Source organism: Caballeronia sp. LZ043, from assembly GCF_031451075.1.
In the GTDB taxonomy this organism is placed as follows: Bacteria; Pseudomonadota; Gammaproteobacteria; order Burkholderiales; family Burkholderiaceae; genus Caballeronia.
In genome coordinates, this window is record NZ_JARUXT010000001.1 from 1,472,373 (window position 1) to 1,528,575 (window position 56,203).

At 63.6% G+C, this 56,203-nt stretch carries 54 protein-coding genes and 1 pseudogene (1 of these 55 running past the window's edge); 28 read left to right on the forward strand and 27 right to left on the reverse strand.

Annotated elements, in window-relative coordinates; all coding sequences use genetic code 11:
- Positions 1-73: 73 nt before the first annotated feature.
- From QCE64_RS06640 to QCE64_RS06650, 3 genes are all read right to left on the reverse strand, one after another.
- On the reverse strand, positions 74-664 hold the full coding sequence (locus QCE64_RS06640; RefSeq protein WP_309811509.1) for a YSC84-related protein: 591 nt from the start codon (positions 662-664) through the stop codon (positions 74-76).
- A gap of 399 nt (positions 665-1,063) precedes the next feature.
- A complete protein-coding gene (locus QCE64_RS06645; protein WP_310003143.1) occupies positions 1,064-1,570 on the reverse strand; it encodes a hypothetical protein in 507 nt (168 codons plus the stop codon).
- Positions 1,571-1,804: 234 nt separating this feature from the next.
- Positions 1,805-2,110, reverse strand: a complete 306-nt coding sequence (locus QCE64_RS06650) for a PsiF family protein (RefSeq protein WP_309930025.1) — start codon at positions 2,108-2,110, stop codon at positions 1,805-1,807.
- Positions 2,111-2,400: 290 nt separating this feature from the next.
- Here QCE64_RS06650 and QCE64_RS06655 point away from each other — a divergent pair, with 290 nt between their 5' ends.
- The 13 genes from QCE64_RS06655 to QCE64_RS06715 all read left to right on the forward strand — a co-directional run bounded on the left by QCE64_RS06655 (position 2,401) and on the right by QCE64_RS06715 (position 18,577).
- Positions 2,401-2,682 (forward strand): hypothetical protein, encoded by a 282-nt coding sequence (locus QCE64_RS06655; protein ID WP_309808268.1) that lies wholly within the window; start codon positions 2,401-2,403, stop codon positions 2,680-2,682.
- A 284-nt stretch (positions 2,683-2,966) separates the two neighbouring features.
- Entirely contained in the window at positions 2,967-3,929 is a 963-nt protein-coding gene (locus QCE64_RS06660) for a sugar ABC transporter substrate-binding protein (RefSeq protein ID WP_309916082.1), read from the forward strand.
- Positions 3,930-4,158: 229 nt separating this feature from the next.
- On the forward strand, positions 4,159-5,751 hold the full coding sequence (locus QCE64_RS06665) for a sugar ABC transporter ATP-binding protein (protein WP_309919696.1): 1,593 nt from the start codon (positions 4,159-4,161) through the stop codon (positions 5,749-5,751).
- Positions 5,752-6,741 carry an ABC transporter permease gene (locus QCE64_RS06670; RefSeq protein ID WP_309808271.1) on the forward strand — a complete coding sequence of 330 codons (990 nt, stop codon included), beginning with the start codon at positions 5,752-5,754 and terminating at the stop codon, positions 6,739-6,741.
- A 274-nt stretch (positions 6,742-7,015) separates the two neighbouring features.
- On the forward strand, positions 7,016-8,038 hold the full coding sequence (locus QCE64_RS06675) for a LacI family DNA-binding transcriptional regulator (protein ID WP_309901097.1): 1,023 nt from the start codon (positions 7,016-7,018) through the stop codon (positions 8,036-8,038).
- 35 nt (positions 8,039-8,073) lie between these two features.
- Positions 8,074-9,024 (forward strand): ribokinase, encoded by a 951-nt coding sequence (gene rbsK / locus QCE64_RS06680; RefSeq protein WP_309919700.1) that lies wholly within the window; start codon positions 8,074-8,076, stop codon positions 9,022-9,024.
- A gap of 219 nt (positions 9,025-9,243) precedes the next feature.
- Positions 9,244-10,941: a methyl-accepting chemotaxis protein gene (locus QCE64_RS06685; protein ID WP_310003145.1), complete on the forward strand. Its 1,698-nt coding sequence runs from the start codon at positions 9,244-9,246 to the stop codon at positions 10,939-10,941.
- Between the two features lie 117 nt (positions 10,942-11,058).
- Positions 11,059-11,820, forward strand: coding sequence for a fumarylacetoacetate hydrolase family protein (locus tag QCE64_RS06690; protein WP_309916089.1), 762 nt, complete (start codon positions 11,059-11,061; stop codon positions 11,818-11,820).
- Between the two features lie 399 nt (positions 11,821-12,219).
- A complete protein-coding gene (locus QCE64_RS06695; protein ID WP_309808274.1) occupies positions 12,220-14,142 on the forward strand; it encodes a PrkA family serine protein kinase in 1,923 nt (640 codons plus the stop codon).
- Positions 14,143-14,377: 235 nt separating this feature from the next.
- A complete protein-coding gene (locus QCE64_RS06700) occupies positions 14,378-15,643 on the forward strand; it encodes a YeaH/YhbH family protein (RefSeq protein ID WP_310003148.1) in 1,266 nt (421 codons plus the stop codon).
- A gap of 136 nt (positions 15,644-15,779) precedes the next feature.
- Complete coding sequence (locus tag QCE64_RS06705) at positions 15,780-17,303, forward strand: SpoVR family protein (RefSeq protein ID WP_309916091.1); 1,524 nt, start codon at positions 15,780-15,782, stop codon at positions 17,301-17,303.
- Positions 17,304-17,505: 202 nt separating this feature from the next.
- Positions 17,506-17,895 (forward strand): hypothetical protein, encoded by a 390-nt coding sequence (locus tag QCE64_RS06710; RefSeq protein ID WP_310003150.1) that lies wholly within the window; start codon positions 17,506-17,508, stop codon positions 17,893-17,895.
- A 238-nt stretch (positions 17,896-18,133) separates the two neighbouring features.
- Positions 18,134-18,577, forward strand: coding sequence for a lysozyme inhibitor LprI family protein (locus QCE64_RS06715; protein WP_310003153.1), 444 nt, complete (start codon positions 18,134-18,136; stop codon positions 18,575-18,577).
- A gap of 7 nt (positions 18,578-18,584) precedes the next feature.
- Here the strand turns inward: QCE64_RS06715 and QCE64_RS06720 are convergent, their stop codons facing one another.
- The gene (locus QCE64_RS06720) at positions 18,585-19,637 is read right to left on the reverse strand and encodes an AI-2E family transporter (protein ID WP_309916097.1); all 1,053 of its coding nucleotides are present in this window, start codon (positions 19,635-19,637) and stop codon (positions 18,585-18,587) included.
- Positions 19,638-19,916: 279 nt separating this feature from the next.
- On the opposite strand from QCE64_RS06720, the gene rarD reads away from it, so the two are divergent.
- Positions 19,917-20,792 carry an EamA family transporter RarD gene (gene rarD / locus QCE64_RS06725; RefSeq protein WP_310003155.1) on the forward strand — a complete coding sequence of 292 codons (876 nt, stop codon included), beginning with the start codon at positions 19,917-19,919 and terminating at the stop codon, positions 20,790-20,792.
- A gap of 18 nt (positions 20,793-20,810) precedes the next feature.
- Here the strand turns inward: rarD and QCE64_RS06730 are convergent, their stop codons facing one another.
- Positions 20,811-21,806 carry an aldo/keto reductase gene (locus QCE64_RS06730; protein WP_310003156.1) on the reverse strand — a complete coding sequence of 332 codons (996 nt, stop codon included), beginning with the start codon at positions 21,804-21,806 and terminating at the stop codon, positions 20,811-20,813.
- A gap of 58 nt (positions 21,807-21,864) precedes the next feature.
- Positions 21,865-23,268 carry a DHA2 family efflux MFS transporter permease subunit gene (locus tag QCE64_RS06735; RefSeq protein ID WP_309916108.1) on the reverse strand — a complete coding sequence of 468 codons (1,404 nt, stop codon included), beginning with the start codon at positions 23,266-23,268 and terminating at the stop codon, positions 21,865-21,867.
- Positions 23,269-23,418: 150 nt separating this feature from the next.
- On the opposite strand from QCE64_RS06735, the gene QCE64_RS06740 reads away from it, so the two are divergent.
- Both QCE64_RS06740 and QCE64_RS06745 read left to right on the forward strand, forming a co-directional pair.
- On the forward strand, positions 23,419-24,279 hold the full coding sequence (locus tag QCE64_RS06740; protein ID WP_309808284.1) for a LysR family transcriptional regulator: 861 nt from the start codon (positions 23,419-23,421) through the stop codon (positions 24,277-24,279).
- Between the two features lie 188 nt (positions 24,280-24,467).
- Positions 24,468-26,060: a tannase/feruloyl esterase family alpha/beta hydrolase gene (locus tag QCE64_RS06745; RefSeq protein ID WP_404987303.1), complete on the forward strand. Its 1,593-nt coding sequence runs from the start codon at positions 24,468-24,470 to the stop codon at positions 26,058-26,060.
- Positions 26,061-26,082: 22 nt separating this feature from the next.
- Here the strand turns inward: QCE64_RS06745 and QCE64_RS06750 are convergent, their stop codons facing one another.
- The gene (locus tag QCE64_RS06750) at positions 26,083-26,481 is read right to left on the reverse strand and encodes a DUF2917 domain-containing protein (RefSeq protein ID WP_310003158.1); all 399 of its coding nucleotides are present in this window, start codon (positions 26,479-26,481) and stop codon (positions 26,083-26,085) included.
- Between the two features lie 311 nt (positions 26,482-26,792).
- Positions 26,793-28,790 carry a hypothetical protein gene (locus tag QCE64_RS06755; RefSeq protein WP_310003160.1) on the reverse strand — a complete coding sequence of 666 codons (1,998 nt, stop codon included), beginning with the start codon at positions 28,788-28,790 and terminating at the stop codon, positions 26,793-26,795.
- Positions 28,791-29,281: 491 nt separating this feature from the next.
- On the opposite strand from QCE64_RS06755, the gene QCE64_RS06760 reads away from it, so the two are divergent.
- The 8 genes and pseudogenes from QCE64_RS06760 to QCE64_RS06795 all read left to right on the forward strand — a co-directional run bounded on the left by QCE64_RS06760 (position 29,282) and on the right by QCE64_RS06795 (position 36,090).
- On the forward strand, positions 29,282-29,635 hold the full coding sequence (locus QCE64_RS06760; RefSeq protein WP_310003162.1) for a YciI family protein: 354 nt from the start codon (positions 29,282-29,284) through the stop codon (positions 29,633-29,635).
- Positions 29,636-29,749: 114 nt separating this feature from the next.
- Entirely contained in the window at positions 29,750-30,148 is a 399-nt protein-coding gene (locus QCE64_RS06765; protein WP_309916123.1) for a VOC family protein, read from the forward strand.
- Positions 30,145-31,443: an RNA polymerase sigma factor gene (locus tag QCE64_RS06770; protein ID WP_310003164.1), complete on the forward strand. Its 1,299-nt coding sequence runs from the start codon at positions 30,145-30,147 to the stop codon at positions 31,441-31,443. Before QCE64_RS06765 ends, QCE64_RS06770 begins: the two co-directional genes overlap by 4 nt.
- 172 nt (positions 31,444-31,615) lie before the next feature.
- Complete coding sequence (locus tag QCE64_RS37910) at positions 31,616-31,840, forward strand: helix-turn-helix domain-containing protein (RefSeq protein ID WP_404987304.1); 225 nt, start codon at positions 31,616-31,618, stop codon at positions 31,838-31,840.
- Positions 31,806-32,571: pseudogene (locus QCE64_RS06775) on the forward strand (ISNCY family transposase); the annotation flags it as partial. The gene QCE64_RS37910 and the pseudogene QCE64_RS06775, both read left to right, overlap by 35 nt.
- A gap of 719 nt (positions 32,572-33,290) precedes the next feature.
- Positions 33,291-34,223 (forward strand): ABC transporter permease, encoded by a 933-nt coding sequence (locus QCE64_RS06785; RefSeq protein WP_309916129.1) that lies wholly within the window; start codon positions 33,291-33,293, stop codon positions 34,221-34,223.
- Positions 34,224-34,250: 27 nt separating this feature from the next.
- Positions 34,251-35,270 (forward strand): ABC transporter substrate-binding protein, encoded by a 1,020-nt coding sequence (locus tag QCE64_RS06790; protein WP_309916133.1) that lies wholly within the window; start codon positions 34,251-34,253, stop codon positions 35,268-35,270.
- Between the two features lie 76 nt (positions 35,271-35,346).
- Complete coding sequence (locus tag QCE64_RS06795; protein ID WP_309916135.1) at positions 35,347-36,090, forward strand: ABC transporter ATP-binding protein; 744 nt, start codon at positions 35,347-35,349, stop codon at positions 36,088-36,090.
- Between the two features lie 198 nt (positions 36,091-36,288).
- Here QCE64_RS06795 and QCE64_RS06800 read toward each other — a convergent pair whose 3' ends face one another.
- The 12 genes from QCE64_RS06800 to QCE64_RS06855 all read right to left on the reverse strand — a co-directional run bounded on the left by QCE64_RS06800 (position 36,289) and on the right by QCE64_RS06855 (position 47,485).
- Positions 36,289-36,606, reverse strand: coding sequence for an FCD domain-containing protein (locus QCE64_RS06800; RefSeq protein ID WP_310003167.1), 318 nt, complete (start codon positions 36,604-36,606; stop codon positions 36,289-36,291).
- Positions 36,607-36,689: 83 nt separating this feature from the next.
- Positions 36,690-37,385 (reverse strand): GntR family transcriptional regulator, encoded by a 696-nt coding sequence (locus tag QCE64_RS06805; RefSeq protein WP_309916140.1) that lies wholly within the window; start codon positions 37,383-37,385, stop codon positions 36,690-36,692.
- Positions 37,386-37,440: 55 nt separating this feature from the next.
- Positions 37,441-37,839 (reverse strand): oxalurate catabolism protein HpxZ, encoded by a 399-nt coding sequence (hpxZ, locus tag QCE64_RS06810; protein ID WP_309916143.1) that lies wholly within the window; start codon positions 37,837-37,839, stop codon positions 37,441-37,443.
- The gene (locus tag QCE64_RS06815) at positions 37,839-38,498 is read right to left on the reverse strand and encodes a cysteine hydrolase (protein WP_310003169.1); all 660 of its coding nucleotides are present in this window, start codon (positions 38,496-38,498) and stop codon (positions 37,839-37,841) included. Before QCE64_RS06815 ends, hpxZ begins: the two co-directional genes overlap by 1 nt.
- 3 nt (positions 38,499-38,501) lie before the next feature.
- A complete protein-coding gene (locus tag QCE64_RS06820; protein WP_310003170.1) occupies positions 38,502-39,500 on the reverse strand; it encodes a formamidase in 999 nt (332 codons plus the stop codon).
- Positions 39,501-39,519: 19 nt separating this feature from the next.
- Complete coding sequence (locus QCE64_RS06825; RefSeq protein ID WP_310003172.1) at positions 39,520-41,121, reverse strand: ABC transporter ATP-binding protein; 1,602 nt, start codon at positions 41,119-41,121, stop codon at positions 39,520-39,522.
- A gap of 2 nt (positions 41,122-41,123) precedes the next feature.
- Positions 41,124-41,816 (reverse strand): isochorismatase family cysteine hydrolase, encoded by a 693-nt coding sequence (locus QCE64_RS06830; RefSeq protein ID WP_309916154.1) that lies wholly within the window; start codon positions 41,814-41,816, stop codon positions 41,124-41,126.
- A gap of 23 nt (positions 41,817-41,839) precedes the next feature.
- The gene (locus QCE64_RS06835; RefSeq protein WP_310003174.1) at positions 41,840-42,766 is read right to left on the reverse strand and encodes an ABC transporter permease; all 927 of its coding nucleotides are present in this window, start codon (positions 42,764-42,766) and stop codon (positions 41,840-41,842) included.
- Complete coding sequence (locus QCE64_RS06840) at positions 42,759-43,874, reverse strand: ABC transporter permease (protein ID WP_309916161.1); 1,116 nt, start codon at positions 43,872-43,874, stop codon at positions 42,759-42,761. The genes QCE64_RS06835 and QCE64_RS06840 overlap by 8 nt, the downstream gene beginning before the upstream one ends.
- A 22-nt stretch (positions 43,875-43,896) precedes the next feature.
- Positions 43,897-44,994, reverse strand: a complete 1,098-nt coding sequence (locus tag QCE64_RS06845) for a BMP family ABC transporter substrate-binding protein (protein WP_309916163.1) — start codon at positions 44,992-44,994, stop codon at positions 43,897-43,899.
- Positions 44,991-46,838: an allophanate hydrolase gene (atzF, locus tag QCE64_RS06850; RefSeq protein ID WP_310003176.1), complete on the reverse strand. Its 1,848-nt coding sequence runs from the start codon at positions 46,836-46,838 to the stop codon at positions 44,991-44,993. The genes QCE64_RS06845 and atzF overlap by 4 nt, the downstream gene beginning before the upstream one ends.
- A 188-nt stretch (positions 46,839-47,026) precedes the next feature.
- Complete coding sequence (locus tag QCE64_RS06855; RefSeq protein WP_309916168.1) at positions 47,027-47,485, reverse strand: hypothetical protein; 459 nt, start codon at positions 47,483-47,485, stop codon at positions 47,027-47,029.
- Positions 47,486-47,499: 14 nt separating this feature from the next.
- Between QCE64_RS06855 and QCE64_RS06860 the strand changes: the two genes are divergently transcribed.
- Positions 47,500-47,817, forward strand: a complete 318-nt coding sequence (locus tag QCE64_RS06860) for a MerR family transcriptional regulator (RefSeq protein ID WP_309931588.1) — start codon at positions 47,500-47,502, stop codon at positions 47,815-47,817.
- 333 nt (positions 47,818-48,150) lie between these two features.
- On the opposite strand, the gene QCE64_RS06865 is transcribed toward QCE64_RS06860, so the two are convergent.
- The 5 genes from QCE64_RS06865 to QCE64_RS06885 all read right to left on the reverse strand — a co-directional run bounded on the left by QCE64_RS06865 (position 48,151) and on the right by QCE64_RS06885 (position 52,372).
- Positions 48,151-48,408 (reverse strand): hypothetical protein, encoded by a 258-nt coding sequence (locus QCE64_RS06865; RefSeq protein ID WP_309916170.1) that lies wholly within the window; start codon positions 48,406-48,408, stop codon positions 48,151-48,153.
- 116 nt (positions 48,409-48,524) lie between these two features.
- Positions 48,525-48,950: a response regulator gene (locus tag QCE64_RS06870; RefSeq protein WP_309916172.1), complete on the reverse strand. Its 426-nt coding sequence runs from the start codon at positions 48,948-48,950 to the stop codon at positions 48,525-48,527.
- Positions 48,947-50,554 (reverse strand): ATP-binding protein, encoded by a 1,608-nt coding sequence (locus QCE64_RS06875; RefSeq protein WP_310003178.1) that lies wholly within the window; start codon positions 50,552-50,554, stop codon positions 48,947-48,949. Before QCE64_RS06875 ends, QCE64_RS06870 begins: the two co-directional genes overlap by 4 nt.
- Positions 50,555-51,012: 458 nt before the next feature.
- Positions 51,013-51,702, reverse strand: coding sequence for a haloacid dehalogenase type II (locus tag QCE64_RS06880; protein ID WP_310003180.1), 690 nt, complete (start codon positions 51,700-51,702; stop codon positions 51,013-51,015).
- A gap of 40 nt (positions 51,703-51,742) precedes the next feature.
- The gene (locus QCE64_RS06885) at positions 51,743-52,372 is read right to left on the reverse strand and encodes an ABATE domain-containing protein (protein WP_310004172.1); all 630 of its coding nucleotides are present in this window, start codon (positions 52,370-52,372) and stop codon (positions 51,743-51,745) included.
- Between the two features lie 201 nt (positions 52,373-52,573).
- On the opposite strand from QCE64_RS06885, the gene QCE64_RS06890 reads away from it, so the two are divergent.
- Genes QCE64_RS06890 through QCE64_RS06900 form a run of 3 tightly spaced genes read left to right on the forward strand, consistent with a single transcriptional unit; the run spans position 52,574 to position 54,681 of the window.
- Positions 52,574-53,545, forward strand: a complete 972-nt coding sequence (locus tag QCE64_RS06890; RefSeq protein ID WP_310004174.1) for a zinc-binding alcohol dehydrogenase family protein — start codon at positions 52,574-52,576, stop codon at positions 53,543-53,545.
- A gap of 13 nt (positions 53,546-53,558) precedes the next feature.
- The gene (locus QCE64_RS06895) at positions 53,559-54,329 is read left to right on the forward strand and encodes an SDR family oxidoreductase (protein WP_310003182.1); all 771 of its coding nucleotides are present in this window, start codon (positions 53,559-53,561) and stop codon (positions 54,327-54,329) included.
- Entirely contained in the window at positions 54,304-54,681 is a 378-nt protein-coding gene (locus QCE64_RS06900) for an FCD domain-containing protein (protein WP_404987305.1), read from the forward strand. Before QCE64_RS06895 ends, QCE64_RS06900 begins: the two co-directional genes overlap by 26 nt.
- A gap of 5 nt (positions 54,682-54,686) precedes the next feature.
- Here the strand turns inward: QCE64_RS06900 and QCE64_RS06905 are convergent, their stop codons facing one another.
- Both QCE64_RS06905 and QCE64_RS06910 read right to left on the reverse strand, forming a co-directional pair.
- On the reverse strand, positions 54,687-56,000 hold the full coding sequence (locus QCE64_RS06905; RefSeq protein WP_309930062.1) for an MFS transporter: 1,314 nt from the start codon (positions 55,998-56,000) through the stop codon (positions 54,687-54,689).
- Positions 55,997-56,203: the 3' portion of a GAF domain-containing protein gene (locus QCE64_RS06910; RefSeq protein ID WP_309916185.1), read on the reverse strand. The gene runs 312 nt beyond the window's last position; 207 of the gene's 519 nt are visible here — the last part of the coding sequence; its start codon lies off the right edge, out of view — the gene reads right to left on this strand; the stop codon is at positions 55,997-55,999. The genes QCE64_RS06905 and QCE64_RS06910 overlap by 4 nt, the downstream gene beginning before the upstream one ends.

The window sequence follows — 56,203 nt, forward strand, 5'->3', positions numbered from 1 at the left end:
GGCGCGACCCGAGAGTCGCGCCACACGGCGGTTTTGCCATGCGGCCCAAGCGACGGGCCGCGATGGAAGGGGATCAGAACTTGAGGCGCGAGATCTTCGTGCCTTGCAGCGACACGTCTGCCATCAGGCCGGCGTTCGTCAGCACGATGGCTTCGACCGGCTTGGTGGCCGTGGTGGTGTCGATCACGCCGTTCGCGCCCATCTTCACGAGTGCGACGGAGGCGTCCGCGCCTGCCGACCAGCCGTCCGAGTTGCGGAATTTGTCGAGCGCATCCTGCGTCATGAACAGGAAGATCAGCGCCTTCGACTGCGCGCCGGCCTGCAGGCCGAACGAGCCGGACGTCGTGCTGTAGTAGCCGACGCTGCTGCCGCCCACGCGCAGCGCACCCTTGCCGTACTGGGCGCCGACGATGAAACCTGCCTGCAGGACTTGCGGGAACACGAGAACGCCGCGCGCCTTCGCAACCAGCTCACGCGAGCCGCCGACGGTGGCATACAGGCGCTGGATGGTGGCATCGACATCAGAGTCGATGGAGCGGCGCGCGTCCGCCGCGCCTGCGGACTGTTCAGCGCCCGAGTTGGTGTTGGTCGTGCAGCCGGCAAGCGCAAGGCCTCCCAGCGCCAGAACAGCGGTGGACTTGAGCATGAAGTTTCGTCTTTGCATCATTGTTCTCCATCGTGAAATGTGGAAACCCCATAGAGCGGGAGGGTGAAGCACACAAGTTATAGCACGGCCGCAAACCGGCACGGTTCTCCGTGCACAGGCCGAAACCTTGTCGGACGCGGGTTTTCAGGTTTTGCAAAATTGGGTTAAAGCTTTCCCGAAGGCCTTGCTCGTTCCGAATTCGCTTTCCTGTCCCCGTTCCAGCGTCGCAAATCACGCACATCGCCCGTCGTATCGCGACTGTAAGCTCGCGCTGGACGATGTTTCGACCAGCGGAATGCAAGGCGGAGCTTTCGCCCGAATGATGCCTTGCAAGCGAGCATTAATTTCGCGATGCCGCCGCGCGCTGGTGCGACAAGACCGCATCAAGCAGTAGCAACGACCGTACCCGACCTGTATTCAGGAAGTAGTCGTCGTTTTTACTTTTGTGGAAGCAACGCTTGCTGGCGCTGCCGGGGAAGTGTCCGAAGGTTTTGCCGACGCGCCCGGCGGCCGCCGCAACGCGCGCCTGATGCCGCCAATCAGCACTCCGAGGACAAGAAGAAAGGCTGCCGGAACGATCCAGTAGCCGACGAACGCATGCCAGAGATAGTCGGCCAGCGTGGCCTTGCGATGCGCGTACTCATCGAGCGCTTCCTGATGCTTGCCGGCATTGGCGGCGAGGATGTCGGCGGGACAGCCGGCCGCGCGCGCCTCGTCGGGCACGCCGTGGCAGCGGGCCGCGGCGCCGGCCGCGCGCTGCGCGTCGGTCAGTTCCCAGGTGGAGAGGGCCTTTTGAAGATCGACGCTGTTGTAGGCCATCTCTTCGTGCACTTCATTGACCGCGACGATCAGCACCGGCACGAACCAGAACGTGATTGCCACGAGCCAGCGCCGGAACCAGCGGTTCTTGTGTCTCCATGCCATCCAAAGCCTCCATGCGGGGCTTGCGCTCCGCTCGAAACGGCGGCGGCCGATGGCTTCTGCTTGTATGGGTGAGGGGGCCGCCTCGCGCCATCTTATGAGAAAAAGACGACGGTGCGAATCACGAGCTTGGGTGCAGTGCAATAACGGCGCGTATCGAGCGTAAATAAGTGAGGCGCCGGCGGGAAGCGAAATGGCCGCGCAAGCCGCGCGGCTCAAAGAACGACATTGATTCGGTCAGCCCTTGTTGCTGAGACAGCTCTTCATGAACGTCTTGCGGTCGTCGCCTTTCTTGCCGGACGCCTGCTGGTTGCACGCGGTCATCTTCTGCTGCTGCGTCATCGGCGCGGAAGCGGCGGCGGGCGCGGCGGACAGACAGCTCTTCATGAAGGCCTTGCGGTCGTCGCCTTTCTTGTCGCCTGCCTGCTTGTTGCAGTCGCCCATCTTGGTCTGCTGGCTGTTCGCAGCGAAGGCCGCGTTGGCGCCGAAGGCAAGGCTCAGCGCGGCAAGGACGGCGGCGACGGCGGTGGTTCGAATAGTCATGAGATGCTCCCTGATCTGATTGACGGTTATTCTTCGACGACTCGTTCTCTGACACGGTGTCCAGCCCGCGCATTATGGCAAACCGAATTTGAACCGTGTATGGCATAAGGTGAAATCAGGAGACGCGCGCGGCGAACCGACGGGCATGCCGCTTGCCACCTTGCAGATGACTTTCATCAAGCGCAGCAAAGGCAATCAGTCGCAAAGTGTCTGATCTTGTTCAATCGCGGCGCACCTGAAAAACAGCCGACGTATGATCGTGCCGACCGCACTCATCCAGGAGACGAATCATGTCCACGCCGCTTTCCGACCATTACAAGGGCTTCGAGATCAAGGTGCAGGCGTTGCGCCGCGCGAAGGACCGTGATGAACCGGACGACGGCCCGCGTCACTTCGACATCGTGGTGACGATCGCGCGCAGCGCGCATGGCGACAGCGGGCGCTCGGTCATGTTCGGCGTGCCGGACCAGGAGCCGTTCGAGAGCCCGATCGATGCCACCCGCGCGGGCATCGACTACGCGCGCGACATCATCGACGACAAGGTCGAGGGCCAGTCGGTCAAGGATCTCTGAAGACGGGTCTCCAGCCTGACGCTTCACACAAGGCCGGCGCAATGGCGCGTCGGCGCGCGAACGCACGTTCTACACGTAAGCCCGATTGACCTCACGCGCCTCTGCAACGAGAATCGACGGCGAGCAAACGTTGCAACCGTCGCCGAGCGCGTTGAATCGGGCCTGTGCGTACATTCTCCTTTCACGTCCTGCGCGCGGTTCATGACGTCATGCTCGCGTTCGCTGCTGCGTTCGCCGCTTCACGCTCAAACCAGACAAACCAGAACAAAGCACTGGAGATCCGCATGAACCGAACCCTTCGCCGGCGTGTCCTGTCGGCTGCCGTCGCGCTCGCTGTCTGTTCCGTCCTGCCGTTTGCATCCACTTCAGCGTTCGCGCAGGCGGCGGCCAAGCCGAAGGTCGCGCTCGTCATGAAGTCGCTCGCCAACGAGTTCTTCCTGACCATGGAAAACGGCGCGAAGGACTATCAGGCCCACAACCCCGCCAAGTTCGATCTCATCACCAACGGCATCAAGGACGAGACCGACACCGCCGCGCAGATCCGCATCATCGAGCAGATGATCGTCTCCAAGGTGAACGCGATCGTCGTCGCGCCGGCGGATTCGAAGGCGCTCGTGCCGGTCATCAAGAAGGCGACGGATGCGGGCATCATCGTGGTCAACATCGACAACCGGCTCGACCCCGACGTGCTCAAGTCGAAGGACCTGAACGTGCCGTTCGTCGGCCCGGACAACCGCAAGGGCGCGCGCAAGGTCGGCGACTATCTGGCGCAACGCCTCAAGAAGGGCGATGAAGTGGCGATCATCGAAGGCGTGACCACCACGACGAACTCGCAGATGCGCAGCGCCGGCTTCAAGGACGCGATGGACGCGGGCGGCATGAAGATCGTCGCGCTGCAATCGGGTGAGTGGGAAATCGACAAGGGCAATGCCGTCGCCGGGCAGATCCTGAATGCGAACCCCAACGTCAAGGCGCTGCTCGCCGACAACGACAACATGGCGATCGGCGCAGTCTCCGCGATCCGCGCGGCGGGCAAGGCCGGCAAGGTGCAGGTGGTGGGCTTCGACAACATCGGCGCGATCAAGCCGATGCTCAAGGACGGCCGCGTGCTCGCCACCGCCGACCAGTACGCGGCGAAGCAGGCGGTGTTCGGCATCGACGTCGCGCTGAAGGCGATCGCCGAGCACAAGAAGCAGTCGGAACTGTCGCAGGTGGTGGAGACGCCCGTCGATCTCGTGACGAAGTGACGCGATTTCGTCGGCGGCGAAACGGCTGCGGCAGCGCCGTTTCGCGTTCAGTCGGACTCAACATCGGCCTCAAGTTTGCCGCCGCGGTGCCGATATGTGTCAGGCGAACGTGCCTTCAGACTGCGCGCGGCGTGCCTGAGGAGCGACACGCGAACCGCGCGGAACGTCGAGCGAAGATGCACAGCGAAGCCTGGAAGCAGTCATGAGCCCATCCAACGACGCAAGCGGCATGAGCGGCACAAGCGACGCGAACGTGCTGACGGTGACGGGCATCGGCAAGACCTATGTCGAGCCGGTGCTGGCGGACGTGTCGCTGTCGCTCAACGCGGGCGAGGTGCTCGCGCTGACCGGCGAGAACGGTGCGGGCAAGAGCACGCTGTCGAAGATCATCGGCGGACTCACCGATCCGACCACCGGCACCATGACCCTCGCGGGCCAGCCCTACGCGCCGCGCAGCCGCTCCGACGCCGAAGCGCTCGGCGTGCGCATGGTGATGCAGGAGCTGAACCTGCTGCCCACTTTGTCGGTTGCCGAGAACCTGTTCCTGAACCGCTTGCCGCGCAAGGGCGGCTTCGGCTGGATCGACCGGCGCACGCTCGCGCAGGACGCGCGGCACGCGATGGCGCAGGTCGGGCTCGATGCCATCGATCCGGACACGCTGGTCGGGAGCCTGGGCATCGGTCATCAGCAGATGGTGGAGATCGCGCGCAATCTGATCGGCGATTGCCGCGTGCTGATCCTCGACGAACCCACCGCGATGCTTACCGCGCGCGAAGTCGATCTGCTGTTCGAGCAGGTCGAGCGGCTCAAGGCGCGCGGCGTCGCGCTCGTGTATATCTCGCACCGGCTGGAAGAATTGCGGCGCATTGCCGAGCGCGCCGCCGTGCTGCGCGACGGCCGTCTCGTGCACCTTGGCCCGATGGCCGAGCTGACCAGCGACCGGCTCGTCACGCTGATGGTCGGACGCGAGATCGGCGAGCGCATCGATCTGGGCGAGCGGCGCATCGGCGACGTCGCGCTGAAAGTGGAAGGCATGTCGCGCGGGACCGTGGTGCGCGACGTGTCGTTCCAAGTGCGCGCCGGCGAAATTTTCGGCGTGAGCGGTCTGATCGGCGCGGGGCGGACGGAACTGATGCGCCTCATCTACGGCGCGGATCGCGCGGACGCGGGCCAGGTGTCGGTGGCGCGGGCCGGGCAGCCGCTGCGGCGCGTGAACGTGCAGTCGCCGTCGGATGCGGTGAAGGCGGGCATCGCGCTGATCACGGAGGACCGCAAGGGCGAGGGGCTGCTGCTGAGCCTGCCCATCGCCGCGAACGTTTCACTGGGCAATCTCGGCGCGGTGGCGCGTCACGGCGTGGTCGACACGCGCCGGGAAGCGGCCCTCGCGCAACGCCAGATCGAGGCGATGCGCATCCGCACGTCGGGTCCGGCCCAGGCGGTGTCGGAGCTGTCGGGCGGCAATCAGCAGAAGGTCGTGATCGGCCGCTGGCTGGCGCGCGACTGCCCGGTGCTGCTGTTCGACGAACCGACCCGCGGCATCGACGTTGGCGCCAAGTTCGACATTTACGGCCTGATGGGTGCGCTGACGCGCGAAGGCCGGACGCTGGTCGTGGTGTCGAGCGACCTGCGCGAACTGATGCTGATCTGCGACCGGATCGGCGTGATGTCGGCGGGACGCATGACGGGCGTGTTCGAACGCGCGACCTGGTCGCAGGACGCGCTGCTGGCGGCGGCGTTCTCCGGCTACGCGCGGCGCGAGGCGCTGCTGCAGGAGCCGATCGCGCCCGACGCGAAGGCGCCCGAAGACAACGTGGAGCATTGAATGAGCGAAGCGAACCTTCCAGCCGATGCACCGAAGAGCACGAAAGGCGTCGGCACGCGGCTGGGGCTGTCGAATTACCTGGGTCTGGCGGGTGCGCTCGCCGCGATGATCGCGCTGTTTTCGGTGCTGAGTTCGCATTTCCTGACCTACGACACGTTCAGCACGATTGCCAACCAGATTCCGGATCTGGTCGTGATGTCGGTGGGCATGACCTTCGTGCTGATCATCGCGAGCATCGACCTTTCGGTGGGCTCGGTGCTGGCGTTGGGCGCGTCGGTGGTCAGCGTGGCCGCGCTCAAATGGCACTGGCCGGCGATTCCGGCTGCGCTGATCGGGCTCGCGGCCGCCGCGCTGACGGGCGCGGTGACCGGACTCGTGACCGTGGCATGGCGGATTCCGTCGTTCATCGTGTCGCTCGGCGTGCTGGAAGGCGCGCGCGGACTGGCCTATCAGATGACGAACTCGCGCACGGCGTACATTGGCGATGCGTTCGATTTCCTGTCGAATCCGATCGCCTTCGGCATCTCGCCGGCGTTCCTGATTGCGGTCGCCGTGATGATAATTGCGCATCTGGTCTTGACCCGGACGGTTTTTGGCCGATATCTCGTAGGGATAGGCACGAATGAAGAGGCCGTGCGGCTCGCCGGCGTCAATCCACGGCCTTACAAGGTGATCGTGTTCGCGCTGATGGGCGCCTTGTCGGGCCTGGCGGCGCTGTTCCAGATCTCGCGTCTGGAAGCCGCCGATCCGAACGCGGGCGCCGGTGTGGAACTGCAGGTGATCGCGGCGGTGGTGATCGGCGGCACGAGCCTGATGGGCGGGCGCGGCTCGGTCATCAGCACCTTTTTCGGCGTGTTGATCATCTCGGTGCTCGCGGCGGGACTGGCGCAAATCGGCGCGAACGAGCCGACCAAGCGCATTATTACGGGCGCGGTGATCGTGGTGGCGGTGGTGCTCGACACCTATCGCAGCCGCCGCAAGCGCGTTTGAAGCAAGGCAAAGGCAGGTAAAGTCAGGCAGCAGGACGGCGACGGCGCGCGCTCCGCACGGGGTGGAGAAGCGGCCCTGGCCGGAAACGGCAGCACCGGCGCGAGCAAACGTGCGCGTAGTCAGGCACGCGGCGCCGGCGAAGTGACGGAAAGCAGGCAGGGCGCGGGGAAGCAGTGCGGCGCAGGCAGCAGAAGCAGTCTTGGAAACAGCCGGCGCCGCCCGCCTTACGACCAATAAGAGAGCAGTTGGACCAAAGCAAAGCGAAGGACGATGTATGGCGACGATCAAAGACGTGGCAGCCATTGCCGGGGTGTCGTTCACGACGGTATCCCACGTAGTGAACAATTCACGGCCGGTTTCGGCCGACGTGCGGGCGAAGGTGGAGCGGGCGATCCGTGAGCTGGATTACGTGCCGTCGGCGGTGGCGCGCTCGCTGAAGGCGCGTTCGACGGCGACCATCGGCCTGCTCGTGCCAAACGCGACGAATCCGTATTTCGCGGAACTCGCGCGCGGCGTCGAGGACGGCTGCGCGAAGAACGGCTATTGCGTGTTCTTCTGCAATTCCGACGACGACCCCGCGAAGCAGCGCAGCTATCTGCGCGTCCTGCAGGAAAAGCGCATCGACGGCCTGGTGATCGCGTCGGCGGGCGAGGATTCGGTGCTGGCGCAATGTCTGGCGGGCGCGCGCGAGCCGCTCGTGATCGTCGATCGCAACATCGAGGGGGTGCAGGCGGACCTCGTCCAGATCGATCACGAAAAAGGCGCGTATATCGCGACCCGGCATCTGCTGCAGCTCGGGCATTCGGAAATCGGCTGCATTACCGGGCCCGTGCAGACCGCCGTGTCCGCCATGCGCCTGCACGGCTTCATCCGCGCGATGGCCGAACGCGGCATCGAAATCGAGCCGCACGCCATCCAGCAGAGCGACTTTTCGGCGACCGGCGGTTATGCTGCCGCATCGCAGTTGTTCGACCGCATGAAGCCGACCGCGATCTTCGCGTGCAACGACATGATGGGCATCGGCGCGCTGCGGGCGGCGGCCGAACGTCACATCAACGTGCCGACGGACTGCTCGATCATCGGCTTCGACGATGTCGAGCTGTCGCGCTATACGTACCCGGCGCTGTCGACGGTCGGGCAATCGGTCCGCGCGCTCGGCGAGATGGCCGCGCAGACGCTGATCGAACGCATCACGGGCAAGCTCACCGGTACGACGCGCCGCCGCGTGGTGCCGCCGCGCCTGGTGCGCCGCGAATCGACGGCCGTGGTGCCGGAATCGCGCAGCGTCCGGGCCTGATCCAGCCGGCCACGCCGGTCAACCAGGGAAGCATGATGGGCGAAAGCGCCAAAGCAGGCGATACGAACAAGACCGGGCGCGTGACCGTGGTCGGCAGTCTCAACATGGATCTCGTGGCGCGCGCGCCGCGTCTGCCGAAGCCCGGCGAGACGCTCGCCGGCCACGCGTTCGCGCAGGTGGCTGGCGGCAAGGGCGGCAATCAGGCGGTCGCCGCGGCGCGCCTGGGTGCGCAGGTCGCGATGATCGGCTGCGTCGGCGATGATCCGAACGGCGCGATCCTGAAACAGAGCCTCGAGGCGGAAGGCATCGATTGCAGCGCGCTCGCGACGAGCGCCGAGGCATCGACGGGCGTGGCGCTGATCGTCGTCGACGATGCCAGCCAGAACGCCATCGTCATCGTGGCCGGCAGCAATGCGCTCGTGACGCCGGCGAGCATCGAGGCGCAGGAGCAGCTGATCGCCGGGGCGGACCTGATCGTGTGCCAGCTCGAAACGCCGCTTGAGACCGTGCGCGCCGCGCTGGCCGCCGGCCGTCGTCTTGGCCGCACGACCATCCTCAATCCGGCGCCCGCCGCCCGCAAGCTGCCGCCCGACTGGTTTCCGCTGATCGACTATCTGATTCCGAACGAACACGAGGCCGCCACGCTCTCGGGCGTCGCGGTCAACTCGCCGGAAGACGCGCGCCGCGCCGCCCAGACGCTGAAGGCGAAGGGCGCGCGCAACGTGATCGTGACGCTCGGTTCGGAAGGCGTGCTCGCGCTGCTGGACGGCGAGGACGAAGCGGGTGTCCATCTCGCTTCGCCGCGCGTCGAGGCGATCGACACCACCGCCGCCGGCGATACCTTCATCGGCGGTTTTGCAGCCGAACTGGCGCGCGGCACAGCGGTGCGCGACGCGATCGCCTTCGGTCAGCGCGCCGCGGCGATTGCGGTAACGCGCGAGGGCGCGCAGCCATCGATACCGCATCGCAGCGAAATTTCCGCATAATTCTTCAGTATTCGCTGAAAAATGGCGCGTTTGACGCGCCATTTTGTTTTTTGACGAAACAATCTCCTAAAGTGGTCGCGCGTTGACGCCGTTTACGTCTGGAACGGTCAAGAGGGCGCGCATCGGCCGCGCGCGCTTCCCGGGCGCAGCGGCCACCCCGCACGCACCCGCCGTCAAGCGGCCGGGCAAACCGCTCTCGAGCGGCACGGGGATCACTCAATGAAACAGGGTTTGACGATCAAGGCGCGCCTCGGCATCGCGATGGCGTTTCTGGGCGCTTTGCTGATCGCGATCGGCGCGCTGGGGCTCATCGGCATGAGCCACTCGAACGGCGCGTTCCTCGCCACCTACTCGGTGCAGATGCCTGCCGCTATCGCCGTCGGCAACGCGGAAATGTACGCGGCGCGCGAACGTCTCGTGTTCGACCGCGCCGCGCTGCTCGCAGGCACACCGGAAGTGGCGTCCACCGTCGAACGATCGCGCCTGATGCGCGACCGTGCCGACGCCTACTGGAAGCAATACACCTCGCTGCCGCTCTCACCGGGAGAAAAGCGTCTCGCCGACGCCGCGCAGGACAAGCGTCTGGCGCTGCAAGGCATCGTCGATCGCGGCGTGGCGGCCGTCATGGCGAACGATCACGACGCCATCATCGCCAGCGCCAAGGCGATGCAGGCCACCTACAACGAACTCGCCACAGCCAACGAAGCCCTGCGCGCATTCCTCACCGAATCCTCGAAGCTGAGTTACGAAGCCGCGCAGAACCGCTTCCTGTGGTTCCGCGCGCTGAGCCTGAGCGCGCTTGCGCTCGGCGTCGCGGCGGCCGGGTTCGCGTGGGTATCGCTGCGACGCGCGATCGCGCGGCCGCTGGAAGCCGCGCTCGGCCATTTCGACGCCATCGCCGCCGGCGATTTGCGGCGCGAGGTCGTCGTGACGTCGCGCGATGAAATGGGCCAGTTGCTCGAAGGGCTCGCCAGAATGCGCGCCAGCCTGCTCGACACGGTGCGCAGCGTGCGCTCGGGCAGCGAGTCGATCGCCTCCGCCACGCAGCAAATCGCGGCGGGCAATACGGATCTGTCCTCGCGCACCGAGGAACAGGCGTCCGCGCTGCAGGAAACCGCGTCCAGCATGGAAGAGCTCACCGGAACGGTACGCCAGAACGCCGACAACGCACGCCAGGCAAGCGCGCTCGCGGCGAACGCGTCGGCGATCGCGGGCAAGGGCAGCGCGGTCGTGACCCAGGTGGTCGACACGATGCGCGAGATCAACGGCAGCTCGTCGAAGATCGCGGACATCATCACGATCATCGAAGGCATCGCGTTCCAGACCAACATCCTGGCCCTGAACGCTGCGGTCGAAGCGGCGCGCGCCGGCGAGGAAGGCCGCGGCTTCGCGGTGGTCGCGGGCGAGGTTCGCAATCTGGCGCAGCGCTCGTCGGCGGCCGCGAAGGAAATCAAGGAACTCATCGACACCTCCGTCGCGCGGGTCGAGACCGGCTCCGCGCTCGTCGACGAAGCCGGCCGCACGATGGCCGAGATCAGCGGCGCGGTGCAGCGCGTGACCGACATCATGGGCGAGATCGCGGCGGCGTCGCAGGAGCAGTCGAGCGGGATCGAGCAGGTGTCGCGCGCGGTTACCCAGATGGACGAGGTGACGCAGCAGAATGCCGCGCTCGTCGAGGAAGCGGCGGCCGCGGCGCAGTCGCTGGAAGATCAGGCCGCGCGCCTGCGACAGGCCGTGGCGGTCTTTCAGTTGGCGGAAGGCGCGCCGCTTGCTGCTCATCCGACGTTTGCCGCGCCGCGCACCAGGATGGTGACGCCGCCCGTGTCGAAGCCTGCGGCGAAGTCCGTACCGATGGCAGCCCCGGTGTGCAAGGCAAAGATCACGGCCGATACGGCCGGCGACTGGGAGACGTTCTGACGTTCCGACCTTGGCCGGAGCCGGCGCCTCGGGACATCGCGTCACGCGCGAGCCATGTCGAACCGGTAACCCGTACACTGGTGAGCATGCGTGACCGCCCATAACGAGGATACCGACATGACCGGATCGACACTCGCTGCGAAGCTTGCGGAAGCCCGCCGCCGGCATCGGCTGATCGAGGTGCTGGAGCCCGCCGACATTCCCGCCGACGCGCCCACCGCCTATGCCATCCAGCACGAGATGCTGCGCGAGACGGAAGCACGCATCGGCGCTTGGAAGATCGGCGCGCGTGCGCCGGACGCGCTCGCCAACGGCGCGCCCATCGATGCCGCGCTGGTCCACGCATCGCCGGCCCGGCTGCCGTTCGAGTCGTTCTTCCGCGTGCTGGTCGAACTCGAGATCGCATTTCGCTTCGCCTATTCGCTGCCGGCACGCAGCGAACCCTATACGCGTGAGGAAGTCATGGCGGCCATCGGCGGGATCGCAGTGGCGCTCGAAGTCGTCGACAGCCGCTTCACGCAGTGGCCCAATCTCGACCCGCTCGCGCAGCTCGCCGATTCGCAGAACAACGGCGCGCTCGTGGTCTCGGCAATGGAGCCTTACGACGTCATCGCACCCGGCTTCGACTTTCTTGCACCGCGCATCGAACTCACGCTCGACGGCATGTCGATTGCGCCCGCGGCACTTGGCAATCCGGCGGGCGATCCGCGCGAACTGCTGCTCTGGCTCGTCAACCATTGCTCGCGCATGGGTTTGACGGTCGAGCCATTCTGGACCATCACGACGGGCTCGTACACGGGCGCCTATCGCGTCGATGGACCGGCGATGCTGCATGGCTCGATCGACCGCATCGGCGAGCTCGAACTGGTGCTCGCATGAAGCGCTTCAACATCGGGCAATCACCCTGCAAGCGGAACGGTTATCGCGAACATTGCAGGTTTTGCATCCGCGCGCAGCGACGCTGCGTAAGTGATGGGAGATGCGTAGGACACGGCTGAAAAAGGATGGCGGAGAAGCGCGGTGACGATGTACGAAAGAGCGCGGGGAAGCGAACAGGCAGGGGGCATGTCGAGCAAGAGGATAGGCACATGCGCGACATTGGGATGATGATTGTAGGTGAACGAAAATGACTCACCAAGCTAGGAATTCTGCGAAGCAAATGAACAACGCAAGTGCGTGAAAAAAAATTCGAAAGGGTTTAGGATGATTTCAAGCGATGTCGTTTCGATTACGCGCGTTGCGCACGGCATAGCTTTCTGACTTCGGCGAGGAGGTAGCATGGATATCTACAGCAGTTTCGCGACCCGCTTCGAAAAAACACGCGAGGAGGAGTTCTCGCTCGAAGAATATCTCGCGCTCTGCAAAGATGATCCTGCCACATATGCAACAGCGGGCGAACGCATGTTGACGGCCATCGGGGAACCGGAAATGGTCGACACTCGCCTCGACCCGCGTTTATCGCGTGTGTTTGCAAACAAGGTCATCAAGGTGTACCCGGCGTTCCGCGAGTTCTACGGAATGGAAGAAGTGATCGAGAACGTCGTGTCGTATTTCCGGCACGCGGCCCAGGGTCTGGAAGAGAAGAAGCAGATCCTGTATCTGCTGGGTCCGGTGGGCGGCGGCAAGTCGTCAATCGCCGAACGACTGAAGCAGCTCATGGAACGGGTCCCGTTCTATTCCATCAAGGGTTCGCCCGTCAATGAATCGCCGCTGGGCCTGTTCGACTACGACGAAGACGGCCCGGTGCTCGAAGAGCAGTACGGCATCCCGCGCCGCTACCTGAAGAGCATCCTGTCGCCGTGGGCCGTCAAGCGCCTGCACGAGTACAACGGCGACATCCGCAAGTTCCGCGTGGTGCGCCGCTATCCGTCCATCCTTCGCCAAATCGGCATCGCCAAGACCGAGCCGGGCGATGAAAACAATCAGGACATCTCGTCGCTCGTCGGCAAGGTGGATATCCGCAAGCTCGAGACCTATTCGCAGGACGACGCCGACGCATACAGCTATTCGGGCGGCCTGTGCCTCGCCAATCAGGGCCTGCTCGAATTCGTCGAAATGTTCAAGGCGCCGATCAAGGTGCTGCACCCGCTGCTGACCGCCACCCAGGAAGGCAACTTCAAGGGCACGGAAGGCTTCGGTGCGATCCCGTTCGACGGCGTCATCCTCGCTCACTCGAACGAGTCGGAGTGGAAGGCGTTCCGCAACAACAAGAACAACGAAGCACTGCTCGACCGGATCTTCGTCGTCAAAGTGCCGTACTGCCTGCGCTACGGCGAAGAGATCAAGATCTACGAGAAGCTGCTGCGCAATTCGTCCCTCGCCGAGGCGGTCTGCGCACCGGGCACGCTCAAGATGATGTCGCAGATGGCCGTGCTCACGCGTCTGCACGAGCCGGAGAATTCGAGCCTGTTCTCGAAGATGCAGGTCTATGACGGCGAGAACCTGAAGGACACGGATCCGAAGGCGAAGTCGTATCAGGAGTATCGCGACTATGCGGGCGTCGACGAAGGCATGACCGGCGTCTCCACCCGGTTCGCGTTCAAGATCCTGTCACGCGTCTTCAACTTCGATTCGTCCGAGGTCGCGGCCAATCCGGTGCACCTGATGTACGTGCTGGAGCAGCAGATCGAACGCGAGCAGTTCCCGCCGGAAACGGAGCAGAAGTACCTGTCGTTCATCAAGGACGTGCTGGCGTCACGCTACGCCGAGTTCATCGGCAAGGAGATTCAGACTGCTTATCTCGAATCGTATTCGGAGTATGGACAGAACATCTTCGACCGCTATGTGACCTATGCCGACTTCTGGATCCAGGACCAGGAGTTCCGCGATCACGACACCGGCGAGAGCTTCGACCGCGCGGCGCTGAATGCCGAACTGGAGAAGATCGAAAAGCCGGCGGGCATCAGCAACCCGAAGGACTTCCGCAACGAAATCGTGAACTTCGTCCTGCGCGCGCGTGCGGCGAATGGCGGCAAGAATCCCGCGTGGATCAGCTACGAGAAACTGCGCGTCGTGATCGAGAAGAAGATGTTCTCCAACACGGAGGAACTGCTGCCGGTCATCTCGTTCAATGCGAAAGGCTCGGCCGAAGAGCAGCGCAAGCACGAGGACTTCGTCAATCGCATGGTCGCCAAGGGTTACACGCCGAAGCAGGTGCGCCTCTTGTGCGACTGGTATCTGCGCGTGCGCAAGTCGTCATGATGTAAGGCAGGAAGGCGCGCGCCAGTCAGGTGGACGGGGGCGCGCCGATTGGCCGGAACGGGCGCCTGCGTCCGCTTCCGGTCCCGCGCAGCGCGGGAGTTATGATGTCACTGGCCGTACGGGCGTGAAGCTTGCGCCGGCCGCTCAGTGGACAGTTTGCGAGTCAGAGACGCTGCGACCGTTGGAAGGCTCACGCAGCGCCTCGCCATCTCGCCCATTACGCGGGAGACTGGATGTGCTGCACCAAATCATCGACCGCAGGTTAGCCGGCAAGAACAAGAGCATCGCCAATCGCGAGCGCTTTCTGCGACGCGTCAAGAGTTACATTCGCCGCGCGGTATCCGACGCGGTGCGCGATCGCAGTATCAAAGACATTCAAAGCACCCAGAGCATCACCATTCCCAAGAAGGACATCTCCGAGCCGTCGTTCCGTCATGGACCGGGCGGCAAGCGCGAGTACGTCCATCCGGGCAACGCCGACTACATTCGCGGCGACAAGATTCCCCGTCCGCCGGGCGGCGCGGGCGGCGGCGGCAAGAGCGCCAGCAACGAGGGCGAAGGGCAGGACGACTTCGTTTTCGAGCTCTCGCGCGAAGAGTTCATGCAGTACTTCTTCGACGATCTCGAACTGCCGCGCCTCGTCAAGACCCAGTTGCTCGCCGTGCCCACCTGGAAAAACGTGCGCGCGGGCTGGGCGGCGGAAGGCACGCCGAACAACATCGACGTGGTGCGCTCGCTGCGCAGCGCGCTGGGCCGTCGCATCGCGCTCGGCTTTCCGCTCTCGGCGCAGTTGCGCGAGATGGAGCGCCAGCTGGAGCAACTGAAGGAAGAGAAGGGCGACAAGGAAGAGATCGCGCGGCGCGAGGCGGAGATCGTGATCCTGCAGGGCCGGATCACGCGCATTCCGTTCATCGATCCCTTCGATCTGCGCTACATCAACCGCGTGAAGCAGCCGACGCCGTCGAGCAAGGCCGTCATGTTCTGCCTGATGGACGTGTCCGGCTCGATGGACGAGCAGCGCAAGGACCTGTCGAAGCGCTTCTTCATCCTGCTGTATCTGTTCCTACAGCGGAACTACGAGAAGATCGAGGTCGTGTTCATCCGGCACCATACGCGCGCCGAGGAAGTGGACGAGGACACCTTCTTCCATTCCACCGAAAGCGGCGGCACCGTGGTGTCGAGTGCGCTCGAACTCATGAAGAAGATCATGGACGAACGCTATTCGCCGTCCGAATGGAACATCTACGGGGCGCAGGCCTCCGATGGCGACAACTGGACCGACGACTCGCCGAAGTGCCGCAAGCTGCTGGCCGAAGACATCCTGCCGAAGGTGCGGTATTTTGCCTATATTCAAGTTGCGCCAGAGGAGCAGAATCTCTGGCTGGAATATGCCCAGCTCGCGCTCGGAGCGCCCGAACTGGCCATGAAGAAGGTGGACTCGGCCGCGGATATCTACCCGGTGTTCCGCGAACTGTTCGAGAAGCAGCAGGCCGCGGCGTAAGCCGCGGCAGCACGCGAATCGAGTCGCGCGGTTCGGCGGGAAGGCACGGACGATCGTGTTGCGATCGTGTCGTTTTCCGGCCGGACCCAGCGCCTGGCAACGCAACGCGTCCGCGGCGACGCACGAGGAAAGCAGGATGAATGTTGCAGAGAAACGGCGGCCGCTGCCGTGCCCGTCTGACTGGAGCGTCGAGCTGATCGAGGAATACGACGCCGAAATCTCCCGCGTCGCCAATCGCTACGGGCTCGACACCTATCCCATCCAGCTGGAAATCATCAGCTCCGAGCAGATGATGGACGCGTATGCGTCCGTCGGCATGCCGGTGAACTATCGGCACTGGTCGTTCGGCAAGCACTTTCTCTCGACCGAGAAAGGCTATCGGCGCGGGCAGATGGGCCTCGCGTACGAAATCGTCATCAATTCGAATCCCTGCATCGCGTATCTCATGGAAGAAAACACCATGACGATGCAGGCGCTCGTGATCGCGCATGCCGCCTACGGGCACAACTCCTTCTTCAAGGGCAATTACCTGTTCCGTCTGTGGACGGACGCGCACGCGATCATCGACTACCTCGTGTACGCGAAGAATTACATCGCGGAATGCGAGGAACGTTTCGGGCTGGACCGGGTGGAAGAACTGCTGGATTCATGTCATGCGCTGATGAACTACGGCGTGGACCGCTACAAGCGTCCGCAGAAGCTTTCGCTGGCGAAGGAAGCCGCGATGCGGCGCGAGCGCGAGGCGTATTTGCAATCGCAGGTCAACGAACTCTGGCGCACGCTGCCGAAAGGTAAAGAACCGACCGCCGAGGAAAGCGAGAGCCGTTATCCGCCCGAGCCGCAGGAAAACCTGCTCTACTTCGCGGAGAAAAACGCACCGCTGCTGGAGCCGTGGGAGCGGGAAGTGATCCGCATCGTCCGCAAGGTGGGGCAGTATTTTTATCCGCAGCGGCAGACGCAGGTCATGAATGAAGGCTGGGCGACGTTCTGGCACTACACGCTGCTCAACACGCTCTACAACGAAGGCCGTCTCGAGGACGGCTTCATGATGGAGTTCCTGCATTCGCATTCGAACGTGGTGTATCAGCCGCCGGTGACGAAGCCTTATTACAGCGGCATCAATCCGTACGCACTGGGTTTTTCGATGATGAGCGACATTCGCCGCATCTGCGAAAACCCCACCGACGAAGACCGCGAGTGGTTCCCGGAACTGGCCGGCAGCGACTGGCTGGAATCGCTGCACTACGCGATGCGCAATTTCAAGGACGAGAGCTTTATCGCGCAATATCTGTCGCCGCATCTGATTCGCGAAATGCGTCTGTTCGCGATTCTCGACGACGACATGCGCGATGCGCTCGAAGTGTCCGCCATTCACGATGGCAGCGGCTATCGTTATGTGCGGCAGGCGCTGTCGAGGCAGTACGACATTCACCACCGCGAGCCGAACATCCAGGTGTATTCGGTGAATACACGCGGCGACCGGAGTCTGACGCTGCGGCATTTCATGACCGATAACCGCCATCTGTCCAACGACAGCGACGAAGTGCTCAAGCACATGGCGCGCTTGTGGCAATTCGACGTGTATCTGGAAAGCGTCGATGAGAACGGGACGGTGAGGAAGCGGTTCGAGTGCCGGTATGTGGCGCCGGAGGGGCGCTGAGAGAAAGGGTGGTGGCACGATCTCGATGACAGCCGGCCTTACTTGGGTAAGGCCGGTTTTTTATTAGTGAAATTCGGAAAAAACGGATAAACACAGTCAGCCATCGCAGCGACAATCTGCGCATATCGGCCCGGGATGATTCAAGACGATCCGGTTCAGTGTGAGAACTCAACTTGCCGCAACCGAATGCGTAAATCTCGAAATGAGCAACCTTGTTCAAGCGCCACGAGCGACTGGATTCGAAAAATGGCGAGACGGGCTGAGCGGCGCCTCAAAACATACGCGTTGGAACAAGTGGGATCATGAGATTCAAACCGCTGTGAGTGAATACAAGCAGCATCTCTATCAATATGCTGGGTTTTTCTCCCTTGATTGGCGATTGATCAAGGCCATGGTTTGGGTTGAAACCGGCGCGGACAGTCCCGAATGGAATGTCAAACCCGTGCAGATCGGCGTTCCGGGAGATCCTGGTCTGAAATCGCTGTTGTCCGCCGAAGAGGGTGGTGACCTGATTCTTCCGCCGCTGTGGAGGGGGCGCCTGACAATCGCCACTGTTCGATCCAGTCCCGTCCACAACATTCGGGTCGGATAGCCAAGATCTTACGGAAGCACAGTTGACGCACGAAAAGAGTTAAATCCAACCGCGAATATGCTTCGCCCAGGGCAGGTCCTTCAAGTGCAGAAAGCGTCGATCAAAAAAACGATCGTCAGTTGGCGCACCATCAACGCAGCATCAGTGGCGCGCCGCAATAACGGAGGCGGCGATCCAAACTACGAGCGGAAACTTGATTCGCACTTGCCTTGATTCATGCAGCCGAGAGGCAGCCAGAATGAAAAGGAAAATACCGGTCTTCTTACTGACCGCGGCAATCGTTTCGACATTCATCTCAACTGCGCCGCTGGCTGCGGTCGAAAGCGACCACGATTTGCGCCTGGCGTGCAGTGACGCTTCGCAAGCGGGAATGCGGGACTGCCTCACCGCCAAGGCCGCTGAAAGCGAGTCGAAGCTGGCCAACGCCGAGCGTGATGCTGCCCGGGCTCTGTCGCGATGGGATGAAGACGATCGCTACATTCGAACCGCTCAGGAGAATCTCGCGCGGGCAAACCGCGCCTTCAGGCAATATCGCACGGCACAATGCGGGCTGATCGCGTCCCTCAGCGGCGGCGCAGCCGGCAACGCTCACGACATCGGGCAACTGTCATGCGTGGCGTCCCTCAACACCGCACGCGCCGATGACCTTCGCCACACAATCTCCCGACTGCCGCTGAGCTAATCGGTGCCTACGCCCCCGCCTCATCCTGCGAGAACAGATCCCAGGCGGCCATGAACAGCGCCGCGACCAGCGGCCCGATGACAAAGCCATTGATCCCGAACAACGCCATCCCGCCCAGCGTGGAAATGAGCACGACCCAGTCGGGCATCTTGGTGTCCTTGCCGACCAGGATCGGCCGCAGCACGTTGTCCACGAGCCCGATCACGACGACGCAGAACACCACGAGGATCAATCCCTTGACGACCTGTCCGGTCATGAAGAAATAAATCGCCGCCGGCGCCCACACGATTGCCGCGCCGACCGCCGGCAACAGCGAGAGAAACGCCATCAGCACGCCCCACAGCAGCGAGCCGCTGATGCCCAGGATCCAGAAGATCAGCCCACCCAGCAAACCCTGCACCGCCGCCACGGCGATATTGCCTTTCACGGTCGCGCGCACAACCGTTGTGAACTTGGCGATCAGATGCTGCTTCGGCTCGGCATCGAGCGGAATGGCGCGACGGATGCGCCGGGCGATCTCACCGCCGTCGCGCAGCAGGAAGAACACCAGGTACAGCATCACGCCGAAGCTCACGACGAACTGGAATGTGTTCTGCCCGATCGACAGCGCCTGTGCCGCCGCGAACTGGCTGATCTGGGTCGCGCCTTCCATGAGCTTGCGCTGCACGCCGACGATATCGTCCAGCCCGAAGCGCCCGAGCAGTTGCTGCGCCGACACCGGCAGCGCATGCAGCACATGCTGGAAGTACAGCCCGAAATTGAGATCGCCGCTCTTGATGCGCCCATAGACCAGCGCGATTTCCTGCACCAGCGTCACCATCACGACCGCCAGTGGAATGATCACGATCAGAATGGCGGCGGCGAGCGTCGTGAGCGCGGCGAGGTTGCGCCGCTTGCCGAAGCGCGCGGCGAGATAGCGCTGCATGGGCTGGAACAGGATCGCGAGAATCGCCCCCCAGAAAATGGCGCCGAAAAACGGCAACAACACCCAGGCGAGCGCCACCGTGACGAAGAACAGCAGGATGTGGAAGAAGTTCTGGTGAGTCGTGTGATTGTTCATTCGCGAGCGTGTGACCGAAGGGCAGGGCGATTGTGCCAAAAGGCATGCGGTAAGCGAGAAACGGGCCACGTTGCGTTGCGGCTGGTTTGCTTCTGGTTGCGCTGATTCGAGCGCCAGAACCGCCAATCGTTCGGAATGATTTACTAAATCCGGCAAATGCTGCTGGAGCGCAAGCTTGCTTGTCGACTAAAATCCGGCTTCCAATCCTTGCGGATCGCTTTCCGTCCGACGGCAAGCCGACAGAACCGCTCGCTCCGCTTCCGCGCAACGCATCGAATCATGAATCCAGGCGTCATCTACGCATTCTCGGCCTTCGCCATCTGGGGGCTGTTTCCGATCTACTTCAAGGCGCTGCATTCCATTGGCGCGGTCGAGATGCTGGCGCACCGGATGACGTGGTCGATGCTCTTCCTGCTGGTCGTGATGACCCTACGCCGTCAATGGCGATGGCTGGGTCCGGTGCTGCGCGACAGGCGCCTGCTGGCGCGCTTCGCCGCCAGCGCCGTATTGCTGTCGGCGAACTGGGGCATTTATATCTGGGCGGTCAATGACGGCCGCATCGTGCAAGCGAGCCTCGGCTACTTCATCAATCCGCTCGTCAACGTGCTGTTCGGCATGGCCTTCCTGCATGAGCGGCTGCGGCCCGTGCAGTGGGTCGCCGTGACCGTCGCCGCGCTGGGCGTCGTGTGGCTCACCTGGGTGAACGGCGCGCCGCCGTGGATCAGCCTCGCGCTGGCGCTGACCTTCGGCGGCTATGGGCTGCTGCGCAAGACCGCTTCGCTCGGCGCGCTGGAGGGCTTGACGCTCGAAACCATGCTGCTCTGCCCCGTGGCGCTGTTGTATTTGTTCTTGCTGAACACGCATGGCGGCAGCGGCTTCGGGCAGGCATCAACCGGCGTGAAGCTTCTGCTTGCCGCGGCGGGCCCGGTCACCGCCGTGCCCTTGTTGCTGTTCGCGGCCGGCGCGCGGCGCATTCCGCTGTCGATGCTTGGCCTCATCCAGTACATCACGCCGACGCTGCAATTGCTGATCGGCGTCGCCATCTATCAGGAGTTTTTCGGCCGCGACCAGCTGATCGGCTATGGCGCGATCTGGGCCGCGCTCGCGTTGTACTCGCTGGAAGGCTTCTACCGGGCGCGCGCAGCCCGCCTGTGAACGCGCGCCGCGTGCGCTTCAGCGCAATGCATCGCCATAGCGATACTCGGCCGTCGCTTCATCGAGTCTGGCCTTGATGTCCGGATCGATAGGCTGATCGACGGCGGCAAGCGTTTCGGTCAGTTGCTCGGGCCGGCTCGCGCCGATGATCGCCGACGTCACCGCCGGATTCGCCAGCACCCACGCGAGCGCCGTGCTCGCGAGCGAGCGTCCGGTCGGTGCGACGATTCCGTTGATCGTCTCGATCGTGTGAAATTCGCGCTCGTGCCAGTAACGCTGCGTGTACATGGCGCCGGCCTTGCCGACGGTGTCGCTGAAACGGCCTTCGCCCGGCCCGGCGCCAAAACTGTGCTTGCCGGTCAGCAGACCGCCCGCGAGCGGGTTGTACGGAATCACGGCCAGACCTTCCTCCGTCGCGAGCGGCAGCAGTTCCCGCTCGATCTGGCGAAACAGCAGGTTATAGCGCGGCTGCACCGACACGAATCGCGCGCGCCGCCCGACATCCGCGCGCCCCAGCGCACGCGCCAGCCGATAAGCCAGAAAATTCGACACCCCGATATAGCGCGCCTTGCCTTGCCGCACGATGGTGTCGAGCGCTTCGAGCATTTCGTCGAGCGGGGTATCGCGGTCGTCGTTGTGCAGCTGGTAAAGATCGACGTAATCGGTGTTCAGGCGCTTGAGCGACGCGTCGATGGCATCGAGCAGATGCTTGCGCGACGCGCCCTGTTGCCACGCGCGCGGCCCCATCTCGTGAACCGCCTTGGTGGCGAGGATGAAGTCGTCGCGCCGTCCCTTCAGCCAGCGTCCGACGATCTCCTCGGTGCGGCCGGCGAGATCGTGGCTGCTGCCGAGCGGATAGACATTCGCCGTGTCGATGACATTGACGCCCGCCTCGGCGGCGCAGTCCATGATGCTGCGCGACACGTCCTCGCCGGTCTGGAGGCCGAAGGTCATCGTGCCGAGCGTAAGACGCGAGACGGTGAGCCCGGTGTTGCCGAATTTGCCGTATTGCACGGTGATGCTCCCGAAAATGGATGATCCGATCAGACCGACAGCTTAGCCCGTCCGACGCTCAGGCATTGCGGGCGCCGGCGCGGGGGGAAGGCGTCGCGGGCGGCGTGCCGCGCGGCGCCGCTTCGAGGCGGCGGAACACGAGGCACGACAGCAGCGTGACCATGCCCATGCACGCGAAACTCAGACGGAACCCGGTCGAGGTGGAGAACGGTCCCTGGAACACCTGCACGAGCGAGCCGCCGATCGACACGCCCAGGCCGATCGCCAGCATCTGCACCATCGAGAACAGGCTGTTGCCGCTGCCCGCGTCCTTGCTCGACAGGCCCTTGAGCGTGACGCTGTTCATCGCGGCGAACTGCATCGAATTGCATGCGCCGAACAGCGCAAGAATCGCGATTTCGACGGCGAGCGGCAGGGAAGGCGAGAACAGCGCGCACGCCATGATGGACGCGCCGACGAGCGCCGTGTTGACGAGCAGGAAGGTGTCGTAGCCGTAGCGCTTCACGAGCCCAGGGATCCAGCGTTTGCTGATGGTGCCGGCAATCGCGATGGGCAGCATCATCAGGCCCGAGTGCAGCGGACTGTAGCCGAGTTCGAGTTGCATCAGCAGCGGCAGCAGGAACGGCACGGCAGCGGAACCGATCCGGCAGACCAGGTTGCCCACCAGCCCGACGCTGAAGTTGCGCTCGCTGAACAGCCCGAGATGAAACAGCGGGTTGCGCTTGCGCCGTGCATATGGGATATACGCCAGCGCCGACACGACCGAGAGCGCGAACAGGGCCGCCGAGACGGCGCCGCGATGCGTATCGACAGGAGAATCCAGCGCCAGCGAGAACGACACCATGCACAGCGACAGCAATCCGCAGCCGACGAAGTCGAACGGCGGCACGTCGTGAACTGCGTCGTTCGGCAGAAAGCGCTGCACGGCGTAAATGCCGAGCGCGCCGATCGGCACGTTGATGAGGAAGATCCAGTGCCACGAGAAGGATTCGACGAACCAGCCGCCGAGCGTCGGGCCGAGAATCGGGCCGATCTGGCCGGCGACGGAAATCATCGCGAGCGCGGAGACGTAGGCTTCCCCCGACACCGCGCGCAGCACGGCCAGGCGTCCGATGGGCAGCAGCATCGACCCGCCGATTCCCTGCAGCACGCGCGCCAGGACCAGTTGATTGAGGGTGTGCGCGCTCGCGCAGGTGAGCGAGCCGATCACAAACAGCGCAATCGATACCGAATAGACCAGACGGGTGCCAAAGCGGTCCGCGAGCCAGCCGGAGGCGGGCGTCAGGAGCGCCATCGTCAGCGTATAGGCGACGACGATCGCCTGCATCGCGAGCGGCGCGGCATGAAGACTGCGGGCGATCGACGGCAGCGCCGTGTTCACGATGGTCGTGTCGAGCGTCTGCATGAAGAAGCCCACGGCGACGATCCATAAAAGCGCCGTGTGCGAAGACTGTCTGGTCATGTGGGGAGATGAGGCTGAAACGGCGCGTCATCGAAAGGGCGGCGAAAGGCCGCTTCCTGCGCGCACTGTGACATGTTAGTGAATCGGGGCGTCATCGGGAAGCCCGCTGGCCGCATTGACTGCAATCGGATTTGGCGATCACAATGGCGCATGCTCAATCCGGTCTGGCTGACAACTTTCGCGACAGTGGCCGCGTCGCACAGCTTCACCGACGCCGGGCGGCAACTCGGGCTGCGGCAGTCGAGCGTCTCGGAGCACATCCGGCGTCTGGAGGAAAGTGTCGGACGCCGGCTGTTCGTGCGGGACACGCATTCGCTGGCGCTCACCGCCGACGGCGAAGCCATGCTGATCCACGCCCGCGTCATCCTCGAGGCGATGGCGCACGCGCAGTCGCAGTTCAGTTCGCCGCGGCTGCGCGGGCGGGTGCGGCTGGGTTCATCGGACGATCTGGCGCTCGGGCCGCTGCCCAGCGTGCTCGCCGCATTCCGGGATACGCATCCTGATGTCGAGCTGGAAATCACCATCGGCATGACGGGCAGGCTTTATCAAATGGTCGATGCCGGTGAACTGGATCTCGCGGTCGGCAAGCGGCGCCTCGGCGACCCGCGCGGCACGCGGCTGTTTTCCGGGCGCCTGGAATGGCTTGCGAAGACCGGCACGGTCGTGGACACGAGCCAGCCGCTGCCGCTGATCCTGGTGGCGGAACCGAGCGTCACGCGCGGACTTGTGCTCGACACGCTCGCCATGACGGGCGCGAGCTGGCAGATGGTCTGCACCAGCAGCAGTCACGCGGGATGCATTGCGGCTGCGCGCGGCGGGCTCGGACTGACCGTCCGCTCGCACTTTCTGGCGGCGCGCGGTCTGGCGCCGCCGGTGAACCGCACGGAGTTGCCCGTTTTGCCGGAAGTGGAATTCATCGTGTTCGGCTCGAAACATCCGAGCCGTCCGGCCGAAACCTTGCTACAGCTTCTGCAGGACAGCGACCTGCGCGGGAAATGGGATGGCGAATGAGCAGATGACCAGCACAAGGCAGCGGCAAGTGGGTGATGCCCTTGTCACGACCCGCCGTCCCGGATGGCCGGCGACAATTTGTTCTTATATAGTGTGCGGCGTTTGACGTAGCCCTCCACGACGTGTTCCGCCTTATACGCTCTCTTTGTTCCGCTCCGTGGCGCCTGCGCGCCTGCCTCGCGACGATCATGCTCGCGGCCTTCGGTCACGCGCATGCCGCGGCCTATGTGACGAAGCATTGCGATGATCTCGAGGGCAAGCACGTCCCTGCATCGATCATCGGTCTGCCGACGCGCGGCGCGACCATCGTGTCGGCGTGGGTCGTGAAGGCGGCGGCGCCGGGCAACCGCAACGGCGAATACTGCCGCATCACCGGTTTCATCAAGGCGCTGCAGGACACGACACCGGACATCCGCTTCGAAGTGAACCTGCCGAGCCGCTGGAATGGCCGCGCATTGCAGATGGGCGGCGGCGGCTACAACGGGACCATTGTGTCCGGCACCGAGCCGATGCCGTTCGCGCCCGATTCCACGCCTCTGGCGCGCGGCTATGCGACCTTCGGCTCGGACTCGGGGCACGTGGGCAACTCGGGGCGCGCGGACTTCGCAATCAACGATGAGGCGATCGTCAATTTCGGCTTCGGGCATCTGAAGAAAACCCGCGACGTGGCGCTCGCACTGATCCAGATGGGCTATGGCCGCACACCGGAAAAAACCTATTTCGCGGGAGGCTCGACGGGCGGCCGCGAAGGCTTCACGGTGATCGAGCGCTTCCCGAACGACTATGACGGCGTCATCGCCAACGCGCCCGCGATCAACTTCTCGGGCGTGCGGCTGATGGGCGTGAAGGTCGGACAATCGTCGTATGCGAAGCCTGGTGGTTTCGTCGGACTGGCGCAGCAGCGGCGCGTGTTCGAGACCGTCGTACACGAATGCGACAAGCTCGACGGCGCCGCGGATGGCATCGTCAGCAATGTCGAGGCATGCAGGAAACTGGAGCCGCAGATCATTGCGTCATTGCGCTGCACGAACGGGCAGCGCCCGTCCCTGCGCGACAGCTGTCTGTCCGATGCGCAGATCGACACGCTCGAAACCTTGCGCGACGGACTCACGCTGCCCTATGCGCTGGCCTATAACGTGGTCCGGTATCCCGGCTACAACGTGTTCCAGGGCGTCGATTTCACGAGCGCGCTCGGCCTCGGCGATTCGCCTACGTTGCTCAGTCCGCCGACCTTCGCCGCGAACGGCTACCTGTTCGCGCAAGGCGATGCCTATATCCGTTACTTCGTCACGCGCGATCTGTCCTTCAGCGGGCTTGCGTTCGATCTCGACAATCCGGGCCGCTTCAAGCAGCGTCTGACGACGCTCGCCTACACGGTCGGCGCGATGAATCCGGACTTCTCCGCGTTCATCGCGCACGGCGGCAAGCTGATTGCGATGCACGGCCTTTCTGACGAAGTCATCAGCCCGAACCAGACCATCGCGTTCTATCGCGACCTGATCGAGCATTATGGCCGCGATACCGTCGAATCCTTCATGCGGCTCTACATGGTCCCGGGCTTTCAGCACGGCAATGGCGTGTTCATTCCGGCATGGGACGAACTCGGCGCGCTGGACGAATGGGTGAGCAACGGCGTCGCGCCGGAGACGCTCGTCGGCAGCGACATCGCGCCGGCCACCAATGGCCGGACGCGCCCGATATGCCGTTATCCGAACTATCCGCGTTACATGGGGAAGGGCAGCATCAACAGCGCGGCGAGCTTCCGTTGCGTCGAGCCTTGAAGGGCTCAGGCGAGTATGCGCTTTATGACGCGTTCACCGGGCCTGTTGCGATGCGCGGCCAGATTTTCGCGAGCCAGCGCGCGGCGCGTCCGTGCATGACGCCGCGATACGAGGTCAGCGATACCTCGACCGCGTGTGCGCTTTCCGTTGATAGCCAGACACGCTCGCCACGCGACAGGCGCACGACATCGCCTGCCTTCAGCCAGTAATCGTAGGGATCCTGATGACGCGTGAGCCACACCGATGCAGAGGCGACGCGCAGTTCGGCGTCGCGCGACAGACGCCATGACACCGTCCGGTGCGGATCAACCTCGATGAAGACCACGATGCGCGTCCCGGACGATCCGGCCGCGCCGATGCGGCCCGACGCGACACCGTGGCCGACGCCCTGACATGCGGAATCCTGCGACAACTCTTCCATGCTGCTCTCCAGTGAGTGAGCCGGAGACGGGAGCCTTGCACGCAAAAACAAGAAGGCCCCGTCTTGCGGCGGGGCCTTCGGAACTCATTGCTGCCTTGTGTTTGCTCTTTCGCTAGCGCACACGCTGTTCCGTAGACCCGCCACGAATGGCGTTCATACGGTTTTTAATCGCAGCGGTGAGGAGCGTGAGGGCGGCGTGCATGAGTTGCAGTATCGTGTGGCGCAAGCTGACTTGTCAACCGTCGCGATGACAGCCACATCAAAGAACCCGGAGCAGGCCAGGCCTGCTCCGGGTTCGAGACACCGCCGACTTACATGCCGGTGTAGCCCTGCGGTCGCGTGCTGTTGCGCTTCGCGACATCCGCATTGGTCGAGACGACATATTGCGGCGACTCGGTCAGCGTCAGCGTGACTGCACCGTTCGAATACGGCACGCTCGATACGTTGCCCATCGCGTCGATCAACTGCACCGTGCCGCTGGAGCCGGCGGCATCGACATTGAGCTTGTAGCTGGTGCTGTACGTGCTGCTGAAGCTGCCGTTGGACGCGGGCCATACCGAGTTGTTATGCGTCCACAATGCGGTGATCACGCGGCCGTTGTTCAGCTGCTGGAACGAGTACGCATACACGCCGGACGGCAGGCTGCTCACCGGACCGAGGGTCGTGGTGCCGTCGAGCACGCGGGTCATCGTGGCGACTTCCATCGCGGCCGGCTTCGGGCTGATGTTGGTCGTGCCGAACTCGGCCTGCGGATGATCGAGGTCGAAGAACGTGCCATAGCCCGCCTCGCCCGGGAAGTCCGGGCCGAAGAACACGTAGGTCTGGTCCGCGCCTTCGCCCAGCAGGATCAGATGCGTGCGCGCAACCACGGCGCCCTGCGCGAACAGGATGTTCGGCGTCGGGTAGTTCGGGCCGTAGCTCGAACCCACGTCATAACTGATGCCCGTTTCCGTGACGAACAGCTTCATGTTCGGCTTGTAGTCCTTCGCCATTTCCGCGCGCAGGTTGCGCATTTCGTTGAGCAGCGAGTTGGCGGCGTCGGCGGGATTCGGGTCGGTGTGATGACGCTCCGGCGGATGCGAGGGCGACGTGCCCGCGTCGTAGTAACCGTGCGTGGCGATGCCGTCGAGATACTGCGCCAGACCGAGCGGCGCCAGACGCTTCAGGCGGTCGGTCGTCAGCGACGGGAACGGCTCGGCCGGACCCATCACGACCGCGTGCGGATCGCCGGCATGCAGCCCTTCGTACGTGCGCTGATACAGCGCGACGAAGTTCTTGTCCGTGTCCTTCCACTGGATGTACGGCTCCCACGTGACCTGGTAGTAGTTCGCCGACATCGTCGGGTAGTACTTCGCGCGGATCGCTTCGGTTTCCTGGCCGACGCGTGTCATGTAGTCACGGTAGTAGCCGAGATCGTTCGGGATATAGCCGTAGTCCGGATTCAGGCCGTGCATGCTGGCCCAGCCCGGCAGGCCGTCGAGACGCACGAGACGCATGACCTTGCCCGACGTGTAGAACGGGTCGAGGTTGTTGGCGGTCGGCTTGAACGTGTAGCGGCCATTCGGCTCCATCACGTTCATCTGGCGGTCGTCGATGGTCGAGGTGATGCCGAGCGCCGACAGCATCGTGCCGTTGTCGTTGAAGCCCTGCATCCCGAAGCGGTGCTGCTCCTGCTTCGCATACGTGACGGCGGGAATCGCGCCGGAGACGTCCGGGATCACGCCGAAGGTCGCGATGCCGTTCGGCCGCGTGCCCGAGGTCTGCACCTGGCCGCCGCCGTTGGCGAGCGTCGCCGACACGGCGAAGTAACCGGCGAGGTTCGAGCTGCAGGTGAGGGTGGTCGTCGTGGCCGCGGCGGGCGCCGCGAAGCTGCCGCTCGCGACCGTCTTGCCGAGCGCGTCGGCGATGGTCCACTTGAGCGTATCGGCCGAGCCGGGGCGCGTGGTGATCGCCACCTTGAACCTGGTATTGATCGCGAACATGCGCGAGCCGTCGGAGCCCGGTGTGTCGACAGTGATCTGGCCGCTGCCGCCCGATGCCGATGAAACCGCAGGAGAAGCACACGTGAGACGCAGATTGGCGGCCGCGTTGGCGACGGCTTGCGCGGTCACGGCGGCATCGCTCGCGAGCGCGGCGTTCGCCGCTGCGGTGCCGGAAGCGCCGGCCGCCGCGCTGCCGGATGCACTGGCGCTTGCCGCGCCGGCCGTGCCGGCTGCGCTGGTCGAAGCAGGCGAGTTGCCGTCACCGCCGCCGCCACAGGCAGCGAGCGCCAGCGCGAGCGTCGAAAGCAGGAAAGGATTCTTGATCATCGTGTCATACGCACAGGAACCGGACGCGCAACAGTGCGCTCCCGGCGATGCCAGCGGCATCGGGAGTTGTTGACGGAAAGGCAGGGAAAGGCACGAAGCCATCCGGCCAGAGCGGAGCGGCGCGCCGCGCTAATCGGTTCGAACGCCGACGTCCGGAGTCGGGACGCAAACGTCCGCTTCGCTTGTCGAACGACAGGCGAAGAATGATGCGGACGAAACGACCGGGAATGCGCCGGGCGCTGCCAGGCGTACAGCAGGTTCGCTGGCAGAAACGCACACTGGACACAGTGCGCGCGCGAACATTGGTAAGACATGCTTCGGATCGAATCCTACTAGGAAAGACTCGTTACAGTGAGTAATAGCGAGTAATGACTTGTAACGTATGATTAATAAGTTAATCATCACAAGAAACGCGCGGCCCCGTCTGTCTTGCCGATGCGCGCCGGACGGTTTAAGTTGGACCCCACTAAAAAAATTTTCAGGAGGACGTCGTGGCATACCTGTTACTCATCGTCGAACCCGTTGAACAGCGTGGCCAGCGCAGCCAGGAGGAGGGGCGGGAAGCCTATCGGCAAATGGTCGAGTTCGCCGACGGCCTCAAGGCCCGCGGCGTGTTGCGGGCAGTGGAATCGCTGACTTCGCAGAAGGAGGCGGCACGCGTGTCGACGGCGCATGGCGATACGCGGGTGGTCGACGGGCCGTTCGCGGAAGCGAAGGAAATGATTGGCGGCTTCTTTCTGCTCGACTGCGAAACACAAGACGAGGCTGTTGCCATTGCCAACGAATGTCCCGCTGCTGCGTGGTGCACGGTCGAAGTACGCAAAACCGGGCCCTGCTATTTTTGACCGGGTGTTTTCCCGCATCCAGTCAATTTTTTCGATAGCACCCATGTCGATTCTGACGCGCACGGTTCGTCGTGGTGATTGAACGGCCGCGCTTTCAATCTGGAGACCCACACGATGCACAAGCAGATTTTCGTGAACCTGCCGGTCCGCGATCTCAAACGATCGATGACGTTTTTCAAGGCGCTCGGTTTGAGCTTCGACGCGACCTTCACCAACGACGATGCCGCGTGTCTCGTGATCGGCGAAAACATCTACGCCATGCTGCTCGTGGAAAGTTTCTTCAAGACGTTCACGGAGAAGCCCATCGTCGATGCGAGCACGAGCACCGAAGTGCTGGTGTGCCTGTCATGCGAAAGCCGGGCGGAGGTGGACGAACTGGTGGCGAAGGCGCTGGCCGCGGGCGGTCGGGCGCCGCGCGAGCCGCAGGATCACGGCTTCATGTATGGCCACGGCTTCGAGGATCTCGACGGACACATCTGGGAACTGGTGCACATGAACCCGGAAGCCGCGTGAGCGGGCCGGACAAGCGCGGCGCGGTCGCGGACGATGCGGCCCGGCGCGCCATCGACGCGGTGTGGCGCATCGAGTCGGCGAAGGTGATTGCGAGCGTGGCGCGCGTGGTGCGCGACGTCGCGCTCGCCGAGGAACTGGCGCAGGATGCGTTCGTCGCGGCGCTGGAGCACTGGAGCGAGACGGGCGTGCCGGAGAAACCGGGGGCATGGCTCATGACGACAGCGAAGAACAAGGCGCTCGACCGGTTGCGGCAGCATGCGTTGCACGCACGCAAGCACGAGGAATATGGACACGATCTCGAGGCGCACGAGGGCTACGTCACGCCCGATTTCGTCGATGCGCTCGGCGCCGCGCGCGAGGACGACATCGGCGACGACCTGCTGCGGCTCATTTTCACGGCATGTCATCCGGTGTTGTCCGTCGATGCCCGGGCGGCCTTGACCTTGCGGCTGATCGGCGGCCTGACGACCGATGAGATCGCGCGGGCGTTCCTGGTCCCGGAGCCGACGATCGCGCAGCGCATCGTGCGGGCGAAGCGCACGTTGTCGGCGGCGCGGGTGCCGTTCGAGGTGCCGCAGGCGGATGCGCGTGCGGCGCGTCTTGGCTCGGTACTGGAAGTGCTTTATCTGATCTTCAATGAAGGCTACTCGGCGACCGCTGGCGACGACTGGATGCGGCCGGCGCTGTGCGAGGATGCGCTGCGGCTCGGTCGGATACTTGCCGGGCTGATGCCGGATGAGAGTGAGGTTCACGGCCTGGTCGCGTTGATGGAGATCCAGGCGTCGCGGACCCGGGCGCGCGTCGATGGCCAGGGCCGTCCCGTGTTGTTGCCTGAACAGGACCGCAGTCGCTGGGATCCGTTGCTGATCCGGCGCGGGCTCGCTGCCTTGAAGCGCGCCGAAACGCTGGGCGGCGCGCGGGGCGTGTATGCGTTGCAGGCGGCGTTGGCGGCATGTCATGCGCGGGCACCGACAGCCGCGGACACGGACTGGGCGATGATCGTCGCGCTATACGATGTGCTGTTGCAGACGGCGCCGACGCCGGTCGTCGAACTGAATCGCGCGGTGGCCGTGAGCATGGCGTACGGCGCCGCCGAAGCGCTGCCGCTCGTGGATGCGTTGTGTGATGCGCCGGCGTTGAAGCATTATCAGTGGCTGCCCAGCGTGCGGGCGGATTTGCTGGCGCGGCTTGGGCGCAGAGACGAAGCACGTTTGGAGTTCGAGCGCGCGGCGGCGTTGGCGAAGAACGCCCGGGAGCGGGCGTTCCTGTTGGGGCGAGCGCGGGAAATGGAGTGATGGATGTGGCTTCGGGCCAAACTTGAAGCCGAATTTTTAATTTAACATAAGACAAAATATCTCATTTTCGAGTGTAGGTCCTAATTTCAAATGTCGTGTTCTGGCTATTTACAGATGTCGGGTTTTAAACGAGCGGCAAGCTGGTGGCTGGGTCGTCCAGCGGGAGCAAGCGATGTCACCGAACCCAACTGTGAGTTTGACCATGCGCGAATGGGACAGGCTGAAGGTGATCGAGGCGGTCGTGCAGACGGGACTCAAGCCCGGCCGTGCGGCTGAGCGACTGGGTCTGACGGTACGGCGGATCGAGCGGCTGGTGACGCGGTATCGCGAGTACGGGCCGCTTGGCGTGGCCTCGGGCAGGCGTGGTCGGCCGGGCTTTGGCGCGCGAGAAGCTTGATGAGTGTCACGGCATAAAGCTGGCCAAGCAGACCGTGCGGCATCTGATGATCGACGCAGGACTATGGGTGCCGCACCGCCAACCGTCTCCCAAGATCTATCAGCCGCGTGCGCGCCGCGCGTGTCTGGGTGAGTTGATCCAGATCGATGGCTGCGAGCATCGCTGGTTCGAGGACCGTGCGCCGCAGTGCACGCTGTTGGTGTACGTGGACGATGCGATCAGTCGTCTGATGCAATTGCACTTCACGGTCACAGAATCGACTTTCGCCTTTTTCGAGGCCACGCGCACGTACGTTGAGCGCTATGACAAGCCTGGGGCCTTCTACAGCGACAAGTTCATGGTGTTTCGCAATGCCACGGCGGGCGGCACTGGCCACAGCACGACGCAATTCGGCCGGGCCATGTTCGAGCTCAATATCGACACGTTCTGCGCCAATTCGAGTTCGGCCAAGGGACGCGTGGAGCGCGCGCATCTGACCTTGCAGGATCGGCTTGGTCAAGGAATTGCATCTACGTGGCATTAGCACGGTGGCTCGCGCCAATGCGTATGCGCCCTGCTTCATGGCCGATTACAACGCGCGCTTTGCCAGGCTGCCCAGGAGCGACTTTGATGCACACCGACCGGTACGAGACGACGAGAATCTGGTGCATGCGTTGACTTGACGCGAGCCGCGCAAAGTCGCCAAGGCGTTGACGATACAGTACGACCGCGTGCTGTATCTCCTGGCGGATGTCCCGGAGAATGTTAGCGCTTTTTAGGCGTGTAGCTTATAGCGACAAGGCCGGCGTCTTAGACGGGCCTTGTACGAGCTAAACGTTGACGTGCTCTGTGCCAACACGAGCCAGGCCAAGGGGCACGTGAAGCGCGCCGACTGGACATTACAAGACCGGCTGCTCAAGACGCTTCGACTATGTGGCATCGGCACATGAGAGGAAGCCAATGCATATGCGCCCTCCTTCATCGCTGATTCCAATCGCCACCCTGGCCGGCCGCCCAGAAGCGAGCACGATGCGCATCGACCGGTGCGCGACGAAAGAGATCTCCGCCGGCGCTCGAAGCGTCTCGGCGGGTGCAGATCAAACGTGATGGTCGTCGTGCTTGCAATGCACCTTCGCGTACGCATCACGGCAAACAGGTTCGAGCCTTGGATACAAGGCAGACGTGCCACATAAAGGCGGCTTCGACACCCCGCCATGGCTGGACCTATCAGAACCTCCAGCCTGGCACTACCGGCTCGATTATTGTTTGAAGATGCTTGATCAAAGCCGCGAGTTTGCAACCGAGTGCCCCGAAAAAGCCTTAAAAAGGTGCAAACCGCCACTGAGTTTATTTTCGGCCGGCAACGCCCTGGCGTACCTCCGAAAATCAAGCCCGCTCCCTGTTTTTGTTCTTGAATGGTTTTCCTTTTGCGGGATGGCTGAGCCCCCGGCGGCCCGCGTGATCCACCGGTGTGCGCGACGGACGGCATGTCGAGGCGCACGCGGCGTCCCGGACCTTCGAATCTGAAACTGAGGAGACGGCAGTGAGAGTAAGAACCCTACCCGACCACGGCAAGACGATCGAGCCTTCGACGGCACCGCGCACGCCGGAGGTCAGACAACGTCGTCACTTGCGCCCACGCCTGAAGTCTTATTGGTTGACCGGCGCCGTGCTGATCGTTGCGATCGCGCTGTGGCAGGCAATATCGATGGCCGGCGTCTTCCCCGCGTTCGCGCTGCCTTCGCCGGTGGCCGTCTGGCAGGCCTTCACCGACATTTCGCGCAACGGCTACGGCGGCCAGTCGCTGATCGGCGACATCCTGATCAGTTGCTTTCGCATCATCGTCGGCTTTGTCGGCGCTATCGCGATCGGCGTGCCCGTCGGTCTTTTGATGTCCCGCAGCAAGATCGTTTTCGACATCATCGACCCGCTGCTGCAGTTCATCCGTCCCGTGCCGCCGCTCGCCTATATCCCGCTTCTGGTGGTGTGGTTCGGCATCGGCGAATTGCCGAAGGCCATTCTGATTCTCGTCGGCACCATCCCGGTCATCATCATCGGGACCATGTCGGGCGTCAAAAGCACGCCGCCGCTGCGTATCGCCGTGGCTCGCACCCTCGGCGCCACCAACGCGCAAATCTTCCGCAGGATCGTACTGCCTTCAGCGATGCCCGAGATCTTCACCTCGATGCGTGTGGGGATCGGCGTGGCCTGGACCTGCCTCGTCGCCGCCGAACTGATCGCCGCCAGCAGCGGGCTCGGCTGGCTCGTGCAGTTCGCCGGGCAGGCGCTGCAGGTGGCCGTCGTCATCGTGGGCATCATCGTGATCGGGGTGATCGGCTACGCCATGGAACTCGTGATTCGCCAACTCGAAAACTGGATCGTGCCCTGGCGCGGCCACGACTGACATCAACACCATCCAAGGAGACCAGACATGAAGACGAGACGCCCGAAGCAAGCCATGACCGCCGCCCTCTTGATGGGCACCGTGCTCTATGCCGGCGCCGCCGGGGCACAGAGCAAGCCGCAGGTCATCATCGGCTACGAGGACAACGGCGCCGACCCCTACATGGTGTCGATGGCGGAGCACCTCTTCGAACGTCACATGAATGCGGATGTCGAGTACAAGCTCTTCAGCTCGGGACCGGCGGCCATGAGCGCGCTGGCCTCGAACAGCCTGTCGTTCATGTGCGGCCTCGGCGTACCGCCGCTCGTCACGGCGATCGCGCAGGGCTTGCCGATGACGATCGTGTACAACCAGGAACGGTATACGAACGCTGCCGGCATCGTGGTCAAGTCCGACAGCGGCATCCGCGACGTCGCGGGCCTGCAGGGCAAGAAGATTGCGATCGTCGCGGGCTCGCAGGCTTCCTTCGAACTGGCGACGTTCCTCGCCGAGGCACACGTTCCCTACACGTCCGTGACCCAGATCAACATGGCGCCGCCGCAGATGCGCACCTCGTGGGTGACGGGCTCGATCGACGCCGCCATTGTCTGGGATCCCGTGTTCAGCGCGTTGCGCGCAGCCGGCGGCAAGGCGATCAAGACCGACGGCGATCTGCCACGCAGCGCGTCCAGCTACAACGTCTGTATTGCCAACGCGGACTGGGCGAAGGCGCACCCGGATCTCGTGCGCGGCTTCGTCGCCGCGCTCGACGAGGGCTATCAGATCACGAAGAAGGACCCGGACAAGGCCATCGCCGAGATGGCTCGCCAGACCGGCGTCACCGTGGATGTCGCGAAGAGCGAGCTGGCGGGTTACGAGCTTTTTTCCGGCGCCGATCAGACCACGCCGAACGTCATGGGCTCCGGCGCCGGCGTGAAGACCTCGGCCACGTATGAAACGCTCGTGAATACCGCCAAGGTGCTGAACTCGATCGGACGCATCCAGACGGTGCCGTCCAGCTTCGAGGTCAATGTCGCTCCGCAGTATTCGCAATCGCTGGCTCACTGAGGTGCTGCATCGACGTGCCGCATCGGATCGCTGAATCGTGCCGCTGAGGCGCTGAACACCTGCTCGCCAACAGGAGATGGACTTGACTATCCTGATCGATTCGCTTTACAAGACCTTCGGCGGAACCTCCGCCCTCGAGAACATCAATCTGCAGTTCCAGAGCGGCGAATTCGTCACCGTGCTCGGGGCTTCCGGCTGCGGCAAGACGACCTTGCTGCATCTGCTGGCAGGTCTGACATCGCCCTCTCGTGGCAGCATCCATATCGACGGCGAAATCAAGGATCGGCCCGGCGAAGATCGTGTCGTCGTGTTCCAGCAGGCCGGATTGTTCCCGTGGCTCAACGTCGAGGAAAATATCGAGTTCGGCCTCTCGCTTCACTCGGTTTCCAAGGCCGAGCGGCAGAGGGCCTCCGCCGACATCTTGCGCACCATCGGCCTCGAAAACTTCGCGCGGCACAAACCCTATGAACTATCCGGCGGGATGCAGCAGCGTGTGGCGATCGCTCGCGCACTCGTCATGAAGCCCAAGGTCCTGCTCATGGACGAGCCCTTCGGCGCGCTGGATGCGCAGACGCGCAGCGCCATGCAGACGTTTCTGACTTCGCTTTGGGACCAGTTGCATTGCACGATCGTGTTCATCACGCATGATATCGATGAAGCAATCCTGCTCGGGACGCGGCTCGTCGTGCTGTCGTCACGACCCGGGCGGGTCGCGCTGGATGTGCCGATCGAACTCGAGCGGCCCCGCACGCCGCAGTGTGCCTTCGATCCGCATTTTCTCGAGTTGAAGAAGCAGGCGATGGGGATTCTGGCGCATTGAAGGGGTGCCCGAAATCCGAATCCAGCATGGATTACAGGTTGTCGCGAAAACTGCCGTTTGCCCCCTCCCTATGCGCATCTTCGACAGAATGCGCCTGGACTGGGAGACGCCGCCGTCAGTGGGTGAGCGACTTGCCGGCTGCGGGGCGAAGCTCGTTCGAGCAATGTTGCCGCGTCACGGCTTATGCCGATCCACCCGTCACGCGGTTTTACCCGGCGCCGGGTCGTCCTGCGAGCGCATCAGCACGTCCAGCACCTCACGCGCGGTGTTCTCGGAATGCTCGCGCAAGATGCGCGCGAGGCCGGCATGTGCCGTGTCCTGCAGCGCCGCAAGGATTACCTCGTGTTCGCTGGCCAAGTCCGCCCAGCGCAAGGTATCGGCGTTGGCCGCGCCGCGCGCGCGATGCACCTTCGCCATCAGCGTCGAATACCCATTCGCGAGCACTGGATTGGCGGCGGAATCTTCCTTTTCGTCAATACGCGCGCCAGCCGGGAACTCGCCCTCGTCGATCGTCACGCGCAGGCGCGGCAATTTCCGCCGCCATGTCGCGTGATGTCCGTCGACGGGGGGCGCGCCGCTGCAACCCGCGCCACGCCTCCTCAATTCACGAACGGCAGTTTGAGGTCGCGCGATTCGGTCAGCATCGACACCGTGATCTTGCGCACCTCCAGCTTGCTCTGCGTGATGTGGGCACGCAGCAGCATCGCCGCTTCTCCGCACTTGCCCCGCTCGATGAAGCGCAGCATCTTCGCGTGCTCGTCATACGTCGCGCTGGTGCGATGCGGCTTCAGGAAGTCGAGCCGCCGCACGATGCGGATACGCTCGGTGATTTCACCATGCACGCGCACCATCTCGTCGTTGCCGGATGCGCGCACGATGCCGCGATGGAACTCCTCGTCCATTCTGAACATGGCCACGGGATCGCTCTCGCGCGCCTCGACGGCCACGCACCAGGTTGACTTGAGCGTATCGATGCCGGGATGCGGCGGCGTGGCGCTAGCCAGCTTGTCGAGTGAAGCGGTCTCGAGCACGATGCGCAAGTCGTAAAGCTGGTCGAGTTGCGCAAAATTGATCTCCGAGACTTTCCAGCCGCGCCGGAAGCCTACCTGGAGATAACCTTCGCGCAACAGGCGAAACAGCGCGTCGCGCATCGGCGTGCGCGACACGCCGTAGTAGTGCGCGATGTCCGTTTCGGAGAAACGGTCGCCGGGAAACAGGCGGAAGCTGAAGATGTCCTGCTTCAACTGCTGATACACCTGTTCGGCGAGCGGATTGGCGCTCTGGATGTCGCGCACGACAGCACTGTCCGTCAGTTTGGGCGAATTGATTCGAGGTCTCCGGCAAGGCTTCTCAAGGCGCTTCGATCAGGCTCACATGCGCCGCGACGATGATCCATCCCGCGAACGTGCCCGCCCTGTCGCCGATGCGCGCCCATGTCTGCATCTGGCGCCCGAGCAATGGCGTGGCATCGCTCGTGAATTCGGTGCTCACCGTGGCATGGTCCGGGCCGAACGTCGTCACGACGGTCCGGTGCAGCCGCCGCGAACGCGGCACGGGTGCACACGTCTCGCGCCAGCGGCGGATTTCGTCGCCGCCATGCTGCACTTCGGCAATGCCATATCGTACCGTTTCCGGCGCATGCCAGAACAGCGCGTTCATCGTGCCAACGTCGTTGTCGACGAGCGCGCGCTCATAGGCGGCGAACGCACGTTCGACCTGCGCCACGGTGTCCGGATGATTCAGTTCCATCAGCCCTCCAGCAGATCGGCCAGCGTCGCCGTCCATCCGACGATCCCGCCCTGCGACCGGATCATCTCGATCGTCGCGGTCTTGAACGCGGGAATGTAGCTGGCCGTCGCGTCTTCGATCAATACGCATTCGTAGCCGCGATCGTTCGCTTCGCGCATGCTCGTCTGCACGCAGACCTCGGTCGTCACGCCGGCGAACACGAGGTGCGTGATGCCGCGTTGCGCCAGTTCCTCGCCGAGCCGCGTTGCATAAAACGCGCCCTTCCCCGGCTTGTCGATGACGATCTCGCCCGCCAGCGGCGCGACCGCGTCGACGATGGCATTGCCCGGCTCGCCGCGCACGAGAATGCGGCCCATCGGCCCGAGATCGCCGATGCGCGCATGCGGCGCGCCGCGCAGGCGTTTCGCGGGCGGACAATCCGACAGGTCCGGCGCATGCGATTCGCGCGTGTGCACGACGAGCCAGCCGTGCTCCCGCGCGTGATCGATAAGGCGCGCGACCGTCGGCACGATCGAGGCAAGCAGGGAGACATCGTTGCCCAGCGCTTCGCCGAATCCGCCCGGCTCGATGAAATCGCGCTGCATGTCGATGACCACCAGCGCCGTATGCGCTGCATCGAACGTGAAGGATCCGGGCCGGGCATGGACAAGGGTGGGCATCGTTCAGCCTCCGTAATGCCGTTCGGGCACCGGGAAACCACAGGACGCACCGTCCTTCACGACGACCTCCTCTTCCCAGGGCAGGCGGTATTCGCCGCGCACCATGTCCTGCATGAACGTGTACGGGCAATCCCGCGCGCCGCCTTTCACGGCCACATAGCCGCGATGCCCGAGCTGATAGATATTGTTCTCGACGCCCCATTGCGTGCGCGCTTCGCGCACCAGGTCGGGACGCAGTTCACAGGTGATGATCTCGTCGGGACGATTGCCGCCTTCCACCATCACGGTGCCGTCGAAATCGCAGAACATGCCTTCGCCCATCGAATCGAACGTGCCGTCGCTGCCGCACAGACACACGCTCGCCGTCTGCGCGAGATTCTGGAATGCGTTCGACTGATTGGTGATCTTCCACGCATGGCGAATGGGCGCGGTGTAGCCCGCTGTGCGCAGGATGATCTCCGCCCCTTTGTAGGCCGCCTCGCGCGCCATCTCGGGAAACATGCCGTCATGGCAAATGATCAGCGAGAGCTTCGCGCCCCGCGGACCGACACACACCGGCACGCCGACGTTCCCCGGTTCCCACGGCTCCACCGGCACCCAAGGATGCAGCTTGCGGTAATAGAGCTGGATCTCGCCCTTGTCGTCAATGACGATGCCGCTGTTATACGGGTTGCCGCCCGGATTGCGCTCCATGATGGAAAAGCATCCCCAGATGCGATGCTCGACGCAGGCGGCCTTGAAGGCCGCCACTTCCGGACCGTCCAGCGAACACATGATGGCGTCGTCGGTGCGCATCGACAGACCATGCAGCATGTATTCGGGGAACACGACCAGATCCATCGCAGGGTTGTTGCGGCGCGCCTTGCCCACCAGCGCCTCGACGCGCCGTGTCTGCGCAGCCAGTTGTTCCGGCGTCGCAACATCGGGATTCTGCAACTGGACCAGACCCACCACGATGCCCTGCGCCGACTTGTTCAATCCACCGAGACCGCTCGAACTCATTGGAAACTCCTTGATGCCGTCATGCATGCACGGCGATGGATTCGGACACATCGCGCCCCGTGCTTTCGACATGCCCCGCCATATGTCTTCCCAGTGCGACGCGATCCGCGCCGCTCGCGGGCGTTTCGTGCACGAGCCGCCCTTCCGCGATCACCACGATACGATCCGCCAGTTCCAGCAATTCGTCCAGGTCTTCGCTGACGAGCAGCACGGCGGCGCCCGCGTCGCGCGCGGCGAGAATGCGCGCATGGATATCCGCGACCGATGCGAAGTCCAGCCCGAACACCGGATTCGCGACGATCAGCACATCGACCGCCTGCCCGAGTTCGCGCGCCAGCACGGCGCGCTGGACATTGCCGCCCGACAGCGTGCCGATGGCACGCGCCGGGACCGGCGGCCGCACGTTGAAATCCGCGATGAGGCGCTCGGCGCGCGCGCGCATGGCGCGCCGGTCGAGCACCCAGCCATGGCGTTTCATCGGCGCGCGATCGAAGTCGCGCAGCGCGAGGTTCTCGGCGATGCTCATGTTCGCGACGCACGCATTGCGCAGCGGTTCTTCCGGCAGCGCGAACAGGCGCAAACGGCTCATCTCCGCGCGCGTCGCGCGATACGGCTCGCCCTTTACGCGCATCTCGCCGGCCTGCACGCGGCGCTGGCCGACCAGCGCTTCGATCAGTTCCTTCTGCCCGTTGCCCGACACGCCAGCGACCCCGAGTATTTCGCCCGACCTCACCGCCAGCGACAGCTCGCGCACCGCCGTGTGCCCACGGTCGTCCACCACACTGAGTGTCGACAGTGCGAGGCGCACGGGCGCATTGTCTTCGCAAGGCTTGCGCGTGGGACGGATCGCGGCCAGCTCCGGATCGTCGACGGCGGCGTCGCCGCCCATCATCCACGCTGCAAGCTGATCGCGGCTCGTGTCCGCCACCGCGCTCGTGCCGACGAGTTTTCCTTTGCGCAACACGGTGACATCGTCCGCGTACGCCATCACCTCGCGAAACTTGTGCGTGATCATCAGCACGGTCAGCTCGCCGCGCGTGGCGAGATCGCGCATCAGACCGAGCACTTCATCGGCTTCTTGCGGCGTGAGAACCGAAGTGGGTTCGTCGAGAATCAGGAAGCGTTGCCGCAGATAAAGCTGCTTGAGAATCTCGAGCTTCTGCTTTTCGCCGGCGGCAAGACCGGACACAGGAGCATCGAGCGGCAGGCGGAACGGCATGGAGCGCATGAAGGCAGCGAGCGCGGCACGCTCCTTCGGCCAGTCGACTCTCCATGGCAGGCGTCCGCGTGCGAGCAACAGGTTCTCCTCCACCGACAAGCCCGCCGCCAGCGTGAAGTGCTGGTACACCATGCCGATGCCGAGCGTCTGCGCATCGCGCGGCGATGCGATCTTCACCTGCCGCGCATCCGCGATGATCTCGCCGTCGTCGAGCAGCCCGTAGCCGACCAGGCCCTTCACGAGCGTGCTCTTGCCCGCGCCGTTCTCGCCGAGCAGCGCATGCACGGTGCTCGCGCGCACCCGGAGCGTCACGTCGTCGAGCGCGGTAAATGCGCCGAAACGCCGGGTCGCACCCAGCACTTCGACGCCCATGGCCCGGGTCTGGGCAGTCACAGGATTCATGATCAGCGTCCGAGTGCGGCCAGCAGCGCCCGCGAATGCGAGACCGCGCCGAATACGCCGCCCTGCATCAGCACCATGTTGAGGGCGGCGTCGTGATGGCCCTGATCAGTGGCGCCGCAGCAGTCCGCCAGAATCGTGCATTCGAAGCCGCGGTCGTTGGCCTCGCGCATCGTCGTGTGAACGCACACGTCGGTAGTGATGCCGGTCAGCACCAGATTGACGATGCCGCGCGTGCGCAGGATCAGTTCGAGATCGGTGGCGCAGAACGAGCCCTTGCCGGGCTTGTCGATGATGATCTCACCGGGCATGGGCTTCAGCTCATCGATGATCTCCCAGCCCGGCTCGCCGCGCACGAGGATCTTGCCGCACGGTCCGTCATCGCCGATGCCGATACCGTCCGTCCCCGCGCGCCGGCTTCTCCAGCGCTTGTTGGCGGGCAGGTCCGAGAGATCGGGCCGATGCCCCTCGCGCGTATGGATGATCGTGAAGCCCTGCTCGCGCATCAGGTCGAGAACGTTCCTGATCGGCCCGATCGGCGCGCGCGTCAGAGAGAGCTCATAGCCCATCTTGTCGACGTAACCGCCGATGCCGCAGAAATCCGTCTGCATGTCGATGATGACGAGCGCGGTATTGTCTGGGCGCAGATTGCCGTCATACGGCCACGGATAGGGGCGTGCTTCGATGAACCGGGTCATGTGCTTGGCTCCATGCAGAGAATTCAACGGGTAAGACTGAGTTCGCCGGGGGCGCCGGCCAGCGTGCGGTCGGGCCGGCAGTTGACGATCATGATCGCGAGGGTCAGCACGTACGGCGCCGCGTTGAACAGGTAGTAGCCGCTCGTCACGCCGATCGCCTGCAACGCGGGACCAAGCGCGCCCGCCGCGCCGAAGAGCAAGGCGGCCCACAGGCAGCGCAAGGGCTGCCAGCGGGCGAAGATGACGAGCGCGACCGCCATCAGGCCTTGTCCGCTGGACAGCCCTTCGTTCCAGCTTCCCGGGTACACGAGCGACAGATACGCACCGCCGACACCCGCGAAAAAGCCGCCGACGGTCGTCGCGAGAATGCGCACGCGCGTGATCGGATAGCCCATTGCGCGCGCGCTTTCCGCGTTCTCGCCGACCAGCCGCAGCGCCATGCCCCAGCGCGTGTGACGCAAGCCCCATTGCAGTGCGAACGCCAGCAGCACGCCGATGATGAACAGCGGGTTGATATGCAGCGCGTTGTGCAGTTGCGGCGAAGCGGTCCACGCGCCGAGGTCGATGGACGGCAGCATCGGCGCCTGCGGTTCGATGAACGGCGCGCCGAGCTCCCCCGCGCCGCCGCCGCCGCCCAGCCGCCGCGCCCCGCCGCCGCCACGGTCCGCCACCCGCGGCAGCGAGCACACGAGACCGTGCAGGCAGCCGAGCAGCAGTCCGGCGCACCCGGCGGCGAGCACGCCGAGCCATGGCGAGCCGGACAGATACGCGGCGGCATAACCGGTCATCGCGCCGGACACGAGGATGCCTTCCAGCCCGAGATTCACGCGTCCGCCCTTTTCGGTCAGACATTCGCCGATGCTGACGAACAGATAGGGCGTGCTGACGCGAATGGCGCCCGCGAACAGCGAGAGCAGCAGCACGGCGATGGGGGAATGTGCATCAAACATGACTGCCCTCCAGTTGAGCCGACGAACGCGCGATCGTCATCGCCTGCAATCGGATGCGCCATGCCGCCACACGGCCGCCCATCGCCTCCCATGCCAGCAGGTTCGCGAACAGCAGGCCTTGCAAGACGAGCGTGGTGGCGTCGGGCAGGCCCAGGCGGCGTTGCAGCAGCGAGCCGCTCGCCTCGATGCCGCCCACGAGCACCGCGCACAGGATGATCGCAAGCGGGTTCTGGCGGGCCGCGAACGCAACGAGGATGCCGGCGTAACCGTACCCGGCCAGCAACGACGCGTTCGCGCTGCCCTGCACCGCCACGACTTCGAACGTCCCGGCCAGTCCCGCAGCCGCGCCGCCCAGCGCGCAGGCGGCGATCGCGAGCCGGTTCACCGGCAGCCCGACCAGTTTCGCGGCATGGGTGTTGCCGCCCGCGATGCGCATCGCGAAGCCTCGGGTGCTGTAGCGCACGAAGATCCACGCGGCAACGCAGGCAAGCGCGCCCCAGAACAAGCCCCAATGCACGTCGAGGCCCGGCAGCGAACCGACCATGAAGGCATCCGGAACAGGCGGCGTCGAGGGCTTGTTGAGACTTGCCGGATCGCGCAACGGACCTTCGACGAGATGCTTGAACAGCGCAATCGCGATATACGACATCAGCAGGCTGCTGATGGTCTCGTTGACGCCGCGCAGCTGCCGCATCGCCCCCACCGCGCCGATCCAGATCCCGCCTGCGAGCATGCCCGCGAACGCCATCAGCGGTGCGGCGACGAACCACGGCAGCGCCGCGGGCACGAGCGTCGCCACGACGGCCGATGCCAGTCCGCCGAGCGCCAGCGCGCCCTCGCCACCGATCACGATCAGCCCGACCTGCGCGGGCATTGCCACGCACAGCGCGGTCAACATGAGCGGTGCGGCCCGCAGCAACGTGCTCTGCCACGCAAACGAAGAACCGAACGCGCCTTGTGCGATGAGCACGAGGGCGTCGTCGGCCGGCTGTCCCTGCGCCAGCAGGAACAGCGAGAACAGCGCCAGCGTGCCGATCAGCGCGCACAGCGTCGGCAGTGCCGGCAATGCGCCCAGCGCCAGGCGCGGTAACAGGAAATTGGAACGCATGCTGGCTCCGCGAACTGGAAAATCAGATCTGCCCGACGACACCCGCCACGAGATAATTCATGCTCTCGAGCTTGATGTCGGTCTGCGCGTACTGGGTGCCGGACGCAATGGCGCTGCCGCCCTTGTTGTCCTTGAGCGGGCCCTTGAAGATCACGTAATCGCCCGCGACCATCTTCGACTTGATGGCGTCGGCGCCTGCCTTCGCATCGGACGTGACCTTGGGGCCGTACGGCGACATCCTGACGAAGCCTTCCTTCAGCCCGCCGCGCAAAATGTTGGGTTGCGGCTTGCCAGCCTGGGCATCGCCGACCACTTCCTTGAAGGGCGTCGCCCAGTCCCATTCCGCGCCGGTGAGATAGCCCTTCGGCGCCAGCGCGGCCTGGCTCGCGTGATAACCACAGCTCATTGCGCCGCGCTTCTCCGCGGTTTCGATCACGACTTTCGGACCATCGACGTGGCACGTCAGCACGTCGCATCCCTGATCGACGAGGCTGTTGGCGGCCTCGGCTTCCTTCACCGGCATCGACCAGTCGCCGGTGAAGATGACGTGCGTGCTGATGGACGGGTCGACCGACTGCGCGCCGAGCGTAAAGGCGTTGATGTTGCGCAGCACCTGCGGAATCGGCTTGGCGGCGACGAAGCCAAGTTTCTTGCTCTTGCTCGCGTGTCCGGCAACGACGCCGTTCAGGTACTGGCATTCGTCGATATAGCCGAAGTAGCTCGCGATGTTCGGCGGGTTGCCCTGCTTCCACAAGCCGCCGCAATGCGCGAAGCGCACCTTCGGATACTTGGCGGCCATCTTGAGCACGTGGGGATCGAAGTAGCCGAACGAGGTCGCGAAAATGAGCGTGGCGCCATCCTGCTCGATCATGGCTTCCATGGTCTTCTGCACGGCAACCGTCTCGGGCACGTTCTCCTCCTCGACCACTTTCACGCCGGGCAACTTCTTGATGATCGCGGCGGCCTGCGCCTGCGCCTGGTTGTAGCCATAGTCGCCCTTCGCACCGACATAGATCACGCCCACGGTCAGATTGCTCGCGCCGAAGGCGAGATCGAACGGCAATGCGCTGCCGAGCACGAGCGCGCCGGCGCCCTGAATGAATTGGCGGCGATTGGTCATGATGTGGCTTCCTGTGTGGGTTGATCGTTGGATGAAACGGCCAGGCTCTGCCGGTACGCGCGCCAGCCGCCGAAAGAAGTGATGTCGCGTGCGCCGCTTGCGGGCGCGACTGCGCCGGGTTCGCAGATGAAGCCCTTCACGGCGCGACCGTCGCCGGTCGTGATCGTGCCGATGCCGAGCGGCGCGGGAATCGCCGCGACGAATGCGCCGAAGTGGCGCAGCGGCATCTCCCACAACTCGATGGCGATGGCGCCCCCCTGTTCCTGGGCACGCACGAGGCCTGGTTTGGGCGGCTGCGTGCTGGCGAGCGCAAAGAGCCGGTAGTCCGCCGAGGTCGTGTTCTCTTCAATGAAGCGTCCGCCTGCCTGATGCATCTGCCATTCGAGCGGCATGCCGCGCAAATGCGCGCCGACCACGGCGAGCGTCACGGACGGTTCCTGCAGCGGCAGGGCTTCGATGGCGCCGTCGGTCAGGTCTGCATCGAACAGCGCCTGTATCTGCGCGCCGAGGGCGGCGAGCCGCTGGTCCGCTCCCGCGGGTCCAATCAACGTGATGCCTGCGGGCAAGCCGTCGGCGCGCGGCAGGCACGGCACCGCCAGCGCACAGAGGTCCAGCAGATTGACAAAGTTCGTATAGACGCCCAGTCGGCTGTTCACTTCCACCGGATTCGCCTGCACCTGCGCGATGGTGGGATGCGTCGGCGTCGTCGGGACGATCAGCACGTCGGTGATCGCGAACAGGGCTTCGGTCTCGCGCTTGAGCAGCGCGAGTTCGTATTGGCCGCTGAACGCGTCGGCGGCGGAGAATGCCTCTGCCCGGCCGATGACTTTCGCGACCGTCGGGTCAATGTCCGCGCGATTCGAGGTGAAGAATCCGCCGAGCGCCGCGCGTCGCTCCGCCACCCACGGGCCGTCGTAGAGCAGCGCGGCGGCACGCTGCATCGGCACGAAGGGAAACGTCGTGGGCGTGAGATGCAGATGCGTGCGGATGACATCGAGCGTGGCTGCGAACGCGTCGGCGGCGAGCGTGTCGCCGAAGAACTCGAGGCGGTCGGGAATCGCCACGCGCGGCGGAGCCGGCGGTACGCCGTGCGTGGCGATGCGGCGCGAGTAGCCGTCGAGCGCATCGAACGCGGCCATCTGTTGCAACACGAGCCAGGCATCTGCAACGTCGTGAGCGAAGATCGACAGCGTATCCAGGCTCCTGCATGCCGGCACGACGCCGCGCTTGCTGACGAGACCGAGCGTCGGTTTCAGTCCGACAATGCCGTTGAAGCCGGCAGGCACACGGCCCGAGCCGGCGGTGTCGGTGCCCAGCGAGAACGCCGCGATGCCCTGCGCGACCGCGACAGCCGAGCCGGAACTCGATCCGCCGGACACGTGAGCCGGGTGGTCGACCTGCCGTACAGCGCCGTAAGGCGAACGGGTGCCGACAAGTCCGGTGGCGAATTGATCGAGATTGGTCTTGCCAACGAGGATCGCGCCTGCGTCGATCAGACGCTGCACCGCGAACGCGGTCTGCTCCGGCGTATAGGCGAACGCGGGGCATGCGGCCGTCGTCGGCAAGCCGGCGATGTCGATATTGTCCTTGACCGCGAACGGCACGCCGAAGAGCGGCTTACGCGTGAAGATCGCAGGACCGTGCTCGGCCTGTCCGCGCATGAGAGTGGCCGCGACGGCTTCGAGGTCGGTCGCCGGGACGACGAGCGTCCACGCTTCTGGGCGTTCACTGGTTCCGATCCGGGCAAGCGTCGCCGCGACGACGTCCAGCGGATTGGTCTCACCGCTCTGGTAAGCATCGAGAAGCGCGCGAACCGTAACTGGAACATCGATTTTCGGCTTCATGAGTTCATTCTTGAATACAAGATTGAACTCGTTATGCACGGTCTATGCCAGAGAAATGGTAGTTCCTTTGAATCAAGCGGTTAAACGACAGGACGCCTGGTTGGCTGAAAAGATGTGATCCATTTCAGGTCGGCCGCAACCCTTCGTGGTGCGCTGGATGCCCCTGACGGTGCATCCGCAGTCCGCGATCAACGCACCACACCTTGCAATGCCAGCCAGCATCCGAACCAGAGGCAGGCTGCATCCATCACTTTGCCTCGGCCTGGCGCGCCGCCACCGTCGGCATGAGCATATCGTCGCGCCGGCCGACCACAAGAACGGCAAGGGTTGCAACGCCGATGGGTAGCGTCAGGAACATGAAGAGCTGGAACCATCGTCATCAAACCCGAAAGCTCAAAAGTCATCTTCGCCAGAACAACCGCAAAAATGCCTGCGGCGACGAGCGTGACCATCATCACCGTGTGAGCCTCGAGGCGATCCATCTCCCATCCGATAACGATGTTTCCGAGCGTGCCCCCGACCTGCATCATCGCGGCGACCACGGCGGCGTCGCTCATCGAAAAATGATTGCCCCTCACCATGACAGGAAGCCAGCTGTTGAGGAAATAGGCGAAAGACCTCGTCGGCCTGGGCGCGAACGTCACCATCGACGCGGCCAAGGATACAGCGCAGCGTTCGCGAATTAGCACGCGCAACCGGCGCGAGCGTGCGTTCCATTCGCCATTACGACGAACATGGACTCGTCGCTTCGGTGCGTGCGAGCAATGGTTATCGTGCCTTTCCTTATGCGGCGATCGCACAGGTTACGCCGATACAGCGCCTGATCGCCACGGGATTCAGCCTTGCCGACATTCGCTCATTTCCGGACCGCATGCGTTTGATCGAAGGCGCGGCTGCCTGCCCCGAAACCGAGGCATTGCATCGAGAGCGCTTGCGCTCTATCGAAAAGCAGATCACCAATCTGGAGCGGCGGCGGTAGCGTCTTCTGGAGACGCTCAACGAAGGCCGTTCCGTGCCGGAAACGAAGTGACCTCCGGCAGTATGCCTCGCAGATGAGGTGTTCTCGCCGGAGCGTGGCCGTGCGCGTCAGCCGCGCTCGACGATTCCTGCACCGGGCTTGCGAAACGTAAAGGCTGCGGTCCTTGCCATCAACACCGCCGATGATGAACGCGACCCGCCGGAGACAGTCTCGATGGTGGGCGCGATGCGGCTTGTGAACAACGGCCGGCTGTTTCTGCTTCCTGCCAGCGAGGATACCTGCGGCCACGGGACGAACGGACTGGCTCGCGTCTACAAGCCGGCCCCTCGACCATTAATCGCCCTGCTCGTCCAGGTTTTTACTGGACGAAGTTGAACCCTCGGTATCCGGCTTCGAGGTCTGATCTTCGCCCGAGTCCGTCGTTGAAACGTGAAGATCGTCGAGGGTTTTGTCGATCTTCTCTTTGTCGCCTGCTTCGAGCGCATCTCGGGCAGATCTGTCCTTTTCCTGCTCGGCCGCGGCATTCGACCGGTCTTCTTGATCCCGTAGATCCTCGTTCGATACGGAATCGTTGCTGATTTGCTTGTTCATGATCCTTCCCCGATGTTTAGTGAGTGAGCCAACTAACGTGGCCCCAACCGGAACAGCCATCACACCATGCTGTGATATGTCGGTCCCGGCGACAGATGTGCAAAAGGGCTCGCCATTCAACAGCGCGCGATAAGTTCCGCCAGGTCTGAAGCTGATATGGGCTTGGGAAGATAGCCGTCAAATGCGCCAGCATTCGCCTCTTCACGAAAATCCGGGTGTCCGGTCACCGCAACGATGCAGGCTTCGTTTGACGCGCCGGCAGAGCGAATGTAGCCACACAACTTGCGCCCATCGATGTCGGGCAAGCCAATATCCATAAACACCGTGTCGTAACGCGTACGGCCAGTCATGCGCAATGCTTCGCCGCCTGAATGCGCGACTTCTGCACGATGCCCAAGTGATGCGGCGAGTTCTGCGAACGCCTTGGCCACGTTCTCGTCATCTTCAACAAACAGGAAAAGCATTGCGGCCTCGTCTTCGTTCGCGTCGCCGTGATCGGCCCATCTGCTGGATGCGCCATGTCCGCGCATGCCCCAGGTCATCGTGAAACTCGCTTGCGGCTTACATCGTTGAACACAACATCGAGCTGGGCAAGATCAACGGGCTTGGAAAAATGCTTGTTGAATCCAGCGGCCAATGCAGTCTGCTTGTCTTGCGTGCTGCCATACCCCGTCACCGCGATCGCGCAGATGTCCGCGCCGGATGGGAGTGCGCGGAGTTGTCGGACCAGCGCATACCCATCGATTTCTGGCAGGCCAATGTCGCTCAGCAGTACGTCGGGCGCGCGCTCCTGCACCATCTTGATAGCGTCGTGCGCACGGTAAGCGGTGCGCACCGTGTGGCCCGACGTCCGGAAGTAGATTGCCAGGGCATCCGCCGTATCGACGCTGTCGTCAACGACGATGATGTCGAGTACCGCAGCAGCGTGCTCTTCAATCTCCTGCTTAGGGCTTTCAGCAATCGGCGTGGCTTGCTTGAGCATGAGCAAAAACTCGCTCCCCTTCCCTAATCCCTCGCTGCGCGCGTGCAGTGATCCGCCGTGCCACTCCGTCAGCCGCCGGGAAAGTGGCAGGCCCAGTCCCAGTCCGCCGTGCGCCCGGTCGAGCGATCGATCGCTCTGCCCGAACACCTGGAAAATCTCGTCCATATCAGACGCGGCAATCCCGATACCGGTGTCGGTCACGCACAACGTTACCCATTCGCCGTTACCTTCGATATGAATATCGACGAGGCCATGTTCCGGCGTGTACTTCGCGGCATTCATCAAAAGGTTGGCGATGATGAGCGGACACTGGACACGGTCCGCGAGCACCCAGGGATGATCGATCGACGAGCGGGTGACGCGATGCTGCCGCTGCCCCAGAATTCCCTCTGTCATTTCGAGCGCCTGATCGACAAGATCGTCGACAGCCACCGGCTCCAGTTCAAGCTTGATGGCGCCAAGCGAGACCAATGAAGCGGAAAGAAGATGCTCGACAATCTGACCCATGTGTCGAACGTGCCGGCTGATCAGCCTTTTTGCCCAATTTCGCTGCTGCGTGGAGATCTCACTGCGGCCAAGCACCTGAACAGCAGTCAGAATCGGCGACATCGGGGCACGCAGTTCGTGCGCGAGCATTGCCAGAAACTGATCGCGGCTGCGCTGAGCGTTCTCGATGGTCACCTCGACCTGCCGCGTCTTCTGCAAGAGCAGAGCGGCCTGCTCCCCTAGCATCTGCAGCAATTCCATCTCGTGCACCAGGAAATCACGCGACACGCGATCCTTGACACAGAGCGTGCCGAGCGGCAAGCCTTCAGGCGTTCTCAACACAAATGCCATGTAGAACACGGTGCCTTCCGCGCCAACGAACTCAGGGTGCGCGCGAACACCGTCGTCACGCGTCGCATCGAACACCACGATGTTCTCGCCGTCGAGAAGCGCCAGCGCACAGAGCGATTCGGCGTGAGCAACGGCCTTTCGCACACTGCCCCAAGCCGACTTGCACCACGTACGGGCCTCGTCGACGAAATTGATGAAGGCTTGCGGCACACGGAGCGCGTGCGCGGTCAGACGCGTCAAAGCGTCGAAATGCCGATCGACAGGCGTGTCGAGAATGCGCAAATTTTCCAGGGCGGCCAGCCTGGCGGGATCGAGGAGGAGGTTCATAAGGGCGTTTCTCAAGTACTTCATCTTGAGCAACGACTGTGCCCTGGGAAAAGCGGCCGAGTTCATCCGGCGTGGGATCACCTTGCTATCAGATGAAAAACGCCGGGGTTCGCTTCTACTGGGGCCCCCCGCTTCTTTCCCTGCGAGCCTGCATGCATTTCTTACGCCGTTCAGCGCCAATCCGGCGCAGCTTGACCGGACGCGAGGTAACTAATACTTCGTCTGGGATCTGAATTGACCGAGACGTCGTACGTGAAGGCGACGCCGATTCGCTCGTTTCCCGGCATAGGGCGCGGACCCGGCGCGCGCATCGAGGCTCGACGCGCAGCTTCGCCGCCTCGATCCGGCAACCTCGCGATAGCCAGGGCCCGGAACTGCGAACGGCGTTTTCACCCAGCGCCCGGTGGACGTCAGCAAGGCTTCGCGCCTGCGTAGCGCCCACCCGCGCCCACCCGCGACTACCCGCGACTACCCGCGGTTACCAGGACCGCCGACAGATCGTCGAGTCCACGCAGGGTCCAATCCGGCTTTTGGCCCATTTCCTCGAAGGTGTTGTCGCCGCGATTGATCCACGCGGTCGGAAACCCGAAATAGCGCGCGCCTGTCGCGTCCCATCCATTCGACGAAACAAAAAGGATGGATCCCCGTGCAACGCCGAACGCCGTTTCCGCCAGTTCGTATGCGCGATCATGGGGCTTGTAGATGCGCACCGGATCGACGCTCAGCAGATGATCGAAACAGTCGCGCAGCCCCGCGCTGTCGACCACGGAAGCGATGGAATGCGGTGATCCGTTCGACAGGATGGCGAGCTTGAGGCCGCGCTGTCGACACTGTGACAGCGCGTGCGGCACTTCAGGAAACGGCTGCAACTTCAGATACGCGTTGCATAGCGCGGTGCGGATTCGATCATCCAGGTCCAGCTTCAGATGACGCGTTGCATAGCGCAGGGCATCCTCCGTGGCCTGCTCGAACGTCACGTAGCGATCCATCAGGCTGCGCAGCCAGGTGTATTCGAGTTGCTTCTGCCGCCAGATGATGCTGATCTCGCGTCCGCGCCCGGGATACGCCTCGTCGCATTGATCGACGACCGAGTGCACGTCGAACAACGTCCCGTATAGATCGAACGCAATGGCCTTGATGTGATTCATGCCGTCTCCTCAACATGAGTTATCGAACAGGACACACACGCTAGCCATTCTTACCGGCCTTGAGCCGCGCGCGGTGTGCAGCCGCCTTCGCACGATTTCCGCAAATGGCCATACTGCACCACTGCCGCGCGTGACCGTGAGTGTGATCGGCGAACAGCAGTGTGCATTTTGGGCCTTTGCATGCCTTGACGTAGGTGAAATCCTCTTCACACACGAGCCTTGCGAGCGCCTCGACGATCGGCATCAGCAGCGACTCGGCCGTCGAATACCGGCGTTGCATCGTGAAGGCGAGCCCGCCTGCCGGGCTCGTATCGGCCACGATCAGTCCGTGCTTCTCGTCGCGCTGCAACACGCTGTTCAACGCGTCCAGTTCGTTCAGCGCTTCGGCTGCTAGCGGCTGCCCCTTTCTCGTCTGCACAAAATGCCTGAACCATTCGCGCAGGCCGCGAGCCTTCGCGGCGACCTCGTCCAGCTCGGCTGGCGCGATTTGCAAACGCGTGCGCGCAAGCACGTCGCCCGGAACCAGACGCGCCTGATCCAGCCAGGACAACAATCCTTCGCCGTCCGCGATCCAGTCAATTGGTTCATCGACCGGCGTGGCAATCGAGTTCAGGAAGTCGAGACCTGTCGCGTCGGCAACGAAGATCGCAGGGAGTGAGCGGTATTCCATATTTTGAGTTCGGCAACGAAGCGGGCTTGCCAAAAATAGTAACCCCTTAGGAACAGCTTGACAAGTTACGATCGCGAAAAGTAACCTTCTAAAATAGATTTGGACGGTTACTATTTCGAGTCTTTCCGGCGTACTTCGCAAGCATCGGCCGAAGCTCGCCCCTTAACCACATCACCGCGTCACTTACCCAAGGAGAACATCATGCGAGCCATCGTCCTCGAAAAATTCGGCGGCCTCGACAGCCTTGCATATGCCGACATCCCCGAGCCAGAGCCACTGGAAGGGCATGTCGTCATCGAGATCAAAGCGTTCGGCATCAATCACGCGGAAATGCATATGCGGCGCGGGGAATGGGCCGAAGCAGCCAAGGTGAGCGGGATTGAATGTGTGGGCGTTGTGAACTCGTGTCCGGGCGGTGAGTTTCCGGTAGGTGCCAAAGTGGCTGCGTTGATGGGCGGCCTGGGGCGCACGATCAACGGCAGTTATGCGGAATTCACGCGTGCGCCCGTGTCGAACGTCGCGCTGATCGAATCCGACCTGCCCTGGGCGGAGCTCGCTGCCATTCCCGAAACCTACGCAACGGCGTGGACAACGCTTTTTCGCAACCTCGACATCAAGAAGGGAGAAACGGTCGTCATCCGCGGAGCAACATCATCGTTCGGACAGGCGGCCGTGAATCTCGCGGTGAATGCAGGCGCGAACGTGATCGCGACGACGCGTAATACCGCTCGCTTTGCGAAGCTCGAAGCGATGCGCGTGTCGCGTGTCGAACTGGAAGGGCCAGACCTGAGCCGGCGCATTGCGGAAACGAAGCAGATCGATGCCGTGCTCGATCTGGTCGGCAACAGCACGATTCTCGATTCGCTCGCGATGCTACGGCGCGGCGGTCGCGCATGTCTTGCAGGCTGGCTGGGCGGGCTCGCGCCCATCGCCGATTTCAATCCGCTGCTGCAGATGTCGAGCGGCGTCTATCTGACTTTCTTCGGCAGCTTTGTGTTTGGCACACCGGGTTTTCCGCTCTCGGATGTGCCCTTGCAGGCGATTGCCGCAGATGTCGCCGCAGGCCGGTTCAACGCAAAGCCCTCGCGTGTGTTTTCGTTTGATGAGATTCACGAAGCGCATCGCGTGATGGAAGCCAACGAAGCCAATGGAAAGATGGTCGTCGTACATTGACTGGAGAGACAACATGAGCAACAAGGTAGCCATCGTCACCGGCGCAAGCCAGGGCATCGGACGTGCCACCGCTTTGCGGCTTGCACGCGACTTCAACTCGATCGTCCTCGTCGCGCGGAATCGCGCAAATCTGGAAGCGACCGCGGCAGCAGTTCAGGAACAAGGCGCGCAAACGCTTGTACTCGACGTCGATCTCGCCCGGCGCGAGGCCGCGCAAGGCATCGTCGACGAAACGCTGGCGAGCTATGGACGTATCGATGCGTTGCTTAATATCGCCGGTGCGGTGCCACAGATCGATGTGTTCGACATGACTGACGAGCAGTGGAATGATGGGCTCGAGCTCAAGCTGCATGGCGCTCGCCGACTCACGGTCGCAGCCTGGCCGTCGCTCAAGGCATCATCTGGATCGGTGGTGTTGATGTCGGGAAATTCAGCGCTTCTCCCGAAGGCGGCTTATGCAGCAGTGGGCACGATCAACGCCGCAATCGTCGCGTTGGCGAAGGCATTTTCGGATCGCGGGATCGCAGACGGCGTGCAAGTGAACAGCGTTCTGCCCGGGCCCGTCATGACAGGTCGCCGGCGTTCTTATCTGGAGCATTGGGCACCGCTGCAAGGTCTGAGCGTCGAGCAGGCGCTCGCCCAATTCCCCGCTGCGGCGGGTATTGCCCGTTATGGCACGCCCGAAGAACTGGCGGAACTGATGGCGTTTCTTGTCTCGCCTGCTGCCAAGTGGATGACCGGGAGCGTATTGCGGATGGATGGCGGCGAGGTCAAGTCAGTCTGAACGGAGGGAACGTTGCTTCAGAGATGTCATCTCAGCCATGCAGGCGAGCGTCGATGCGGACGACCCGTCGGCATACGTCGATGCGCCCGACCGCTATTACGCGATCGTCACGACCATCGCCGATAACCGCACTCTGCAGGACAACCATGCCGGACTGATCGGACCAGTGCGGCGCCTGCGTCGCATCGCGATGGCGCGTGGCGGACGCATGCGGCCATCGTTCGACATGGCGGCGAAGATCCGCGACGCCATCGTGGCGCGCTCGCCCGATGTTCAGGACCTCATGTGCGAGCAATTGCGCGGCGCATGCGATGCCGCACTCGATGTATTGCGGAGCGCGGAGGCCGAATAGGCGTGTCAGCGTTTCGCGGCCTGAACGAGATCCGGCGATCGCGCCTCGATCAACCGTCCGCGCTGATCCGGCGGGGACAGGTCGGCGGGGTCCTGCGCGCTCGTGTCGTAAAGCCGGTCGGGAATGAACAGCGTGCACACGCCGCTCAGGAAGAAGACCGCGCCCACCAGCAGGAAGCCCATGCCGAACGAGAATTGTGTCGCGACATAACCGATCAGGACCGGCGCTGCGCCCGAGCAGAAGCGCCCGACGTTATACGAGCCGCCGACCGCCGTGCCGCGAATGCGCGTGGCGAAGCTCTCGGACATGAACGCGCCCATCGTGCCGAGCGGCACGCCGTACAGGAAGCCGAAGAACAGCATCAGGACCATGATGTTCTCGCGCGTGTGCAGGAAGATGATGACGGGCAGGAACAGCGCCGCACCGATGCAGCCGATCACGTACATGCCGCGCCGGCTCCAGACATCGCCGAGCCAGCCCGCGAAGATCTTGCCGATGAATGCCACCACATAGGTGCCGATCATGTAGCCCGCCATCGAACTGAAGCGTACGTGCAGTTCCTGCTCCAGGTAGGTCGGCAGCCAGTTGTTGAGGCCGTAGAAGCCGGACAGCGCGAACACGGATGCGAGCGCCCAGAGGACGAACATCTTGCGTGCTTCGTGATCCGAGAAGATCAGGTAGTAGCGGTTCTCGCGCCAGGCGCGGCGCTCACGCGGGGCGCGTTGCAGGGATACGCTCGCGCGCCAGCCCGGCGGCTCGGGCACGAACCAGTGAATCGCCAGGGCGAGCAGAACGGGGATCGTCGCGACATAGAACAACATGCGCCAGCCGTAGTGCGGCAGGATCCAGTTGCTCAACGCGATGACGACGATATACCCCGCCGACACCCCTGTCTGCAGCATGCCGAGTATCAACGAGCGGCGCTCGGTCGGCACATACTCCGCAACGAGCGTGCTCACCAGCACCATGCAGCCGATGCCCAGCGAACTGACGAAGCGCACCGCTGCGAACTGCCAGAAGCTGTGCGTGAACCCAAGCAGGCCCGCGCCGAGCGAGAACAGCGCGAGCGCCCACACCACCACGCGCACGCGGCCAAGCGTGTCGCTGGCCCAGCCGCCGAGTATGCCGCCCACGGCCATGCCGGCCAGCGTCAGGCTGCCGAGCGCGCCCGCCTCGACGTTGCTCAGACCGAACTCGCTCTTGATGCGCGTGAGCGTGAGGCCATACATCATCACGTCTGCGCCATCCACCAGCAGCGCGAGATAACCGAGCGCGAAGACGATCAGCCAGCGGCGGCGGTCAGACGCTGCGCCGTTCATGCGCGCGGCTCCTCTTGCGCGCCGCGCGCCGCGTGCGCGATCAGCGCGGGCGCGAGGAACGCGCCGAGCAGCAGGCCCACGTCTTCGTGATCGCTGGTGTACCAGTGTTCGACGTGGGTGAGGTTCATCGTGCCGACGCACACGCCGTCATAGGCAATCGGAATGTTGAGGATCGAGCCCAGGCCCATGTCGGCCATCACCGA

What these genes read in the sequence shown, in the direction of transcription:
- QCE64_RS06640 (WP_309811509.1), bottom strand. Translation starts at nt 664, where the DNA reads ATGCAAAGACGAAACTTCATGCTCAAGTCCACCGCTGTTCTGGCGCTG.
- QCE64_RS06645 (WP_310003143.1), bottom strand. Translation starts at nt 1,570, where the DNA reads ATGGCATGGAGACACAAGAACCGCTGGTTCCGGCGCTGGCTCGTGGCA.
- QCE64_RS06650 (WP_309930025.1), bottom strand. Translation starts at nt 2,110, where the DNA reads ATGACTATTCGAACCACCGCCGTCGCCGCCGTCCTTGCCGCGCTGAGC.
- QCE64_RS06655 (WP_309808268.1), top strand. Translation starts at nt 2,401, where the DNA reads ATGTCCACGCCGCTTTCCGACCATTACAAGGGCTTCGAGATCAAGGTG.
- QCE64_RS06660 (WP_309916082.1), top strand. Translation starts at nt 2,967, where the DNA reads ATGAACCGAACCCTTCGCCGGCGTGTCCTGTCGGCTGCCGTCGCGCTC.
- QCE64_RS06665 (WP_309919696.1), top strand. Translation starts at nt 4,159, where the DNA reads ATGAGCGGCACAAGCGACGCGAACGTGCTGACGGTGACGGGCATCGGC.
- QCE64_RS06670 (WP_309808271.1), top strand. Translation starts at nt 5,752, where the DNA reads ATGAGCGAAGCGAACCTTCCAGCCGATGCACCGAAGAGCACGAAAGGC.
- QCE64_RS06675 (WP_309901097.1), top strand. Translation starts at nt 7,016, where the DNA reads ATGGCGACGATCAAAGACGTGGCAGCCATTGCCGGGGTGTCGTTCACG.
- rbsK (WP_309919700.1), top strand. Translation starts at nt 8,074, where the DNA reads ATGGGCGAAAGCGCCAAAGCAGGCGATACGAACAAGACCGGGCGCGTG.
- QCE64_RS06685 (WP_310003145.1), top strand. Translation starts at nt 9,244, where the DNA reads ATGAAACAGGGTTTGACGATCAAGGCGCGCCTCGGCATCGCGATGGCG.
- QCE64_RS06690 (WP_309916089.1), top strand. Translation starts at nt 11,059, where the DNA reads ATGACCGGATCGACACTCGCTGCGAAGCTTGCGGAAGCCCGCCGCCGG.
- QCE64_RS06695 (WP_309808274.1), top strand. Translation starts at nt 12,220, where the DNA reads ATGGATATCTACAGCAGTTTCGCGACCCGCTTCGAAAAAACACGCGAG.
- QCE64_RS06705 (WP_309916091.1), top strand. Translation starts at nt 15,780, where the DNA reads ATGAATGTTGCAGAGAAACGGCGGCCGCTGCCGTGCCCGTCTGACTGG.
- QCE64_RS06710 (WP_310003150.1), top strand. Translation starts at nt 17,506, where the DNA reads ATGAGCAACCTTGTTCAAGCGCCACGAGCGACTGGATTCGAAAAATGG.
- QCE64_RS06715 (WP_310003153.1), top strand. Translation starts at nt 18,134, where the DNA reads ATGAAAAGGAAAATACCGGTCTTCTTACTGACCGCGGCAATCGTTTCG.
- QCE64_RS06720 (WP_309916097.1), bottom strand. Translation starts at nt 19,637, where the DNA reads ATGAACAATCACACGACTCACCAGAACTTCTTCCACATCCTGCTGTTC.
- rarD (WP_310003155.1), top strand. Translation starts at nt 19,917, where the DNA reads ATGAATCCAGGCGTCATCTACGCATTCTCGGCCTTCGCCATCTGGGGG.
- QCE64_RS06735 (WP_309916108.1), bottom strand. Translation starts at nt 23,268, where the DNA reads ATGACCAGACAGTCTTCGCACACGGCGCTTTTATGGATCGTCGCCGTG.
- QCE64_RS06740 (WP_309808284.1), top strand. Translation starts at nt 23,419, where the DNA reads ATGCTCAATCCGGTCTGGCTGACAACTTTCGCGACAGTGGCCGCGTCG.
- QCE64_RS06745 (WP_404987303.1), top strand. Translation starts at nt 24,468, where the DNA reads ATGCTCGCGGCCTTCGGTCACGCGCATGCCGCGGCCTATGTGACGAAG.
- QCE64_RS06750 (WP_310003158.1), bottom strand. Translation starts at nt 26,481, where the DNA reads ATGGAAGAGTTGTCGCAGGATTCCGCATGTCAGGGCGTCGGCCACGGT.
- QCE64_RS06755 (WP_310003160.1), bottom strand. Translation starts at nt 28,790, where the DNA reads ATGATCAAGAATCCTTTCCTGCTTTCGACGCTCGCGCTGGCGCTCGCT.
- QCE64_RS06765 (WP_309916123.1), top strand. Translation starts at nt 29,750, where the DNA reads ATGCACAAGCAGATTTTCGTGAACCTGCCGGTCCGCGATCTCAAACGA.
- QCE64_RS37910 (WP_404987304.1), top strand. Translation starts at nt 31,616, where the DNA reads ATGTCACCGAACCCAACTGTGAGTTTGACCATGCGCGAATGGGACAGG.
- QCE64_RS06790 (WP_309916133.1), top strand. Translation starts at nt 34,251, where the DNA reads ATGAAGACGAGACGCCCGAAGCAAGCCATGACCGCCGCCCTCTTGATG.
- QCE64_RS06795 (WP_309916135.1), top strand. Translation starts at nt 35,347, where the DNA reads ATGGACTTGACTATCCTGATCGATTCGCTTTACAAGACCTTCGGCGGA.
- hpxZ (WP_309916143.1), bottom strand. Translation starts at nt 37,839, where the DNA reads ATGGAACTGAATCATCCGGACACCGTGGCGCAGGTCGAACGTGCGTTC.
- QCE64_RS06815 (WP_310003169.1), bottom strand. Translation starts at nt 38,498, where the DNA reads ATGCCCACCCTTGTCCATGCCCGGCCCGGATCCTTCACGTTCGATGCA.
- QCE64_RS06820 (WP_310003170.1), bottom strand. Translation starts at nt 39,500, where the DNA reads ATGAGTTCGAGCGGTCTCGGTGGATTGAACAAGTCGGCGCAGGGCATC.
- QCE64_RS06825 (WP_310003172.1), bottom strand. Translation starts at nt 41,121, where the DNA reads ATGAATCCTGTGACTGCCCAGACCCGGGCCATGGGCGTCGAAGTGCTG.
- QCE64_RS06830 (WP_309916154.1), bottom strand. Translation starts at nt 41,816, where the DNA reads ATGACCCGGTTCATCGAAGCACGCCCCTATCCGTGGCCGTATGACGGC.
- QCE64_RS06835 (WP_310003174.1), bottom strand. Translation starts at nt 42,766, where the DNA reads ATGTTTGATGCACATTCCCCCATCGCCGTGCTGCTGCTCTCGCTGTTC.
- QCE64_RS06840 (WP_309916161.1), bottom strand. Translation starts at nt 43,874, where the DNA reads ATGCGTTCCAATTTCCTGTTACCGCGCCTGGCGCTGGGCGCATTGCCG.
- QCE64_RS06845 (WP_309916163.1), bottom strand. Translation starts at nt 44,994, where the DNA reads ATGACCAATCGCCGCCAATTCATTCAGGGCGCCGGCGCGCTCGTGCTC.
- atzF (WP_310003176.1), bottom strand. Translation starts at nt 46,838, where the DNA reads ATGAAGCCGAAAATCGATGTTCCAGTTACGGTTCGCGCGCTTCTCGAT.
- QCE64_RS06855 (WP_309916168.1), bottom strand. Translation starts at nt 47,485, where the DNA reads ATGGTGACGTTCGCGCCCAGGCCGACGAGGTCTTTCGCCTATTTCCTC.
- QCE64_RS06865 (WP_309916170.1), bottom strand. Translation starts at nt 48,408, where the DNA reads ATGAACAAGCAAATCAGCAACGATTCCGTATCGAACGAGGATCTACGG.
- QCE64_RS06870 (WP_309916172.1), bottom strand. Translation starts at nt 48,950, where the DNA reads ATGACCTGGGGCATGCGCGGACATGGCGCATCCAGCAGATGGGCCGAT.
- QCE64_RS06875 (WP_310003178.1), bottom strand. Translation starts at nt 50,554, where the DNA reads ATGAACCTCCTCCTCGATCCCGCCAGGCTGGCCGCCCTGGAAAATTTG.
- QCE64_RS06880 (WP_310003180.1), bottom strand. Translation starts at nt 51,702, where the DNA reads ATGAATCACATCAAGGCCATTGCGTTCGATCTATACGGGACGTTGTTC.
- QCE64_RS06885 (WP_310004172.1), bottom strand. Translation starts at nt 52,372, where the DNA reads ATGGAATACCGCTCACTCCCTGCGATCTTCGTTGCCGACGCGACAGGT.
- QCE64_RS06890 (WP_310004174.1), top strand. Translation starts at nt 52,574, where the DNA reads ATGCGAGCCATCGTCCTCGAAAAATTCGGCGGCCTCGACAGCCTTGCA.
- QCE64_RS06895 (WP_310003182.1), top strand. Translation starts at nt 53,559, where the DNA reads ATGAGCAACAAGGTAGCCATCGTCACCGGCGCAAGCCAGGGCATCGGA.
- QCE64_RS06900 (WP_404987305.1), top strand. Translation starts at nt 54,304, where the DNA reads ATGGCGGCGAGGTCAAGTCAGTCTGAACGGAGGGAACGTTGCTTCAGA.
- QCE64_RS06905 (WP_309930062.1), bottom strand. Translation starts at nt 56,000, where the DNA reads ATGAACGGCGCAGCGTCTGACCGCCGCCGCTGGCTGATCGTCTTCGCG.